The organism is Flavobacterium odoriferum, from assembly GCF_025499515.1.
Classification (GTDB): Bacteria; Bacteroidota; Bacteroidia; order Flavobacteriales; family Flavobacteriaceae; genus Flavobacterium; species Flavobacterium odoriferum.
Map to the genome: position 1 here is coordinate 1 of NZ_JAMKFA010000009.1, position 57,671 is coordinate 57,671.

Consider the following 57,671-nt stretch of genomic DNA (forward strand, 5'->3'; position numbering starts at 1 on the left):
CTAGAAGATGACTAGGTCGATAGGCTATAGATGTAAAGGCAGTAATGTCATAGTCGAGTAGTACTAATAACCCGTTAGCTTATGTATAAATTCCTCCGCTACGGCGGAGGAAGAAACTTTCTTTAAATTTATTTATCTCAGTATGTTAAGATATTGTCCAATTGATAATTAACAATTTATAATTGATAATTAACTTTGGAAAAAATTGCCCAAAGCAATTATAACCTCTTAAGGTGGTTATTGCGTCGGGGCTCACCTCTTCCCATTCCGAACAGAGAAGTTAAGCCCGATTGCGCAGATGGTACTGCAGTTATGTGGGAGAGTATGTCGCCGCCTTTCTTTTGAAAACCCTTCATCTAGCGATGAGGGGTTTTTTGTTATGTATAATTTTTAGAAAAAATTAATTAAAGATAGCGAACGGAGAAGTAAAATTCGATTGTACAGGTTGCATAATGATGATAATGTAGAAAAATTTCGTTCAGTTCAGTCACAATAAAAAACCTTTATCTAGTGATAATGACTACTTTATAGTTGTGAATTATAGAGGTAATAAAATATAATTTACAACTGATGATGGTTTTTTCTAATGGTAGACTGTAGAATTTGTGTATAGGATTTATAAAAGTAGTTTTTATTTGGAATTTTATTTTGTGTGAGAGATAATAGTGTAAGTCTTTTAGCTGTAAGATTCTTATTTAAACTTAAACTTATAGTGAAAGATTATAATGGATAGACTTCGAGTAAAAACAAATTAAAATCTTATTTGAACAGGAGTAGAACAAATTAATTTCTTTGTCTTACTGTTTAAGAAATTCAATTATTTTTTTAATTACATCATCATTACCTAAAATTTTACGATGACCTAAGCTCTCAGTAATCATAATTTCAGAATTTTTTAAGTGTTTTTGAATATTGTAAGCCGCTTTTACTGAAACATCATGGTCATCTTTATCATGAATAATCAAAACAGGAATTTCAGTTTTTTCTGCTGCTTTGTATGCAGAATAATCATCCATTTTTCCACCAAATTTTGCTTCAAAATGATTTCTCAATTTGATTCCATATTCAGGATTTAGTCGTAGTTTATTAATGAAGTCATCAATGATATCTTGGATAATATCACCACTTCCAATTATTACTGCTTTTTTAATTTTAAGATTTTGTTTAATTGCATTTAAAACCGACATGCCACCAAGTGAATGCCCTATAGCAAATTCAAATGGTCCATATTGCTTTTCAATTTCTAAAATTGAAGCAATAAATTCAATCATAATCGACGAATTTCCTTTAGATTTTCCATGCGCTGGTGCATCAAAACTAATAGTCATAAACCCATTCTTTAATAGTTCATCAGCAATTTTAACTAATTGTGTTCCTCGACCAGACCAACCATGTACTAAAAGAATTTTTTTGTCACTTTTTCCATATTCATACACAACAATTTCTTTATTAATTTCTGAAATTGTAATTGTTTTTTGAGCACTTTCGTGTTCCATCGCATGCTCTCTTTTAGGAATTTTATGTTTTATAGGTGTAGTAAATAATTTTGCTGCAAAAAGTGTAGTTAATTTTGATGAAAAAACAGATAAAAATTTTGCAATAAATAAGATGATTTTCGGAATTTCAATACTTTGAACCGATTTTTCTTTCTTTTTAGACATTTTCAAATAAATTTAATGCAAGTTACAACATATCTGAAAATCTAAATTAAAATCAGATAATAAAATATAGTTAAAAAAATGGTACAAAAATTGAAGAGAATGTAATTGCAAAATTCTAAAAAAACGTAAATTTGTAAAAATTCTATTCTCATGAAATTAAAAATCAAAATTTTAGCAGTATTATCAATTATTTTGGTAATGTCTTGTGCGAAAAATCCTTTCACAGGTAAAAGTACTTTGGCTTTAGTGTCAAATAGTGAAATCCTTCCTTCGGCTTTCCAACAGTATAGTCAGTTTTTATCAGAAAATAAAGTTGTTACTGGTACTACAGATGCAAAACGTGTTGAGAATGTTGGTATGAAAATTAAGACAGCAGCAGAACGCTGGTTAAATGCTAACGGACATTCCAATTATTTAGAAGGATACGCTTGGGAATATAAATTAGTAGAGAGTAAAGAAGTAAATGCTTGGTGTATGCCAGGTGGAAAAATAGTTTTTTATACGGGTATTATGCCTATTTGTAAAGATGACGCTGGTATGGCGGCAGTTATGGGGCATGAAGTAGCTCACGCATTAGCAAACCATGGACAGCAACGAATGAGCGCTGGAGTATTACAACAAGTTGGCGCCGTTGGTGTTGGACTAGCAACAGGAAATAAATCTCAAGAAACACAACAATTAGCAATGACTGCTTATGGTGCAACTACTCAATTTGGAGGAATGTTACCATTTAGTAGAGCACATGAAAGTGAAGCAGATATGATTGGACTTACTTTAATGGCAATTGCAGGTTATAATCCAGATAATGCTGTGACTTTTTGGGAAAGAATGGCTGCTCAATCTGGCGGACAAGCGCCACCTGAATTTATGAGTACGCACCCAAGTAATGCAACACGTATTGCTAATATTAAAAGTTTAATTCCTCAAGCAAAAGCTGAAGCTGCTAAATTTGGAGTTACTTTTAAATAAGTAAATAAAATACTATATTTGAATCCCAACTTAATTAGTCGGGATTTTTTAATTTATGGCAAATTTAGAAAAAGGAAGTTCAAAATTACTTAATGCTTGGGCGTTTTACGATTGGGCAAATTCCGTTTATACATTAGTTATTTCTTCAACTATATTTCCTATTTATTATGGCTCATTATTTAGAGCCAAAGGAATAGAGGAAGTTGAATTGTTTGGAGTTCTGATACGAAGTGAAGCTTTAATTAGTTATGTTACCGCTTTGGGATTTTTAATTATTGCCTTTATTTCGCCCTTACTTTCAGGAATTGCCGATTATTTAGGAAACAAGAAATTTTTTCTGAAATTGTTCTGCTATGTTGGTTCAATTTCTTGTATGAGTTTGTACTTTTTTTCGTTAGAAGATATTATTTTCAGTTTAATAACTTATTTATTAGCACTAATTGGTTTTTGGGGAAGTTTAGTGTTTTATAATTCCTATTTACCTGATATCGCCCACAAAGAACAACAAGATAAAATCAGCGCAAAAGGTTTTAGTTTAGGATATGTTGGTAGTGTTATCTTGTTACTAATTTGCCTAGCAATGGTAATGATGGTTGAAGAAACACAAGCAATTCAAATGATGAAATATTCTTTTTTATTGGTTGGGATTTGGTGGATTGGTTTTAGTCAGTACACCTATTACTATCTTCCGGATAATAAAAACAACAATAAAATGCACAAAAATGTAATTTTTAATGGATTTAGAGAATTGCTAAAAGTTTGGCATCAAATTAAAAATATACTTCCTTTAAAAAGATATCTAGCGGCATTTTTTGTGTATAGTATGGCTGTGCAAACCATTATGATTATTGCTGCATATTTTGGAGAAAAGGAAGTGCAATGGGGAAGTGATAGCAAGCGAACAACAGGATTAATTATCAGTATTTTAGTTATTCAATTGGTTGCTGTTTTTGGTGCTTGGATTACTTCGAAATTGGTTGAGAAATTTGGAAATATTAAAGTATTAATGCTTTTGAATTTCTTGTGGATTTTAATTTGCACTTATGCTTATTTTGTAGTTACTCCCAATGATTTTTACATGGCGGCCTTTTTTGTTGGATTGGTAATGGGAGGAATTCAGTCCTTGTCACGGTCAACATATTCTAAGTTAATTCCTTCAGATACAAACGATACTACATCATTTTTTAGTTTTTATGATGTAGCTGAGAAAATTGGAATTGTTATTGGAATGTTGACTTATGGTTATATTGCAGATATTACTGGAAAAATTCAAAATGCTATCTTATTTTTAATATTATTTTTTATTGTAGGATTACTTTTATTACTCAGAGTGCCAAAAAATTAAATTTACTTATTATATTTGAAAAATTAATTAAACAATCGTATGAAAACTATAAAATCAATTTTAACGCTTCTTGTTTTAACTTTAGCTTTTTCCACAACTTCTTGTGATAATGAACCGATTGATCCAGCAATTGATTTATCTGCTGGTGGAGGTTCTTCAAGTGTTTTTACAGCAAAAATTGATGGAAGTAATTTTGTAGCTGATGAGACTATTGGAGATTATACAGAAACGGCAATAGGAAATCAATTAATAATTGGTGGATTAAGTAGTAGTGGTAAAACTATTTCGTTTCAAATTATAAATCCAGCTATAGGGACTTTTCCAGCAAGTATGGAAAGTGCGAGTTTGAATTTGTTGCAATATTTTGATGCTTCATTAGGAGCCACTGATGGGGCTTTTTCTTCATATAATCCAATAACTGATTCTTCAATTGGAACAGTTACTATAACAAGTTTTGATACAACTAATAATAAAGTTTCAGGTACTTTTAGTTTTGAGGCGTATAATATTTCTAACTCAACTACAAAGTCTATAACTAATGGAATTTTTACTAATATTGAGTTTGATAATCAGGTGGATTAATTTTTTTAAAGTTTATATCAAAATCCCGAACTAACACTTCGGGATTTTTTATGGCATACATCTTGAACTATTACTTTTGAAATTGCTATTTAAATTTATTTTATGATTTGATTATCAATAGAATAAAGCTTTTATGCTTAATTTTGAGTACTATTTCAAAAGATAATTACTGACAAAAAGACCATAAATATTATTATGCCGAATCAAAAAATACTAGCGCTTGACAATTTGTCACTTCAGGAAATGGATCCAGATTCAGAATTGATTCCATTAATGACGCCTGAGGATGAAGAAGAAATGAATAATGAGGCTTTGCCTGAGGATATTGCCATTTTACCTTTACGAAATACTGTTTTATTTCCAGGAGTTGTAATTCCAATTACCGCTGGACGAGATAAATCGATTAAATTAATTAATGATGCCAATGCCAAAGGAAAAATCATTGGTGTAGTAGCGCAAATTGATGAAAACGAAGAAGATCCTTCACCAAGTGATGTTCATCATATTGGAACAGTAGCTCGCATTATGCGCGTTTTAAAAATGCCGGATGGAAATACAACTGTAATTCTTCAAGGTAAAAAACGTTTTGAAGTGGAAACTTTTACGCAAGAAGAACCTTACTTGAGAGCTAAAATCAAAGAGGTTGCAGAAGAGCGTCCAAATAATAAAAATGTAGAATTTAAAGCAATTATAGAATCAATTAAGGAATTGGCAATCCAAATTATCAAGGAAAGTCCAAATATTCCAACAGAGGCTACTTTTGCTATTAAAAACATTGAAAGTAATCCGTTTTTAATCAATTTTGTTTCATCTAACATGAATCTTTCAGTTGAAGAAAAGCAAAAATTACTTTCGATTCCAAATTTAAAAGACAGAGCGCTTGAAACTTTACGTTTCATGAACTTAGAGCTTAAAAAATTAGAAGTTCGCAACGATATTCAGTCTAAAGTTCGTTTTGATTTAGACCAACAGCAGCGTGAATATTTCTTACAGCAACAAATGAAAACCATTCAAGAAGAATTGGGTGGTGTTTCGTATGAAGCCGAAATTGAAGAAATGCGTGCTAAAGGTTTAAAGAAAAAATGGGACGAGAAAACAGCAAAACATTTCGAAAAAGAATTGTCAAAATTGCAACGTACGAATCCAAATTCGCCTGATTTTGGAATTCAACGCAATTATATTGAGTTGTTTTTAGAATTACCTTGGAACGAATTTACCAAAGATAATTTCGATTTAAAACGTGCTCAAAAAATTCTAGATAGAGATCATTACGGGTTAGAAGAAGTTAAAAAACGTATCATCGAGCATTTAGCAGTTTTAAAATTGCGAAACGATATGAAATCACCAATTCTTTGTTTGTACGGACCTCCAGGTGTGGGAAAAACCTCAATTGGTAAGTCGGTTGCCGAAGCATTAGGAAGAGAATACATCAGAATGTCATTAGGCGGTTTGCGTGATGAAGCGGAAATTCGTGGTCATAGAAAAACCTATATTGGTGCGATGCCAGGACGAATTCTTCAAAACATTAAAAAAGCAAAAACATCAAATCCAGTGTTTGTTTTAGATGAGATTGATAAATTATCTTCGAGTCATAATGGCGATCCATCTTCGGCTTTGTTAGAAGTTTTAGATCCAGAACAAAATAAAGAGTTCCATGATAATTTCTTGGAATTGGGTTACGATTTATCAAAAGTAATGTTCATTGCAACATCTAATAGTTTATCTCCAATTCAACCAGCACTTCGTGACCGTATGGAAATTATCGAAATGACAGGTTACACCATTGAAGAAAAAATCGAAATTGCAAAAACACATTTGCTTCCAAAACAATTAAAAGAACACGGATTAACAACTAAAGATTTGCAAATTGGAAAAAAACAATTGGAAAAAATCGTAGTAGGTTACACGCGTGAATCAGGTGTGCGTGGTTTAGAGAAAAAAATTGCTCAAGTAGTGCGTCATGCTGCAAAATCAATTGCAATGGACGAAACTTATAACGTAAAAGTTTCAGATGCTGATATTTTAGAAGTATTAAAGTCACCTCGAATGGAGCGCGATAAATACGAAAATAATGATGTTGCAGGAGTTGTGACAGGTTTGGCTTGGACATCAGTTGGTGGTGATATTTTGTTTATTGAATCCTTAATTTCGAAAGGAAAAGGTGCGATGACGATGACTGGGAATTTAGGAATTGTCATGAAAGAATCGGTTACTATTGCTTTAGAATACATTCGCGCTAACGCAGAATTTTTAGGAATTGATCCAGAAGTTTTAAATAATTACAACATTCATATTCACGTTCCAGAAGGTGCCACGCCAAAAGACGGACCAAGTGCCGGAATTGCGATGTTAACCTCAATGGTTTCTTCATTCACTCAAAAAAGAATCAAGAAAAATATAGCCATGACAGGTGAAATTACACTTCGTGGAAAAGTATTGCCTGTTGGAGGAATTAAAGAAAAAATCTTAGCAGCCAAAAGAGCGAATATCAAAGAAATTATTCTATGTAAAGAAAACAAACGTGATATTGAAGAAATCAAACCTGATTATATTGAAGGTTTAACGTTCCATTACGTTGATAAAATGAGCGAAGTTTTAGATATTGCCATTACCAATCAAAAGGTTAAAAACGCAAAATCGTTGGTAGTAAAAAAGTAACACTTCATTTTTGACTTTATAATTTAAGAGATTCCAATATATTTATTGGAATTTCTTTTTTGTTTCCTAATCAATATAATTTTATCTTCGCAGTTGCGTTATCATTAAGTTAACACCATAAAATGCTCAAAAAAACGATATTATTTTTTCTATTACTGCTATCGACTACTTCTTTTAGTCAAATAGGAGGTAAATATGTATATCAGTTTTTAAATTTAGCACAATCACCACGACAAGCAGCTTTAGGTGGAAAAACCGTTACTGTGGTTGATTTTGATGTCAATCAAGCATTTTACAATCCAGCTACAATAAATGAAGAAATGCACAATCGTTTATCGGCAAACTATGGAAGTTATTATGGTGAAGTTTCTTATGGAACAGCTGCTTATGCTTACACTTATGACCGTCATTTGCAAACTTTTCACGCTGGAATTAGTTACATCAATTATGGTACTTTTGAAGGTAGAGACGAATTAGGAAATTTAACTTCTGATTTTACAGGTAGTGAAGCTGCTTTATCACTTGGATATGCTTACAATATTCCTTGGACTGATATGTATATTGGTGCCAATGCTAAATTGATTTCGTCTACGTTAGAAAGTTATAATTCTTGGGGAGCAGCGGTTGATTTAGGTTTTTTGTACATTGATGAACCAAATGATATTAACTACGGTTTTACAGTTAGAAATATTGGTGTTCAAATTACACCTTATGAAGATACGCGTGAAAAATTACCACTCTCTATAGATGCAGGAATTTCTCAATTAATGGAAAATGTTCCTATTCGTTGGCATTTGACTTTTGAAAATTTACAGCAATGGAATATTGCTTTTTCAAATCCAAATAGGGCAGAAGGGAGTTTAGATGGAGGTTCTAAGGAAGAAAAAGTTTCATTTTTTAATAATGCTTTACGACATGTAATTGTTGGAGCCGAGTTGTTTCCTGATAAAGGATTTAATATTCGATTAGGCTATAATTTTAGAAGAAGTGAAGAACTTCGTATTTTAGAACAGCGCCATTTTTCGGGAATTTCTGCAGGTTTTGGATTGCGATTTGGAAAGGTTAAATTTGATTATTCTTATTCCAGATATACTGTTGCAGCCAATACCAGTTTGTTTGGTTTGACGATTGATTTGGAGTAGAAATTGAGTGATTAGCGAAAAGTAATTAGCTTAAATGAACTTCATTATTCTCAAAGTATTACTAAAAAAAACTTATATGACTATATGTTTAAAAAGTAGTAGATTAAAAATATAAAACTTAGCGCCTTAGCGTCTTCGTGGCAAAACATATGAAAAAAATTACCATAGCAATAGACGGATTTTCGTCAACAGGAAAAAGTACATTGGCTAAGCAATTGGCTAAAGAATTGGGTTACGTTTATGTAGATACTGGCGCGATGTATCGTGCGGTGGCTTATTTTGCTATGCAACACAACTTGGTTTCTGAAACCCATTTAGATAAAGCAGGTTTGATTGCTCAATTGTCAAATATCAATTTACGTTTTCAATTTAATCCCACTTTAGGATTTGCTGAAATGTACTTAAACAATAAAAACATTGAAGCGCAAATCAGAACCATTGAAGTTTCTCGCATGGTGAGTAAAGTAGCCGAAATTTCTGAAGTTCGTGCTAAATTAGTGGAACAACAACAAGCTATGGGCAAAGACAAAGGCATTGTAATGGACGGAAGAGACATTGGAACCGTTGTTTTTCCTGATGCTGAATTGAAATTATTCATGACAGCAAGTTCAAAAACCAGAGCACAGCGTCGTTTTGACGAATTAGTTGAAAAAGGACAACATATTACTTTCGAGGACGTACTTCAAAACGTTGAAGAGCGCGATTACATTGACACGCATAGAGAAGATTCTCCACTTGTAAAAGCAGATGATGCTATTGAAATTGATAATTCTTCACTAAGTAAAAAAGAACAGTTTGAGATTGTGTTGCAATTGGTGAAAGAAAAATTATAAATAGATTTTGTCATTTCGATGGAGATGACTCTAGTAGAGCGAATACATGAACTAAATCACATTAAAAGTGTTGTATTTGATAGTTGAGACTACAAGCAAAAATACATGAAGAATAAAAGAAACTTAGGGTATATTACAATGTCAATTGTGTTATTTTCACTCTCAATTATTTATTTCTTATATATGTTGTTTTTGAATTTTAGTGAAGGAGAAGAATTTATAATTAGTAAATCTATTTCTGATTCCAGTTTTGTGTTCTTATTCGCATCTGTACTTACATTTCCTGGATTTATTTTGCATTACCGATATATGCTACTAAACAGAAACAGAACAATAACTTTCAAACAAAATTATTTAGAAATAACAACAGATAACGGAATTAAAAATATTCTATATTCAGACGTTATTGAAGTTGAAAATCATACTGTGGCATGGCAAGGGAGAAATCCTTGGAGCGATTATACATATGTCAGATTACATCTAAAAAATGGAGAAAAAATTTATTACAATTGTTTAACAACACTAATAAATTCAGAAAACTATTTATTGAAAAATGAACGAATAAAAAAGTATCAAATCGCCAACCTCTATCCTTGGTACTAATTTACAGCCATTAACATTTATTTGCAATCAAAAATCTTTGAGCACAAACTTAATCATTTCAATTCTTTTAAAATTTATAACCTAATTTCGACCTATTTTTCCTCCTTCGCTTTCTCCTTCGCTTGTTTTCTAAAATAGCCTCTAAACAAGAAATTGTGTTTTAACGCTTCCAAATTTTCGTTAAGTTTGGTGCTGGCATCGTTTAAATTGGTCATGGTAGAATCTATTTTTTTGACTAAATTTTCATCATTTGATAAATAATTCAACGCACCTTTTCCGTCTTTTATATTTACAACGGTAGCGTTTAAATTAGTAACTACTTTATCAATTTCGGCACTTGATTTTTCTAAATTTGTGATGATGTTTTTCATTTTTACAGCAACGTCTTTGTTTTTTAAAAGGCCAATAACATTGTCTTCTTGATTTAATGAAAGAATCATTTTATTTAAATTAGCTACTGATTCGGCTGTTCCGTGGGTGGTTTCTTTTAAATTATAAATGGTTTCTTTTAAATCTTTAGACATTAGACTATCTTTTAATAAAACACCAACTGTTCCTTTTCCTTGATTGATTTCATTGGTAATTTTTAATAAATCGGCTGTTAAAAGTGCTGCATTTTTGTTTGTAACATCTAATGTTTTTAGCATTTCGTCTGTACTAGCTCTGCTGTAAGATTGAATCACGTCTCCAGCGATAACAGGTTGGGCATTTCCTTTTCCAGGAATAATATTTACAATCATATTGCCCACCAAACCATCAGAACCAATTGTAGCAATAGCGTCTTTTTTGATATGGGTTAACATTTTATCATCTATTGACATCACAACATTAATTGTGGTATCGTTTATCATTTCGATACTTTTAACAGTTCCAATATCAATTCCAGCATAACGCACATTATTTCCTACTTGCAAGCCACTAACGTTTTCAAAAACGGCTTTTAAGATGGAAGTATTACCAAACATATTTTGTTTATTTCCTACAAAATAAATTGCTGTTAAAAAAAAGATTGAGCCAATAATTATAAATAAACCTAAGCGTATTTTTTGAGCATCTGTTTTTTCCATAGTATTTTATTTAAAAAAAGCTTGCACTTTTGGATCGTTTGAAGCGTTTAATTCGTCAAAAGTACCTTCTATATAATTAATTCCATCAATTAACAAAATCATTCTATTTGCAATGGCTTTGGCACAATCTACATCGTGTGTGATTATGATTGACGAAGTGTTGTATTTTTCTTGAATTGATTTCATCAAAAGGATAATTTCTTTTGAAGTTATTGGGTCTAAACCCGTTGTGGGTTCGTCGTATAAAATTATTTTTGGTTTTAAAATTAGCGTTCTTGCTAAGGCAATTCTGCGCTTCATACCGCCCGAAAGTTCGTTTGGCATTAAGTTGATTGCATTGGCTAAACCCACACTTTCCAATGCTTCCATTACTAAAGGAGTTGTGTCTTCTATTTTACCAAATTTCTTTGTATGTCTTCGTAGTGGAAATTCTAAGTTTTCTCGAACCGACATGGAATCATACAAAGCGCTTCCTTGAAAAAGAAAACCAATTTCAGTGCGAAGTTCGTCGATGACTTCACGTTCAAGTCGATTGATTTCTTTATTCATTACAAAAATAGAACCACTATCTGGAGTTTCTAATCCGATTACACATTTAATCATCACCGATTTTCCAGAACCGGATTTTCCCATGACTACCAAGTTTTCACCTTCGTTTAAAATCATGTTAAATCCATTTAAAACAGTATTTGTTCCAAAGGTTTTATGTAAATCGTTAATTATAATGATGGGTTCTTTTTTGGTTTCCATAGCTTACATTTTATAAAAAATATTGGTTACAAAAACGGCAATAAAATCAATTACAAATAGGAGCATAGACGTATAAACTACTGCTGCATTTGCTGCTTTTCCAACACCAGCTGTGCCTTTTTTACAATAATAGCCTTTGTAGCAACCAATTAAACCAATGGCAAAACCAAAGAAAAAGGTTTTGATAGTTGCTGGAACAATATCGCTAAATTCTAAAATATTAAAAACTTGATTGAAATAAAGCTGAAAAGAAACATTGTCTTTAACATTTTCTACTAAATAGGATCCATAAATGGCCAACACATCGCCAAAAATCACTAAAAGAGGGAGCATTAATGTAGTAGCTAAAATGCGGGTAATGACTAAATATTTAAACGGATTAGTGCCTGAAACTTCCATAGCATCAATTTGTTCGGTTACTTTCATAGAACCTAATTCGGCTCCAATACCTGAACCAATTCTTCCGGCGCAAATTAAAGCGGTGATAATGGGACCAATTTCCCTAATTATTGATACACTTACCATAGAAGCCATCCAAGAAACAGCTCCAAATTCTTGCAAGGTTGGGCGCGATTGTAAGGTAAAAACCAATCCAATTATAAAACCTGTTACACCAACTAAAAATAGCGAGCGATTACCAATGTAATAACACTGACGCAGAAATTCTTTAAATTCATAAGGTGGAAATAGAAATTCTTTAAAAAAACGTCCTGCAAAATATGATATTTCGCCTACTTCAATTAAGAATGATTTTAAAGATGCAATAAACTTACTAATCATACTTTTTTGGTATTGGTTTCTAAATGAAACAATCACATAAATTTACGTTTTTTAAATGTATTTTGGATAAAAATTTGGATAAAAATTATAATTCCTCCAGCATGATTCGTTTTTTGTATTGTTTCATTTTTTTGAAATATGTTGGTGTCAATCCTGTTATTTTTTTGAATTGATGCGACAAATGGGCTACACTACTATATTCCATCAATAAACTGATTTCGGTAAGAGTTAATTCATCATATAAAAGTAGTTCTTTTACGCGTTCAATTTTGTTGATTATGATGTAGTTAACAATTGTGGTTCCAGTAACTTCTGAAAACAATGACGAAAGATGGTTGTAATTGTAATCCAATTTCTCACTGATGTAATCTGAATAATTGATTTTAGGATTTTCTTCCGAATAATGAATTAGTTCAATAATAATTGTTTTGGTTTTTTCAATAAGTTGCGATTTTTTATCATCAATTAATTCAAGCCCTTTTTTTAAAAGCCCTTTTCGCAAGTATTCTCTATCATCACCAGTTATATCTTTTTTGAGATTTACTTCGCCAAGTTCTATGGAAGTATGTTTTAATTTTAATTTATCAAGTTCTTCTTTTACTGCCATTTTACAGCGCAACGAAACCATGTACTTAATGTGTATTTTCATAAATGAAATTCCTGAATTAGTTGCTAAGCGAATATGATGCTTAATTACATGATACGCTTTACTAAGCTCAGTCTTGTAAAGGTACCTTTATAAGCGGTGCAAAGCTAATTTTATTGAAAGTTAAATAGTTACATAATTTTAGGTTTGATTTATATATTTTACAGCTTATTAAAAAAAGAAAATCCAACTTATGGAGGAGTTGGATTTGGTCAATATTTTACTTTGTGGGCATGGATTAGAAATCCGCGCTATCGGGTTGGAAATCTGCGCTGTCGCAAAAACATTTTATTTGCTATACTCAATTTTTCTATCTAAATCATTAATGGCTTTACTCCAATCGACAGTTGGTTGTATTATTTTAATGGCATTAATGTCTCTTTCATAATTATTTTCATATGAAAATAATATATCATTTTCGCCAGCATATTCATTAAAAATAATGTTGCCTACATAAGTAATTTCTCCTTTATTAACATCAAAAGGGATAGAAAAACTACTTAAATTATTAGTTCTTTGTAATGCAGCAATTCCGCTGTTTGTAAATAGTCTTATACTTGAAATTTCATATTTTCCTTCAGGTCTTTCGATTGCAAATAAATAGGTTAATCCATTATTTAATTGTCCTTTATGTTTCATTTTCCAAATCTGCTCTGGACTTATTTGAATTTCGGTTGAATTTTTTTTAGCAATTTTTTCATCAGAATCTTTTCCTTTAACGCTGATAAAGTAACCATTAAATCTTGCTTTTTCTTTTGGAAATGTTATTGAGCCAATAATTAATCCATTTTTAGCAGTTTCTTTGTTAAATTTCATTGGTTCACTTGAAACTGCTGATACTGCACAACTTTGAACTAAAACAATAGTTGAAAATAAAATAATTGATAGAATGATAATTTTAAATAATTTATTTTTCATTTTTTAAATTAAGATTTTGAGTAAAATTTCTAATGATATAGGTATGTTGTACTATTTTATTTGCGTATATAAAATATCTATATTGATTAATATTATATAATTACATTTTTCAAATATAATCAATTTTTCCTACAAACCCATTCCAAGTTATCAACAAAAAATCCGATCTGCTTTCACAAATCGGATTTAATCTTTTTTCTTTATTCTAAAGACTACAAGTGAATTACTTCACCGTAAGCATCAGCAACCGCTTCCATAACCGCTTCACTCATGGTTGGGTGAGGGTGAACTGCTTTTAAGATTTCGTGTCCTGTAGTTTCTAATTTACGCGCTACAACTGCTTCTGCAATCATATCGGTAACGCCAGCACCAATCATGTGGCAACCTAACCATTCCCCGTATTTTGCATCGAAAATTACTTTTACAAATCCGTCTGGAGTTCCCGCTGCTTTTGCTTTTCCTGAAGCTGAGAATGGGAATTTACCAATTTTCAATTCGTATCCTTTTTCTTTCGCTTGTTTTTCAGTCATACCCACAGAAGCAATTTCTGGAGTAGCATACGTACAACCTGGAATGTTTCCGTAATCTAAAGGCTCAAAGTGTAAACCTGCGATTTTCTCCACACATAAAATACCTTCAGCCGAAGCTACGTGAGCTAAAGCTTGTCCTGGCGTTACATCACCAATTGCGTAGTAACCTGGAACGTTTGTTTGGTAATATGCGTTAACTAAGATTTTATCTCTATCGGTAGCAATACCGGTTTCTTCTAATCCGATGTTTTCGATGTTGGTTTTAATTCCAACAGCTGATAATAAGATATCTGCTTCTAAAACTTCTTCTCCTTTTGCTGTTTTCACGAATGCTTTTACTCCGTTTCCAGAAGTATCAATTCTTTCCACAGAAGAATTCGTCATTACGTTGATTCCTGCTTTTTTCAACGAACGCTCAAATTGTTTTGAGATGTCTTCGTCTTCCACTGGAACTACGTTTGGCATGAATTCAACAATCGTAACTTCAGTTCCCATTGCGTTATAGAAATGAGCAAACTCAACTCCAATCGCACCAGAACCCACAACAATCATTTTCTTTGGTTGCTCTGGTAAAGTCATCGCTTGGCGGTAACCAATTACTTTTTTACCATCTTGTGGTAAGTTTGGTAATTCGCGAGAACGTGCTCCTGTTGCAATGATGATATTGTCAGCTGAATATTCAGTAACTTTTCCGTCAGCAGAAGTAACATCCACTTTTTTACCTGGTTTTACTTTTCCAAAACCATCAATAACGTCAATTTTATTTTTCTTCATTAAGAATTGAACCCCTTTGCTCATTCCTTCTGCTACATCACGAGAACGTTTTACAACTGCATTGAAGTCTTTGTCAAATTCTTTAACGGTTAATCCGTAATCTGAAGCATGTTTTAGGTAATCAAAAACTTGAGCTGATTTTAATAATGCTTTCGTTGGAATACAACCCCAATTCAAACAAATTCCACCCAAATTTTCTTTTTCGATAACGGCTACTTTGAAGCCTAATTGTGATGCTCTAATAGCAGTTACATAACCACCAGGACCACTTCCTAAAACAATGATATCGTATTTCATTTTTAAAAGTATTTCAGTTTTATTTATAAGTTGCGAATTTAAGGAAATAAAATTAAATAAACTCCAAAATTCAAATTCCAAAATTCAAATAAATTATAATTTCAGGAACACAGATTTAAGAAATTTTAAAAATTACTAAAATTTTTTAAATCTGTGTTCCCAAGAAAATAATGTAAGTTCAAGTTATGTTTGACAGCATGATAAACTGTGACTGCGACTGAAGACCGTGACTAAGATAACTACTCAACTTCAACCGAAAATTGAGAGTCATACAACTTCTTGTAATATCCATTTGCTTTCATCAATAATTCTTGATGTGTACCTTGTTCTACAATTTGACCTTTGTCCATTACAATAATTTTACTTGCATTAACAATGGTTGCCAAGCGATGTGCAATAACAATGGAAGTTCTATCCTTAGTAATGGTTTCCGTAGCTTTTTGAATTAATTCTTCGGAATGCGTGTCGATTGATGAGGTGGCTTCATCCAAAATCAAAATGCTCGGATTACTCACATACGCTCTCAAAAAAGCAATCAATTGGCGCTGTCCAGAAGATAACATCACACCACGTTCTTTTACATTGTAATCGTAGCCTTCGGGTAAAGTCATGATGAAATCGTGCACGCCAATTTTTTTCGCAGCAGTAATAACATCTTCTCTCGAGATGGTTTCGTTATGTAGTGTAATATTGTTGTAAATACTATCCGAAAACAAGAAAACATCTTGTAAAACAATTGCAATTTGCTTGCGAAGGCTTTCTAAAGTGTATTCGTTAATGTTACAATTATCAATAGTAATTTCACCCGAATTGATTTCGTAAAAACGATTCAATAAATTAATGATGGTCGATTTTCCTGCACCAGTACTTCCAACAATAGCAATGGTTTCTCCAGGTTGTACTTTAAGATTGATTCCTTTTAAAACTTCTTCATTTTTGATGTAACTAAAACGAACGTCTTTTAATTCGATAGTTCCTTTAAAATGCGATGCTTCAATGGTACCGTTATCTTGCACATTATCTTCGGTATCTAAAATTTCAAACACTCTATCGGCTGCTACAATTCCCATTTGCATTACGTTGAACTTATCTGCAATTTGACGTAAAGGGTTGTATAACATGGTAATGTACATATTGAAAGCTACTAATTGCCCAATAGTTGTATCGGTATCGCCGTTAATAATCCAAATGGCACCAAAGTACACCACTAAACCAATACTAATATTAGAGATAATATCGGCAATAGGGAAGAAGATGGAGTTGTACAGAATGTTTTTTAACCAAGCTTTATTGTGCTTTTGATTGATTTCTTTAAACTTTTCTAATTCGATTTTTTCACGATTGAAAAGTTGTACGATTTTCATACCGGTTAATCGTTCTTGGATAAAAGTATTTAGATTGGCAACTTCATTACGAACTTCGCTAAAAGCAACTTTCATTTTTCTATTGAAAATGTTTGTAGCAATAAGGATAACAGGCATAATTACAAGTACAATTCCCGTAATTTTCCAATTTACAATAAGCATAAAAAGAATTACAATAATCATTTTTAGCACATCACTCACAATCATAAATAATCCTTGACTGAATATACTTGCAATGGATTCAATATCTGAAACCGAACGAGTAACTAATTTTCCAACAGGTTCATTATCAAAATACTTCATTTTAAAAGAAGTAATGTGATGGTATAATTTATCGCGTAAATCTTTAATAATATCTTGTCCTAACCAATTGGCTAAATAAGTAAAATAAAACTGAGCAATCCCTTCGAGTACAAGAGCGATAAACATGATGATTACCAATATTTTCAAATTCGTAGGATTGTCATTTCCAGCAAAGAAGTACTGCATAAATTCTTCAAAATATTGTTGAATTATGTTGGTTTCTTTTTTGGCATCTACTAAGTAATTATCAATAGTAAAGTTCAATAAAAACGGTCTTAAAGCCGTCATAATTGCTAAGAATATCGCCCAAAAAACTACAAAGTACAATTTTCCTTTGTAAGGTTTTGCGTATGCTAACAATTTAGTAAACGAAGATGTTTTTATTTTACTCATTAATTTTTTCTCTTTCTTTTATGTACGGATAGGCAACATTTATTAAATACAAACCTTGTGCTGGAACTGAAAATCCGGCTTTTCCTCTGTTTTTACTTTCAATGATTGTACGTAAATCAGCCACTTCAATTTTGCCTAAACCAATATTCACCATAGTTCCCACAATCGCTCTCACCATATTGCGTAAGAATCTATCGGCAGTGATGGTAAAGATAAGTTGATTTCCCACTTTTTTCCAATGTGCTTCTGAAATTTTACAATTAAATGTATTCACATCGGTATGTACTTTTGAGAAGCATTCAAAATCGATGTATTCGAACAAAATTTTACAAGATTCATTCATTTTTTCCAAATCCAATTGATGTGAATGATACCAACTTCCATCGGTAATAAACGCATCTTTAAACGTGTGCATGTAATATTCGTAGGTTCTTGAAGTGGCATCAAAACGTGCGTGAGCTTCTTCGTGAACCGGAATAATTCTGTAAATCACAATCGATGGAGGTAAAAACGAATTCAATTTGTGTGACCAATACTCAGAATCTAACTCCAATTCGGTTTCAAAATGCGCATACATTTGTTTGGCATGCACACCCGCATCAGTTCTTCCAGCACCTACAATGGCTATAGTTGATCTAAATAGGGTAGAAAGTGCTTTTTCCAAAGTTTCCTGTACCGACGAAGCGTCAGGTTGGCTCTGAAATCCGTGGAAGTTTTTTCCGTTGTAGGCAAATTCTATGAAATATCTCAAAATATAGTGTTCAGTTTTCTCAATAGCATGCAAATTTACAAAATTCAAAAGTAAAGTTCCTTCCAAATTCTGATAATAAAAACTTAATTTTGCTTTATGAAGAAAATTTTACTTTTATCAGATACTCATAGCCACATAGATGATGTTATTTTGAAATATGTCAACCAAGCGGATGAGGTTTGGCACGCAGGAGATATTGGTGATTTAGCAGTTACAGATGCGATAAAAAAGTTAAAACCACTTCGAGGTGTTTATGGCAATATCGACGATGATAAAGCGCGAATGGAATTCCCACTAAACAATCGGTTTTTTTGTGAAGGAGTGGAGGTTTGGATTACGCATATTGGCGGTTATCCCAATAAATACAATCCAACTATTCGTGCCGAAATCACTAAAAATCCACCAAAGTTGTTCATTTGTGGACATTCGCACATTTTAAAAGTACAATTTGATAAGAAGTTGAATCTGCTACACATGAATCCAGGCGCTTGTGGAAAATACGGATTTCATCAAGTAAGAACCATGTTGCGTTTTGAAATCGATGGAGACAAAATCCAGAGTTTGGAGGTGATTGAGTTGGGTAAGAAGTAGTTCTCAAACTTCAAAATTCGTTGTTCTAAGTTCGTTATTCAATATTCAAAACAAAAAAATCCGAAACTTTCGCTTCGGATTTTTTCTTCGCACTAATAAACTAAGATGATAGGTTTATCGTAATCGATCAACAGATTTTACGAGATCTTCGTCCTTTTTAATTGCCTTGTTTGCCAAGACTAATAAAACGATAGAAATTGCAGGAAGAAACATCCCAATACCCTTCTCTGAAACCATGGTTTCTCCGGATAAGTTTAGCGAGCGATACACAAAAAATCCTAGTAAAATAAAGTTAAATATCATGTTCAATCTGTTTAACACAAATTGATGTTGTCTCTTTTTAAAATTTAAAATACTATAAATTGATAATACAGTTGACAAAACAAAAAGACTAATATAAATAATAGAAGAAGTAAAAAAAACGTCAACTTTATTTTTATCTGTCCATAATTCAAAAACAAAAGGTAGTGCACCAGTAACAATTGCACTGGCTAACATATAAAGTGATTGAATGCGTTGTAACATTATTTTCTTTTTTGATAAAGCAAAAATAGTATTTCTTTTTAATTTAAACTATTGTTATTTCCAAATTTATTCGTACTATTGCATAGTATTAGTCGTAAGTACTTCATTCTGCGACACCTTACACTACAAAAAAAATCTTATCATTTTTTGTTTTTAATCAACCAACAATTTTATTCAAAATATATCCATGTTTGATATTGAAGTATTAAAAGAGATGAAACTCTCTGATTTGCAAGAAATTGCAAAAGTAGCTAAGATTAATAAATACCGTTCGCTAAAAAAAGACGATTTAGTGTATCAAATCTTAGATTTACAAGCAGCCAAGCCCGAAGTTATAAAATCGGAAATTCCAACAGAAAAAAAGGCTGAATTACCAAAAGAAAAAAGGGCTAGAATTCTTCCCAAAAAAGAAGTAAATCAAGCACCAAAAATTAAAAAAGACTTGTTTTCGCAACCTTTGAAAGAGTTACCAGTAGAAGTGATTCCAGTTAAAGAGGAAGTTATTGAAGAAGTTATTGGAGAAGTTAAAGCGGAAGCACCAAAAGAATTTGCTCCCAAACCAAACAACAAATTACCCCGTAAAGATTTTAAAGAAAAAAAACCTTTACCACATAAAGTTACAAAAGAGGAAGCTCCAAAAATGGTTCCTACTGTAACTGAAACCTCAGAAGCAGCTGAAATGGCTCAAAATGAGAAAAATTTGCCTAAAAATCCTAATTATAAAGCAAATCAAAATAACCCAAATCATCCTGATTACAAAAAAAGTAATCCAACAGAAGGAACAAATGGGAACAACGGAAATACCAACAAAAATCCACATCAAAATAAAAAACAAAATTTTAGAGAACCCGATTATGAGTTCGATGGAATTATTGAAAGTGAAGGTGTTTTAGAAATGATGCCTGATGGTTATGGATTTTTGCGTTCGTCAGATTATAACTATTTAGCTTCGCCAGATGATATTTATTTATCAACTTCACAAATTCGTTTGTTCGGATTAAAAACAGGTGATACTGTAAAAGGAGTAGTACGTCCTCCAAAAGAAGGTGAAAAATATTTTCCTTTGGTAAAAGTATTAAAAATCAACGGTCATGATCCGCAAGTGGTTCGTGATAGAATTTCGTTTGAGCATTTAACGCCCGTTTTTCCTACAGAAAAATTCAATTTAGCAGATAGAAATAGCACGATTTCAACCCGTATTATCGATTTGTTTTCACCAATTGGAAAAGGACAACGTGGAATGATTGTTGCTCAACCAAAAACGGGTAAAACGATGTTGTTAAAAGATGTTGCAAATGCAATTGCAGCGAATCATCCAGAGGTTTACTTGATTGTTTTATTAATTGACGAACGTCCTGAAGAGGTAACAGATATGCAACGCAGTGTGCGTGGTGAAGTAATTGCTTCAACTTTTGATAGAGAGCCACAAGAGCACGTGAAAATTGCAAATATTGTTTTAGAAAAAGCAAAACGTTTGGTAGAATGTGGTCATGATGTGGTAATTTTATTAGATTCTATTACCCGTTTAGCAAGAGCCTATAATACTGTACAACCAGCATCTGGAAAAATATTAAGTGGTGGTGTTGATGCGAATGCGTTACAAAAACCAAAACGTTTCTTTGGAGCGGCTCGTAATGTTGAAAATGGTGGTTCGTTGAGTATTATCGCTACAGCATTAACAGAAACTGGTTCTAAAATGGACGAAGTTATCTTTGAAGAATTTAAAGGAACGGGTAACATGGAATTACAATTGGATAGAAGAATTTCAAACAAACGTATTTTCCCTGCCATTGACTTGGTCTCTTCAAGTACACGTCGTGATGATCTATTATTAGACGAAAATACAATTCACAGAATGTGGATTATGCGTAAATATTTAGCCGATATGAATCCAGTAGAAGCGATGGACTTTATTCACGATAGATTTAAGAAAACGCGAAACAATGAAGAATTTCTAATTTCGATGAATCAATAAAATAAGAACTCCGATTTTCATCGGAGTTTTTTTTATTTTTTATTTTTCCCAGAATTAAACTTAAAACGTTCAACCGGATTTTCAGGTTTTACTTTTTTTTCGGTGGGTTTTCCTTTACCAAAAGGTTTCTTCGCACCGGTTGATTTAGGCTTAAAAGTTTTTTTATCACCTTCCTTAGCTTCCTTTTTCTTTGGATCTGATTCATCTTTATATACTTCTTTTAAAGGCACTTTTGAGGCTTTAATCGAATTTAAAACTTCCATGGGTTGTTTGGGATCTTCTTTGGTGCCACGCAAATAAATAACCAAACCATTTAAAAAATTGCGTAATAATTGATCACCGCATTCCATAAAATTTGGATGGTCTTCGCTTCTAAAAACATTTGCTAACTCTCCTTTAGAAACCCTAAAGTTAACTAAATTTAAAACTTCAATAATTTGGTCATCACGCAATTGTAAAGCTACACGCAACTTCTTAAAAATATCATTATTATTCATCTGTATCAATTTTAATATTCATATAACTCAAGTTCAAGAGCAATCCCGAAGTTTCGGGACAAAATTCAAACTCAAAACTTCTAAAGTTTAAAAAAGCCAAAGGTACGCTTTTGCAAATTCTTTTGACCATAATTTCTCATTATGTTTTCCATCAGGTACCACCTTGGTTCGTGTTAAGTGCAAACAAGAACAACGCTTGGTATTGACTAAATCTATCATTCGTTCCATGTCAGCAACCATAGTTTCACTTTCATTGTCACCACACATAAAATAAAGTTTTGATTTCAGTTTTTTAGTATTTTCGCTTAAGGTATACATTTCAGGATTAATCCAAAAAGCAGGCGAAAACACAATTGCTTTTCCAAACACTTTTGGATATTTCAAAGCCGCATAATACGAAACCAATCCGCCAAGTGAACTACCGCCAATAGCCGTGTTGTATGTACCCGTTTTGGTTCTGTAAGTTGCATCGATATAGGGTTTTAAGTTGGATACAATAAAATCCAAATAGTTATTGGCATTTCCTCCTCCATATTGTTCGTTTTTAAACGGAGTCAATTCATCAATTCGCTTCTCATTACCATGCTCAATTCCTACAACTATCACTTCTGCTTTCAAGCTATCCAAAGTTTCATCAATTTGCCATTCGCCAGCATAAGCAGTTTTTGCATCAAATAAATTTTGTCCATCATGCATATATATGACAGGAAATTTTTTTGTGCTTGTCGCATAATTTTCAGGCAAATACAACCATATTTTTTTAGAAGTTTGCAATTGTGGAGCTTCAATTGTAAAGGTTGAAACGTTTTTTTGCGCATTACAAACTGTAAATGTTAATAAAAAAAAGAAGGGAAATAAGAATAAATGCTTTTTCATTTTTATATTTGATAAATCAACACATTATAAAATTAGTATTTTGATGGATAGTTACCAAGAAAAGATAGCTTTATTGCAAGAAATGATTGCATTTGCATTGGTAGATGGCGAATTGCATGATAGAGAATATGATTTTTTAGAAATTGTATCTAAAGAACTTGAAATAGAAAAAGAAACTTTCTTGAAATTGTTCGAGAACAGAGGTGAAACTATTGTTATCAAAGATGAATTCAATAGAATTTGTCAGTTTTATCGTTTAGCTTTATTAATGCATTGTGATGGAATACTTCACGAAAGAGAACAAATCAAAATCAACGAAATTGGTATTAACATGGGATTAAATCCGTATGCTATGAAACGTGTTTTGCATTTAATGAAAACTTCACCTAATAGAATGGTACCAGGCGAAGTCTTGTTATCGGTTTTTAGTGAACAACACAATTAACTTGCCGGAACTTCGTCAAAATTCACCATCCAATTGATGCCAAATTTATCTGTAAACATTCCGAAATAAGCACCCCAAAATGTTTTTTCCATTGGCATAATAATGGTTCCATTAGCCGAAAGGCCGTTGAATAATTTATCAGCTTCTTCTTTACTATTGGTATTAATTGAAACCGAAAAATTATTCCCAAATGTAACATCGCCACTAAATGATGTGCTGTCGCTTCCCATTAAAATAGTTTCTTTACTAATAGGTAAACTTACATGCATTATTCTATTTCCTTCGTCTTCACTTGGAGGCGGACAGTTTTCATCTGCTGGCATATCTTTGAACCTACCTAAATATGTAAAATCTCCACCAAAAACTGATTTGTAAAAATTAAATGCTTCTTCTGTGTTACCATTAAAGGTAAGATAAACGTTTACTGTTGCCATGATTTATTGATTTATGTGTTTTTTAAAATTGTCTAATATTGCTTGCCATCCATTTCGTTGTAGCTCATGCGAGTGAACATTTTCTGGTTCAAAAATTTCGGTAAGAATTACTTTAGCATCAAAAAAAACAAATTTTACAATCACTTTTCTACCATCTGCTATTTTGTAAATTATTTTTTTATGGAATTCAATTGCTTCATAAGTTCCTTCAAAGTCAAAAGCAATGGGTTCTTCTTTTGAAGCCATTGCATATTTGAATGTTCCGCCTACTTGCAAATTGTTTTCAGCTTTTGGACAATGCCAATCATCGGAAGCAAAATTCCATTTGGTAATATGTTCTGGTTTGGTAAAAAAGTCCCAAACCTTTTCAACCGAAGCATCAATTGTGGTGCGAACTGCAATTGATTTGACAATTGGGTTTTCTGCTATAGCCTTAATATTTTCTAATGCTTTAGGGAAAGAATCTTCAAAAAAATCAATATATTGTTCTAATGAATCTACAGAAACAAGTAAAGTAGTTATTATATTTTCTTCAGTTAAAGTATAGCGTTCTTCGCAACCTGTCCATTGTTTGGTTTCGTCATCAAGAGGCAATTCTTTTAAATTATTAATGTTTCCAATGTGTGCAAAAACCATTGATTCAAACGGCTTGTTCTCACTAATTTTTGAATACATTCCATCTCCAGAAGGTGATAAAAAGTGAATTTTACTTCCTTCTTCCCAACTTGAAATAGCATACGAACCATCACAAAAAGCTTTTGTCCAACTTTCGTAGTTTTCATCATCCCAAAGTGAATACCAAACTTTTTCTTTAGGAGCATTGATTGATATTTTAAATTCTAATTTTTTCATTTTGAGCAAATTAAATGAAGACTAAAGTTACGCTTTTTTTATGAATTGATTAATTTCCAAATTGCGATTCATTTGATTTGATGTATTCTACAATTAAGCTTACAACATCTTCTTCGGTTTCGTTAGTAAAGAAAATTTCGTCTAAGTCTTCCCAACCCGAAAGTGTTTCTTCATCTGCTTTTGCAATTAAAGCCTGACGATCTTCTAAATCTACGGTGTAGGCTTTTGGAAAAGTTTTTACAGCGTTGGCAATTAATTCAGCTGTTTTCGGTGCTTTGATTTCTTGATATGAAGTAATTATTTCTTCTACAAAATTTCCAGCTTCTGAGTTAAAAAAGAATTGAAGTCCACCTTCACCCATAGCACCTTCGAAAATATCTATAAAAACAAATACTTTTTCTGCATCAGTTAAATCAGAAAATTCTTCAGTCTCTTCTTTTTTCTGCCAAATAATCTCTCCGATTGCTTCTATGATTGCAACTTCGTCTTCTAACTTTAATATGTTGTTAATTTTACTCATAATTTATAATTTATCTTGTAATATTTTTATGTCATCTCGTAATTTGGCGGCTTGCATAAAGTCTAATTCTTTAGCGGCTTTTTCCATCATTTTACGTAAATCTCTGATTTTTTTCTCAATTTCGGGTTTACTCAAGTATAAACTTTCTGGTTCTGCAGCTTTTAGTGCTTCTTTCTCAAAATAACCTGTTGAAACAGAATTTCCACTCAAAGCACTTCCTAAACTTTTATTTAATGCTTTTGGCTGTAAATTATTTTCAGTATTGTAACGTGTTTGTTTTTCTCTTCGGTATATAGTTTCATCAATAGTTTTTTGCATAGAAGCTGTAATTTTATCAGCATACATAATCGCTTTTCCATTCACATTACGTGCAGCACGACCTACAGTTTGCGTTAACGAACGATGACTACGCAAGAAACCTTCTTTATCGGCATCTAAAATAGCAACTAAGGAAACTTCTGGTAAATCCAAACCTTCACGTAATAAATTAACACCAATTAGCACATCAAAAACACCTTTACGTAAATCTTGCATGATTTCCACACGCTCCAAAGTATCTACATCCGAGTGAATATAGCGACAACGAATCGAAACTTTGGTCAAATATTTAGCTAATTCTTCAGCCATACGTTTGGTCAAAGTTGTTACCAAAACGCGTTCATCTGCTTCACATCGCAACTGAATTTCTTCTATTAAATCGTCAATTTGATTGGCACTTGGTCTAACTTCAATAATTGGGTCAAGCAACCCTGTTGGACGAATAACTTGTTCTACATAAACGCCCTCAGACTTTTGCAATTCGTAATCTGCAGGAGTTGCTGAAACATACACCACTTGGTTTTGCAGAGCTTCAAATTCTTCAAATTTCAAGGGGCGATTGTCCATTGCTGCGGGTAATCTAAAACCATATTCTACTAAGTTTTCTTTACGACTTCTATCGCCTCCATACATAGCATGAACTTGAGAAATGGTTACGTGACTTTCATCAACAACCATTAAAAAATCATCTGGAAAATAATCCAATAGACAGAATGGTCTTGTTCCAGGTTCACGACCATCTAAATAACGCGAATAGTTTTCAATTCCTGAGCAATATCCTAATTCGCGAATCATTTCTAAATCGAAATTGGTACGTTCTTCTAATCGTTTTGCTTCTAAATGTTTGCCAATTTCTTTGAAATAATCGACTTGTTTGACCAAATCTTGTTGGATAGCCCAAATGGCGTTTTGCAAAACATCAGGTGAAGTCACAAACATATTCGCAGGATAAATTGTTAGTTTTTCATAACGTTCTAAAACCTTAGCAGTTCGTGCATCAAAGGCTTCAATTTCTTCAATTTCATCGCCAAAAAAGTGAATTCGGAATGGTTCATCACCATAACTTGGGAAGATTTCGACAATATCACCTTTGATTCTGAAATTTCCGGGATTAAAATCGGCTTCGGTTCTTGAATATAAACTTTGCACTAATTGATGCAGTAGTTTAGTACGAGAAATTTCCTGACCTGTTTCTAAATTGATTACGTTTTTTTGGAATTCAACTGGATTTCCAATTCCGTACAAACAAGAAACCGAGGAAATTACAATAATATCACGTCGGCCCGAAAGTAGGGCAGAAGTAGTACTTAATCGTAGTTTTTCTAACTCTTCATTAATTGATAAATCTTTTTCAATATAAGTTCCAGTAACGGGAATAAAAGCCTCTGGCTGATAATAATCGTAATATGAAACGAAATATTGCACCGAATTATTCGGAAAAAACTGCTTAAATTCGGAATATAATTGTGCTGCAAGTGTTTTGTTATGTGCTAAAACTAAAGTCGGTTTTTGTACTTCTTGTACCACATTTGCTACAGTAAATGTTTTTCCAGAACCTGTAACTCCTAATAAAGTTTGGTACTTTTCACCATTGATAATGCCTTTTGAAAGTTTTTCAATAGCTTGTGGTTGGTCACCGGTTGGTTTATAATCAGATACGACTTGGAATTTCATTTAAAGCTTCTATTTTTACAAAAGTACTATATATTTTAATGAATAATGTAAGTGTATCCCATACTAATTTCGCTATAATCGGCCTGACCCAAATTACTACAAATATAGGCTCCAATAGAAAAATTGTGTTTAGGGAAATTTTTAGTGTTTAATAGATAATATTTTAGCCCTAATTTGCCAGAAATGAAACGTTTAAACCAATAGTAATTATCTAATTCACTTGGTTTATAGTTATCTGTTTCAGGAACATAAATTTCATTGTTTAATCTGTAATCAATTTTATAGAATGGCTTGTCTATATTAATTCCAATTTCTGCTTCAAAGGCAAAATGATTCATAAGAATTTCTCCATTTATGAATAATCCGTATGCAGATGAGTTGTAAAATGGATTTTTCTTTAAGTTTGGATAGTCTTCATTGACTAAATATTTTTCATCTTTGATATAGTCGTAATAATTTTCATAGAATTTATAAAATAAACCAATTCCAATTTTGTAGGTGTTTTTATAGATTTTTCCATAGGCAAACGATGTTGAATAAACTTCTTTTCTCGAATTCTCTAATCGATATAATGATTGTTGACCAATTCCTGCTTTAAAATGATAAAATGATTTAGGTTTAGTATCTATGTTATCGATTGAACTTGTAATTGTTTCGATTGGTTTTGAATTAAATTTAAAGTTTAAACCGATTGAAAATGTATTTAAGCCTTGATTAGGCCATTTAACATGTCCATTTGAATGATGTGAATATCCTAAACTTGCCCTAGTATTAAAACTATTATTTGAGAAAAGCGAATAATATAAAAACATTCTGTATGCCCAAGTTATTTTTGTAGAGATAGCTTTGTTCTGCCAATTTTTTCCATCATCAAAATTTTTATCAAAATAAGAAGCGCCAATTGCTGAATTTAGATGTAATTTTTTGGTTTTTGAATTAAATAAAGGCACTTCTAAATATGGCATTACACTGTAAGAAGATCCAACAAATTCATTATTTCCATAATTACTATATTGAAAAAGTATTCCAGTTTCAGGATTTTGGAGTGATTGAACCCAAGCTTCTTCAGAAAAGTGTTTTTTTCCAACTGAAATACTAAGTGTTTGATTTGTTTTTAGTTCTGGAAAAAATTCATTGGCTGGAGATGTTTTTCCTAAAACGTATTCTGCATTAAATGTTGTTTGTGAAAATGATTTAGGTATAATCAAATAACATAATACAATTATAAAGAGTAATTTTTTAAAATTCATAGGCTAACTGTTTAATCCCAACATTCCATTAAGAGTAAATCGCCTTTTTCATGAACAATTGAAACAATTCCGTCTTCAGTGACATGATTGCTACTTCCAGTACGATATCCTATGGTAAGTTCTTCGTTATTAAGTGGATAAAATAAATTTTTTGTTGTAATTCCGCTTACTTTTCCAATCGGAATTAATGATAATGTCGTATTTGCAATATACCATTTATCGTATTTATTAGGTAATAAAAATACTTTAGAGTGATCATCAATAATAACAATTTTTAGCTGATTGCGATAGGCTACAATGTTTGTAATATTTGTAATAGTATGATCAGCACGTTTTCCGGTTGCCCAAATTACGTTTACTGCCTTATGACCTTTATCAATCAAATAATCAAATGCTTTTTCTAAATCAGTTTTCTCTTGATTAGGTGTATGAACAATTTCTAACGGATATTGTTTTTCTAAGTAATATTCTGGATTGAAACCTCTATCGAAATCGCCCAATAAAACATCAACTTTAATGCCTAATTCTAACACGCGTTCAATTGCCGAATCTAAAACAATTACTAACGGCGACCATTCTAATAGTTGACCCATTAACTCTTCGCTACACGATGCACCGTTAGCAATAATTAATGCAGGTTCTTGGTCGTCGCGAACGATGTGGTGTGATGACATTTTTAAGATTTAATGCCGTAAATATATCGTTTAAAAAAATTAAGTGCAAGAACAATGTCAAATTTGAATTTTTCAATTGAACTTAAAAATTACTGAACCAAATAATCAATTGCGTCAATTTCACCAAGGAAAAAGTAACCTAACGGAAAATCATCAGTACTAGTTTCATTGACAATATTTCCTCTTACAGTAGCTGGTGGAGTTGCAAATGGATTTCCAGAACCACTTCCAGCAATTGCAATTAGTTTATTCATGTAGTTGTAATAACCAATGGATATGCCTTGAACACTTAATCCTAGTGTTATTCCAGGTTCTGTTTCACTGCTTCCATAAAATCCAAACATTACATTTCCTTGAAAAAACTCATCGCTCACAACACCAAATTCAGGGATTTGTTTGTTAGGGTTTTTAACGCCTAATAAATAATAATTATCTTCAGCTCCATTATCTTGATAAAAATATTTTATTTCAATTTCATCTTCACCTGTGATTCCTTGAACGGTTTCTTGAGTAATATTAATAATTTCTGGAGTTGCAAATAATTTACTCGATGCTCTATAAAATTGACTATCATACTGTATAGCTAAGGTGTAGGTTTCATCAATTACTGGAACAAAATTCGTGCAAATATATTCGCCAGAATTTGGAACAGTTTCTAGAAAGTCAAATTCGGTTCCGCCACTGTTAATTACTTTTACAACAGCACCAGAAGCTGGTAAAATATCATTGGTATAAAAATCGTTTGTTAAACTTAATTTTATGGTTTGATTTTCACCTGAAGTGCCTTTTTGCCATTTTATAATTGCATCAATTACTAATTTTGGTTCCGCATTATTCAAGTCAATATCTACTACTTTTTCGCAACTTGAAAAAAGAGTTATAAGTAATAAAAATGAGATATATAAAGTTGTTTTTTTCATTAGATTAAAATTTAAAATTATAAGATACCGAAGGAACAATTCCGAAAATAGAAAGTTTTACAGCTTCGTTATTACCTGTTTCAGAATTTTGTCTAAAGCTGATGGAAGCCGCATTGTATCTACTGTACAAGTTGTAAATTCCAAAAACCCATTCACGTTTGTATTTGTGTTTTTCTTTGTGTTTTGGCGTCAAAGTTGCCGAAATATCCAAACGATGATAAGCTGGTAATCTATCTTCGTTTCGTGAATTATAACTTGGAATTGTTACACCTTGGAAAACGTATTTTCCTGTTGGAAAGGTTACAGGTTGCCCCGTTTGTAAGGTAAAATTTGCACCAAAAGTCCATTTTTGATTCAATTTATAACTTCCAGTTACGGCTAAATTGTGGGTCTTATCGTAAGCCGATCGGTACCAATCACCATTGTTAATTCCAATCTCTGTAGGAGTCCTTCCGGGTGTTTGTTGTTCTGAACGTGAAAGAGTATAGGCAACCCAACCATTGAAATCACCCGAGTTTTTTCGGAACAAAACTTCTAAACCATACGAACGCATTCTTCCGTTTAAAATAACTTGTTCGATTGCTTCATTCGCTATTAAGTCGGCTCCATCAATATAATCGATACGGTTTTTGACTTTTTTATAGTAACTCTCAACCTCCAGTGAATAATCTCCTTTTTGAAAATTTCTAAAATAACCAATCGCGATTTGATCTGCAATTTGTGGTTTAATGTAATTATCGCTTGGCGTCCAAACGTCTAATGGCGTAGGCGAAGCAGTATTTGAAACCAATTGCATGTATTGTGTCATACGATTATAACTGGCTTTAACCGATTGATTATCATTTATTTCGTATGCAATTGTTAATCTTGGTTCAAAATTTGAATAATCGGCAATGGTTTTGTTTTTTCCAAAATATTTTGTTGAAATTGGTGTTCCTTTTTCATAAATTTTTAATTCTTCGTCATACACAACTGCCTGATTATTTGCGTAATAATTTATGGTAGAACTTCCTAATCTGTAAAAAGAACTGTAGCGAAATCCGTAAGAAACATTCAGTTTTTTTGAAAGCGTTTGTTCCATTTCAGCATAAATTCCAGTTTCAAGTGCAAACTTTTTATCCAATTGTTTATAATTGATAGAAGATTCATCATTCAATGGACTAATTGTTCCTGGATTTAAGTCGTAATAATTCAAATTGGTTCCAAAATTCAGTTTCATTTTATCCGAAAGATAGTATTTGAAATCATATTTGATGTTGTAATTTTTAATACCAGATTCCCAAGTAAATCCAATAAAATCTAAATCTAAGCCATAATAATAATCGCTATAAATTAAAGAAAGATTAGAAAAAAGTTTATCTGAAAATAAATGATTCCATCTCAAATTAATAGTTGAATTTCCATACGTATTCGTAAAAGATTCACTCAATGAAAAAATATCTCTTCCAAAATATCCAGATAAATAAAGATTGTTGTTGCTGTTGATTTTATAATTGATTTTTGTGTTCAAATCATAGAAATAAGCCACATTTTTATTGTCTGTAAATTTTAAAAATAAGTGAGCATAAGAACCTCTTCCAGCAACAATAAACGAACTTTTATCTTTTATAATTGGACCTTCAGCTAATAACCTACTCGAAATTAGTCCAATTCCACCATTCATGCTGAATTTATTACTATTTCCATCTTTTTGATAAATATCTAATACAGAGGATGCTCTTCCGCCAAATCGGGAAGGAATTCCACCCTTGTATAGCGATAAATCTTTAATTGCATCTGGATTAAATACTGAAAACAATCCAAAAACGTGAGAAGTATTATACAATGTAGCCTCGTCTAAAAGTACTAAATTTTGATCGGCACCACCACCACGAACATTAAATCCCGATTGTCCTTCACCAGCATTAGTAACACCAGGCAGAAATAAAAGCGATTTGATAATATCAACTTCGCCTAGTAAAACAGGCATTTGTTTAATGGTGTTAATTGACAATTTTGTAACGCTCATTTCGGGTTTTTTAATTTTAGTTTTATAGGTGTTCTCAACTAAAATCACTTCGTTTAATTCGGTAGTTGTTTCAAGAAGGCTGAAATTTTTCTTTGTACTTTGATTCAAATCTATTTTTTCGACCGCCGAACTATATCCTAAATAATCGGTTTGAACTGTGTAGGTTCCTTTTGGAATTGTTAAGGAATAAAAACCATACTCATTGGTATAGGTTCCAACTTTTAATTCGCTAATATAAACAGAAACGCCAATTAAGGTTTCATTATTTTTCCCATCAGAAATAACACCGCTTAGCGTTATTTTTTCTTGCGAATAGCTAAAAATGGTAAAAAATATAAAAATTGTAAAAAGTTTGAATTTTAAAATCATTTCAGCATAGTTTTTGTTATACAAATTTCAACATTAAATTTAGTTAAAGTTTAAAACAAATGTTAATTTGTGATTAAATACTGATAAAAATTTTAATTTTACTTTCTAAGAAAATAAACCCAATGAATTTCAAAATCATTTTACTTATAGTTTGTTGTAGCGTTCAATGGAGTTGGGCACAAAAAGATACACCTTTTAAAACAACAAAGTTGAAATTAAATTGGGATGCACCTGACATAGTAGAGCCAACTTCTACTTCGCCAGGAATTGAGTACAAGAGTATTTTGGAAAAAGATGATTCTTATTTAAAACGGTATTCTGTTCTTAAAAAAGACAATCAAAAAACCAGTGTTTTAGAAAAAAAATCTGATTTTAAAAATCCTGGTGACGAATACAAAAACAAATTAAATAAAGAAATTGCTGAAGGAAGTAAAGTAGATGTTTTTTTTGGAAAATTTGTTGTTAATACACCAACCTTGATTATCAAAACTAGAGATCACATGGATCCTGATGGTGATAAAGTTAGAGTTATTGTTGATGATGTTGTGGTGATTTTAGTAATTGAATTAGAAAGTTCTTTTAAAACACATACGGTTGATTTAAAAGAAGGCGATAATTTATTGGATATTTTAGCGTTAAATCAAGGATTATCAGGACCAAATACAGCAACGTTTGCTTTATATGATGGGAATAACAATTTGATTACAACTAATGATTGGAACTTAAATACTGGTTTAGCTGCTAAGTTTTTAATCGAATATATCAAACCAATTGAAAAAAAATAAAGCAACCATTTGGCTGCTTTATTTTTTTATATAAAATCTAAATTAATTTAGCTTTGCTAAAATAGTATTTAAAGTTGTACTCGGACGCATAGCTTTTTCTGTTAACTCAAAACTTGGATGATAGTAACCTCCAATTTTTTGTTCTTTACCTTGGGCGGCAATTAATTCAGAATTAATTTTAACTTCGTTTGCAGTAAATTCAGTTGCAATAGGAGTAAAAATTGCTTTCAATTCAGCATCTTTAGTTTGGTTAGCTAATGCTTGTGCCCAATAAAATGCTAAATAGAAATGTGAACCTCTGTTATCTATTTCGCCAATTTTTCTTGCAGGAGATTTGTCTTCTGCTAAGAATTTTGCATTCGCTTCATCTAAAGTATCTGCTAAAACTTGCGCCTTTTCATTGTTTTGCGTTTGTGCTAAATGCTCTAAAGAAGCTTGTAATGCTAAGAGTTCACCTAATGAATCCCAACGTAAATATCCTTCTTCAATAAATTGCTCAACGTGTTTTGGAGCTGATCCACCAGCACCTGTTTCGAACAATCCACCACCGTTCATTAATGGAACGATTGATAACATTTTTGCTGAAGTTCCTAATTCTAAAATAGGGAATAAGTCGGTTAAGTAATCACGTAATACGTTTCCAGAAACTGAAATCACATCTTTTCCTTGACGGATGATTCGCAATGTTTCTTTCATGGCATCTTTAACATCCATAATACGAATGTCTAAGCCAGTTGTATCGTAATCTTTTAAGTATTTCTCAACTTTTTTGATGATTTCTCTATCGTGTGCTCTGTCTTTATCTAACCAGAAAATAGCTGGAGTATCTGATAATCTCGCTCTGTTAACCGCTAATTTTACCCAATCCTGAATAGGAGCGTCTTTTACTTGACACATTCTAAAAATGTCACCCGCTTCTACTTTTTGAGATAATAAAACGTTTCCATTTTCGTCTTCCACGTTTACAATTCCGTTTTCTTTTAATTGGAATGTTTTATCGTGAGAACCATATTCTTCTGCCTTTTGAGCCATTAATCCAACATTTGGAACTGAACCAATTGTTTTTGGGTCTAAAGCACCATTTTGCTTCATTTCATCAATACAAGCCGAATAGAAACCTGCATAAGAACGGTCTGGAATAATAGCGATGGTATCTTCTTCTTTTCCTTCTGCATTCCACATTTTTCCACCACTACGCGCTAAAGCAGCCATAGAAGCATCAACAATTACGTCAGAAGAAACGTGGAAGTTAGTAATTCCTTTTTCTGAATTTACCATAGCTACACGTGGTCCGTTTGTTAAAGCATCGGCGATAGCTTGTTTGATTTCAGCTTCTTGCGGAATTCCAACAATTTTATTGTATAAATCTTGTAATCCATTATTTGGATTAATGTCTAACGATTTGAATAGGTCAGCATATTTAGTATAAACATCAGCAAAGAAAGTTTCAACGATAGCTCCAAAAATAATTGGATCAGAAATTTTCATCATTGTTGCTTTTAAGTGAGCAGAAAGCATTACGTTTTTTGCTTTAGCATCAGCAATAGTTGCTTTAGTGAATTGTTTTAAAGCATTCAAGCTCATCACTGAACTATCAATAACTTCACCAGCTTTTAAATTAGCAAAATCTTTTAAAACAGAAGTTGTTCCATTTTCAGCAGTGAAAACAATTCTAAATTTTCCATCTTTTTCAACTGTTGTAGAATTTTCCGTTCCGTAGAAATCACCTGAATTCATGTGAGCTACTTCGGTTTTACTGTCTGAAGCCCAAGTTCCCATTCTGTGTGGGTTTTCTTTTGCATAGTTTTTTACAGCTTTTGGGGCTCTACGGTCAGAGTTTCCTTCACGTAACACAGGATTTACAGCTGAACCTAAAACTTTAGCATATTTTGCTTTAATTTCTTTTTCAGTATCGTTTTGTGGTTCTTCAGGATAGTTTGGAATATTGAAACCTTGTGATTGTAATTCAGTAATTGCTTCTTTTAATTGAAGAATCGAAGCAGAAATATTTGGTAATTTGATAATGTTTGCTTCTGGAGTATTAGCTAGTTGTCCTAATTCGGTAAGTGCATCACCAATTTTTTGATCTTCTTTTAAAAACTCTGGAAAGTTTGATAAAATTCTTCCTGCTAATGAAATATCTCTAGTTTCTATAGCAATGTTTGCGGGTTTTGTAAAGGCTTTTACAATAGGTAAAAACGAATGTGTTGCCAACATTGGCGCCTCATCCGTAATGGTATACATTATTTTAGATTGGTTAGACATGAATGTTATGTATTATATTTGAATATAGTTTGTTAAATCTGCCAAATATAGGAATTTTGAAAGAAATAATTTATGATAAATGCTTAAATCTTGCATAAAATTCAACAAAAAAAGCCACAACATTGTTGTGGCTTTTTATACTTGAGAACGTACAAATTAGTTTTTGTATCTTCTTTCTTTAATTTTTGCTTTTTTACCTGTAAGGTCTCTAAAGTAGTAGATACGAGCTCTACGAACTTTACCTCTTTGGTTCACTTCAACTTTTTGTAAAGCTGGTAAGTTTACTGGGAAGATACGCTCAACACCAACAGAACCTGACATTTTACGAATTGTAAAAGTTTCAGTTGCTCCAGTACCTCTTCTTTGGATTACAACTCCTTTGAAGAACTGAGTTCTTGTTTTTTCACCCTCTTTAATTTCGTAGTATACAGTGATAGTATCACCAGCTCCGAAAGCAGGGAAATCTTTTTTTGTAACAAATTCGCTATTCACGAAATCAACTAAATTTGACATAGTCTTAATTATAAATGTTTGATTCAAAGCAACATACACGTCTATCGCCAGAGGTTGATTCAAAGTGGGTGCAAAATTAAGAAAATAAATTTATAATTAACAATTTATAATTGATAAATTTTATTAATAATGCTGTTTTTTATTCTTCCAACAAATCTGGTCTTCTGTTTTTTGTATGTTCGTACGCCATATCTTCTCGCCATTTTTCGATTTTGGCGAAATTCCCACTTAATAAAACTTCTGGAACTTTTAATCCGTTGTAGTCGGCTGGTCTAGTGTAAATAGGAGGTGATAGCAAGTTATCTTGAAAGCTATCGGTCAATGCCGAAGTTTCGTCACTTAAAACACCCGGAATCAATCGGATAATGGCATCGCAAAACACAATAGCACCAATTTCGCCACCGCTCAATACATAATCACCAATTGAAATTTCGCGTGTAATGTGCATATCTCGAACTCTTTGGTCCACACCTTTATAATGACCGCACAAAATCAATATATTTTCATACATCGAAATTGAATTTGCCATTTTTTGATTCAAGGTTTCCCCATCCGGAGTCATATAAATGATTTCGTCGTAAGTTCTTTCGTTTTTTAGTTTCGAAATACAGGCGTCAATGGGTTGTACAGACATCACCATTCCAGCTCCACCACCAAACTGATAATCGTCGACACTTCTTTGTTTGTTTGTAGTGTAGTCTCTTAAATTGTGAAAATGAACTTCCACCAAACCTTTTTCAATGGCACGTTTCATAATGGAAGCCTCAAATGGACTTCGCATTAATTCGGGTAAAACTGTAATAATATCAATTCGCATGGTGCAAAGATAGTAGATTATTTTTTAGTTGCCGAAAGCGAATACACCATTGGAATTTTGTTTCCCAAATGTTTGATTCGGAATTTATTCGGCTGAAATTCTTCGGTTTGATTGAAGCAATTGTATGGAGAATAATCAAATTCGTTATAACAATTTAATTCCAAGTTGTTTGTAATCAAAGCATTTAAAAGTTCTGAGGTGGGGTGATTCCAAGTAACCGTTTGTGCTGCAATTTCTGCATATCTATCAGCATATGTGCCCGATTCATCCTCAATAATTTCTTCCGTATTGAAATAATTATAAAACACTTCTTTGAAATCGTTATCAAACATCCAAACTACGGGATGAAAATCGGCCATAACAAATTTTCCACCAGGTTTTAAAAAATGAGAGATCACCTTAGCCCATTTGTCTAAATTTGGAAACCAACCTATGGTGCCATAACTGGTAAAAACAATATCAAATTTTTCGTCTAAATGATTGGGTGCGTCATAAATATCACAGCAAACAAAAGTAGCATCTAAATTTAATTTTTCATTGATTTCTCGAGCTCTTTCAATGGCTTTGTCTGATAAATCAACGCCCGTTGCTTTAGCTCCCATTCTTGAAAAAGTCATGGTGTCTTGACCAAAATGACATTGTAAGTGTAAAACCCTTTTTCCAGAAACATCGCCAAGTAAATCTAATTCGATACTGTTTAAGGTTGATTTTCCTTTTAGAAAACCTTCCATATCGTAAAAATCAGAGTCAATGTGCACATCAACTTTGTTGTTCCAAGTTTCTTTATTGATGTTGATATAATCTTTAGCTTCCATAGTATTCAAATAAGTATATCAAATCTACTATTTATTTTGTAATTTTGCATCTTTAAATTAAAAATCAAAACAATGGAAAACGGAATATACGCTAAATTTAACACAGCTAAAGGTGCTATTTTAGTAAAATTAACGCACGATTTAACGCCAGGAACGGTAGGTAACTTCGTAGGATTAGCAGAAGGTCAATTAGAAAATTCGGCTCGTCCAATGGGGAAACCTTATTATGATGGATTGAAATTTCACCGTGTAATTCCTGATTTTATGATACAAGGTGGTTGTCCTCAAGGGCAAGGAACAGGTGGTCCTGGTTACAACTTTGACGATGAGTTTCACCCAAATTTAAAACATGACAAGCCAGGCGTTTTGTCTATGGCAAACGCTGGACCTGGAACTAATGGTTCTCAATTTTTTATTACACATGTTCCAACAAATTGGTTAGATGGAAAACATACTGTTTTTGGACATGTTGTAGAAGGACAAGATGTTGTTGATGCCGTTGAGGGTGACGATGCTTTGGAAAGTATTGAAATCATTAGAGTAGGAGAAGAAGCTCAAAAATGGAATGCTGTTGAAGCTTTCAGAACATTTGAAGGTTCAAGAGAGAAAAGAATTGCTGAGCAAAAAAAAATGGCAGAGGAAGCTTTGGAAAAATTAGCCGCTGGTTTTCAAAAGACTGAAAGTGGCTTACGTTACCAAATCATCCAAAAAGGAAGTGGTAAACAAGCTGAAAAAGGTAAAAAAGTATCAGTTCACTACCAAGGGGCATTAGAAAATGGACAAGTATTTGATTCTTCATACAAGAGAAAACAACCAATCGATTTTCAATTAGGAGTTGGGCAAGTTATTGAAGGTTGGGACGAAGGTATTGCTTTATTAAAAGTAGGTGACAAAGCGCGTTTTGTGATTCCTTCTTATTTAGGATATGGTTCTAGAGGTGCAGGAGGAGTTATACCACCTGATGCTACTTTAGTGTTTGATGTAGAATTAATGGATGTGAAGTAATTAATTTATTTCTTAAATATATTAAAAAAGGGTATTCAAATTTTGAATACCCTTTTTAGTTTTTATCTTTTCAATGAGAAATGTCCTCTGAATTCTTTTCCATCTTTTCTATTAACTAGAAACCAGTAATCGGTTGAAGGCATTTGTTCTCCGTTATAAGTTCCATCCCAGCCATAACTTGTTCCGGTTAAAACTTTAATTAATTTGCCATAGCGATCAAAAATCGAAACAGTCATTTCTGGTTCTTTACTAGAAAATTTGATATTCCAATAGTCATTTATACCATCACCATTTGGAGTAAAATAATTAGGATACATTAATACATAAACTTCTGTATCGACAATACCACAACCATATTTATCTTTAACATATACAGTGTAAATACCACTTTCTAGGTTTTCAAATACAGGTGAGTCTTGATAATCAATTCCATTTATTGAGAATTCATAATGATCTCCAATACCTTCATATATTATTGTTAAACTATTATCATTATTTGTAAAATCAACAACTTCTACATCATTTATTATGGCAATATCAGAAGCTACAACTTGTATAGTTTGAGTCGTAGAACATGAAAATGTTCCATAAAAATTTTCAACTGTTATTGTATACGTTCCAGGAGTATTTACATAAATTGATTGAGTTGTTTCTCCTGTTGACCATAAGTATGTGTCGAATCCATTTCCAGCATTTAATACAATTGTATCACCAACACATAACCCTCTAATTGGAGTCATAACTAAATATGGTTTTATTAAAACAATCAATTTAAAACTTATGATGTGTGGACAACCTATTCCTTGAGCTCTAACGAAAATTGTTTGTTCAGGAACCAATGTATTTGTGAAACTTGATGAAATAGCGTTTGTATCATTTAGAGCATCTATTTCTGATAAATAATAAGTATATGTGTAAGTATCTGAAGGTAAAATGGTATTCATCTCAGCTTCTTTCTCTGTTAAATCAAATAAAACAAAACCATCAAAATCGTCATCACATTTGTTAAAATCTGAAATAGTGTATGAATTAACAGGTAAAACATTAATTGTTAATTCTACTAGACTTTTACAACCAAATACAGTTGTTGCCTCAGCATAAATTGTTTGAGGGTTACTCGTATTTGTAAAGTTAGTTATATTTGTTATATAAATACCATTTGCAAGATTTAAAGCGGAAGTTGCATAATTGTATGTTAGTGTATTGTCTAAACTAAATGATGGTTGAGCTTCTATGAAATTAAAATTAGCAGTTCCATCTAAGTTTTCTTTACAGTTGTTTAGTACTGCATTAGTTAAAACCGGTCTTGGACTCACAATTAGCTTAATACTTATTAACTTTTGACATCCAGATGTTCCAATAGCTCTAACCCAAATTATTTGTTCGGGTGAAATTGTATTTGTGTAATTCGAAGCAATTGTATTTATTCCGTTTAAAGCATCAAGTTCTGTAGCATGATAAGTAAATGAATAGGTGTCTGTTGGTAAAAGACTATTTATTTCTGAATTTTTATCATTCAAGTTAAAATTAACAAAACCATCAAAATCATCATCACATTTTCTGAAATCGGTTGTGGAATATCTGTTAACGGTCAAAACATTTAATGTTAATTCTATAACATTACTACAATTGTTTGCATTATAGCCTGCAACATATATAATTTGAGGATTGCTTGTATTTGTAAAATTAGTAGTATTTGTTATTAAAATATTATTTTGTAAGTTACTTAAAGATGTTGCATAGTTAAAATTTAATGTTGCATCAGAACTAAATTGACTCTGAGCAGCAGTTAAATCAAAATTAGCAGTACCTCCTAGATTTTCTTCACAACTACTCAGGCTACCATTGGTTAAAACAGCTTGCGCTAATACGTGAAGTTTGAAATTAATTAATTTTGGACATCCAGAAGTAGGTTGGGCTTTTACCCAGATAATTTCATCTGGTGTAATTGTATTTGTATAGTTTACTGGTAAAGGACTTATTCCATTTAGTGCATTAAATTCTGAAGTATGGTAAGTGAAAGTATATGTTCCTGCTGGAAGAATAGCATTCATTTCGGCAACTTTATCACTAAGATTAAAGTCAACAAATCCATCAAAATTGTCATCACATTTATTAAAATCTGAAATAGTATAACGTGTAACAGGTTGTATGTTAAGTGTTAATTCTACAATATTACTACAACCAAATGAATTTGATCCTTCGACAAATATTACTTGAGGATTGCTTGTATTTGTATAATTTGTTGTATTTGAAATTAAAATTCCATTCTGTAAATCACTTAATGAAGTCGCATAGTTATAAGTTATACTTGTGTCCGAACTAAATTGTGATTGAGCTGAAGTTAAATCAAAATTTGCTGTACCATCAATGTTTTCCTCACAACTATTCAACGTACCATTACTAAGGATAGGTTTGTCGAATACATCTAATATTATTTGAGTAATATTTTCACAATTAGGGTTAGAAGCCTTAACATAAATAGTTTGTGGATCAACAATATTTGTATAATTAGTGAAATTAGTAATCTCATTGATATCATCTTGAGCATTTGCTAAAGTTAAATAATATGAGAATTGAGAATCAGCATTTGTATTTATTGAGTTATTAGCTTGAGTCAAATCAAATTCTGCGATATTATCAAAATCATCATCACAACCATTTAATTGAGTTGGAGTAACAGCAATTTGTTCAAAAACTTGTAACGTTAATTCAGCTACATCCGAACATGATGAATTAACTTCAATTTTCACATAAATAATTTGATTATTTGATGTGTTTGTATAGTTTGCAGGATTTGAAATAGGAATATTATTAGCTAAATCTGATAAAGATGCATAATATGTAAAAGTAGCATTATCAATTGGCTCAACAATATTTTGGTAGTCCAATAAATTAAAGGGTGTCAAAGGTACTCCGAAAGTACAAACTTTTAATTGAGAATCAGGTATGTTTAATGTGTTGTAAACTTTTATTCTAAATGGAATTCTTTCAGATACACATCCACTTGCTGTTGTTTCTTGAAAATAATATAAATATTCAATTGGAGTTGAGCTCGCATTTGTAAGAACAGGTGTACTGAATGTGTAGCTTGAAGATAATAATGTTCCGCCAGTTGGAGCATCATACCAATTTATGGTCGAAGTAGGTGACGTAACACCATCCATTGGATTGTGACTTGTGCTACTACCACTGCAAAGAACATGATACTCTTCTTCCAAATTGGCTTGGAAAGCAGATGGACTAATTGTGAAATTATACACAACTGGGTTACAATCTGAAACACCATTAATTGTAAAGTTTACAGGTGTATTTGGTACTGTAAGTGTAACATTTTCTCCAAAAGGAGCAGAAAAATATTCAGCAGGAGACCATTGCCATACTTGATCTTCTCCATTGTTAATTGTCATATTAATTGTTTCTCCTTCACAGAATGTATAACTGCTTCCTGAAATAATTGGAGTTGTTGTATTTGCAAAAGCTTCTGGAAGAGTTTGACTCAAAGCAACATCTAAGTCACTTTCGTTAAGGATATATGTAAACGCAATTCTTTTTGTTTGTCCTGCAGGAATTGTTCCTAAATTGTAGGTTATCCCGATACCAACATCGTTCGTATATGTTCCTGTATAAATCATTCCTGATGCACTCTGACTATGAATTGTATTTATTGGGGTAAAAGAATCTGGGCTAAGACCACCAGATAAAATAAATGAGTTTGCTCTACAATCCTTAGTTCCTAAACCTAAGTATGAACCAGAATACATAGTTCCAGTTGCAGAAACTAAAGTGTTATTTTGTGGATTAGGTAAATCATAGACAATTTCATTTATTGTACTATAATTAGAAGATAAGGTTACATCATTATCTGGATCTAATGTTCTCATATAGTACACATCAGTCATATCAGCTCCAGTAGTATTTGTTAATTCTATACGCACTACAAAAAAAACTTCATTTAGTGGGGCAAAGGTTTTTTGATTGACTTTTAATCCACTCACAGTTCCTTCCCATATTGATGTTACACCTGTAGCATCTACTACATGTGATAAATTAGAACCTGGGATATTAAAAAAACCTATGTTCCAGTTTCTATATGTATTCCCATTAAATTGAACTGCAAATCCTTCTTGTGGAGTTCCAGGATAGAAAAAATCTCCGTAATATGTTGGTGTTCCAACTGTCCAACCATCTTTTGCTGGATCTGCCACAAAGCCTAAATTTCTTGCTGATGAATTTAATCTTGGATGATAGCCTGTTGGGGCATTGTTAGAAGTTCCATAAATGCCATATTGATTGACTCCAATCTCAACATAATTAGCTTTCATGAAAGATTCTCCTGAGACTATTTGCGATTGAATAGTTGAACTAAATAAAAGCGAAAAGAATAAAATTAAACTTGAATATTTTAATGATTGCATATAGATAGATTTATATGCGTAAATGTATATAAAATTATATTAAAAATTACTAAAAAATCGACGAAATGTAAGTTTTTCTAGACGTATTGCAATGTTATAATTGTGAAATAATTGTAGTATATTTCTCACCAACAATTTTCCAATCAATAACATTGAAAATTGCTGTTAAATAATCAGCACGTTTGTTTTGGTAATTCAAATAATAAGCGTGTTCCCAAACATCAATTGCTAATATAGGAGTTCCTTTTACTTCAGCATTAGGCATTAATGGATTGTCTTGATTTGATGTGCTTGTTATAGCTAGTTTTCCTTCTTTGGTAACTATTAACCAAGCCCAACCACTTCCAAATTGATTTGTGGCAACTTCTGCTATTTTTTTCTGAAATTCGTCAAATGAACCAAATTCAGTTGTAATTGCTTGCGCTAATTCGCCTGATGGTGTTCCACCTGCTTTTGGATTTAAAATTTCAAAAAATAAATTGTGATTGTAATATCCTCCTGCATTATTTCTTAGAGCAGTATTTTTGATATCTAATTTTGTTAGAATTTCTTCAATAGTTTTGGTTTCTAAATCAGTACCAACAATTGCTTTATTTAATTTATTGGCATATCCTAAATGATGTTTTGAATAATGAATTTCCATTGTTCTACCATCAATAAAAGGTGCTAAAGCATCGTATGAATACTTTAAACCTTTCATTTTAAAAATGCTACCTTCATCTACTTTTACATCAGCTGGATTGCCAAAAGCAGTTTGTATAACGGGAACTTCTGGATCAGGAATTTGAACTTCAACTAAATCGTTATCTTTTTTACAGCCTAAAATGCTTACTAGAGCAAAAGATATTATAAATAGTTTTTTCATTTTTTATGATTTAATATTGCGCTCTTTCATTAATTGATTGATGAGTTCAATATATTGTTGTTTGGCTTCATCAGCCGAAATATGTTTAACTTGCATCCAAGCATTAAATTTGAATGCATTTCGCAAATCTTGTGGATTTTGAAAATATAATTTATTAGTACTTTCTGAAGTAGCTTGTTTGTATAATCCATACAAGACCAATTGCATATCTTGCGGAACTGATTCTTGTGGAATCAATTGTGCATTTGCAAATGCTTCGTCAAATAACGTATTTAAATCTTTTTCGCTCATTTATGCTTTTTTACAGATAACTGTTTTGTTTCCAATTGCTTTTTCACCAATTTTGACATTAACTTCTGTTCCTAAAGGTAAGTATAAATCTACTCTTGAGCCAAATTTGATGAAGCCAGCATCTTTTCCTTGTACTACGCGCATACCTTCTTGTGCATAGTTTACAATTCTACGTGCCAAAGCTCCAGCAATTTGACGATACATTACTTCACCATACACTCTGTTATTGATTACCACTGTAGTTCTTTCATTTTCTTCGCTCGCTTTTGGATGCCAAGCTACTAAATATTTTCCTGGATGATATTTGCTATATTTTACAATTCCGTTTAGCGCATAACGTGTTACGTGTACATTTATTGGTGACATAAAGATAGAAACCATTAAACGTTTGTCTTTAAAATATTCTGGCTCATATACTTCTTCAATTACAACTACTTTTCCATCAACAGGAGCTAATATATGATTATCACTATTATCTGCAACTCTTGTAGGATTTCTAAAGAACTGGAGTACTAATACTAAAATTACAATTGCAAATACAAACAAAAGCGTTCTTAGCCATTCAATTGATACAAATGCATCTGCTAAAAAAATAATACCAACTACTAAAAGTAGCGTAATAAAAATGAGTTTTGAACCTTCTTTATGAAACATAATATAAAATTAAATAAAACAAATTAATAAACGGAATTACAAAGATAATACTATCTAATCGATCTAAAATACCACCATGTCCTGGCATTATTTTTCCGCTATCTTTTATTCCTGCAACGCGTTTAAATTTTGATTGAATTAAATCGCCTAAAGTGCTAAAAATACTCACAATTATTGCAATAATAATCCAAATGTACAAAATGTTTGATTCTATATAAAATTTAGACAATAAAACACTTGAAATAATGGTAAAAAACATTCCGCCTACAAATCCTTCAATCGTTTTTTTAGGTGAAACACTTGGGAATAGTTTATTTTTTCCGAAATTTTTCCCAACTAAATAAGCAAATGTATCATTTGCCCAGATGAGAATTAAAATAGAAATTAATATTTTTGGGTTATACCCATTTTTACCAATTGCGACATAGTTTGTAATGACAAAAGGAATGATAATGTAACCAATTAATAATAAATATCTGGTTGCAATTTTAAAGTTGGTTTTTTGTGTATTAAACAAATATAACAAAAGCTTAATTGAGATGATAATTGATAAACTTACAATTATCGTTTTAATTGTGAAATTTTGACTTTTGTTCCATAAAAAATAATATGAAATGGCTGCTATGGGTAAACTTACAAATAAATTCAAAGCTGCTATTTTGCAAAATTCATAAACACCAATTAGCAAGAATACACCAAAAAGAATTGCTAAACTTTCTTGTGAGTAAGAGATACAGCCTAATAATAAAATTATGTAAACGGCTCCAGATAATGCTCTTTTCAGCGTTTCGTTCATTCTATAAATCTTCTAAAAGAAGTAGGTAGAGATTTTTATGACAACTTCCATAATGAAGAAAATCTTGCTCTTTTACTTCTTCAAAGTATTTTATGGTTGTAATATTTGTTGGATAATTTTTTTCGTGTGCGTTTTTAATACGTCTTAAACCATCTCCTTTAGTTCCAGTAATTTGGCTTGTTGTTGCGAAAACAATCATGTTTGTTGGCAACTCATTTGGCTTAAAATGTTTTAATTGGTTGGAAGAAAAAAGTATTGAACCTTCATCAGCAACTAAATTTTCACAACTAGTTAAGAAAAAAGTTGCTTTATCATTATTTCCATCTGGAGATAATCTGTTTTCCTCTAATAGTTTAAAAAGTTTGGAATCAAAACAGATTACTTCTTTTTCAAACCAATCATTTTCGGCTAATATATTTTCAAAATTTTCAGAAACCTCATTTAAGTTTTCACAATAAATAAATTTTCCTCCATTATTTTTGAAATGCATTGTAAATTGCTCATCTATAGGCAATGAAGTATCTGGTGCATAAGGACTTTTGACATCATTTTTTTTGTCATTATCTGCCTCATCACCTGAAGTTCCGAAAAATTTTCTAAAAAGACTGCTCATCTATTTTTAGTAGGTAATTTATATAGTAAAAATCAAAGATAAAAAAAAACTCAGCAAATTACTTTAATCGCTGAGTTTTTTATTAAGATTATTTTGTTGATAAGTATTATTCAATAACTGGAATTTCTTCTTCTTTATCAAATGGTCTTTTTCCAAAGATGGCTTCTAAATCATCTTTAAAGATTACTTCTTTTTCAATTAAGATGTTTGCTAATTGTGTTAATTTCTCTTTATTTGTTTCTAAAAGATGAATTGCTCTTTGGTATTGCTCTTCAATTAATTTAGAAATTTCAAAATCGATTACTCTTGCAGTATCTTCAGAATATGGTTTTGAAAAATTATAATCTGATTGCCCTGTTGAATCATAATAAGTGATATTTCCAAGTTTATCGTTTAAGCCATAAATAGTAACCATTGCTCTTGCCTGACGGGTGACTTTTTCTAAATCACTCAATGCACCTGTTGAAATTTTATCAAAAATTACTTTCTCAGCTGCTCTTCCTCCCATGGTAGCACACATTTCGTCTAACATTTGGTCAGGTCTCACAATTAATCGTTCTTCTGGTAAATACCATGCTGCTCCTAAGCTTTGTCCACGAGGAACAATTGTAACTTTTACTAATGGTGCAGCGTGTTCTAACATCCAGCTTACAGTTGCGTGACCAGCCTCGTGAAAAGCAATTGCTCTTTTTTCATCAGGAGTAACAATTTTATTTTTCTTTTCTAAACCGCCTACAATTCTGTCAACGGCGTCTAGGAAATCTTGTTTGTCTACCGCTTTTTTGTCTTTACGAGCAGCAATTAAAGCAGCTTCATTACACACGTTAGCAATATCAGCTCCAGAGAATCCAGGGGTTTGTTTTGCTAAAAATTCGGTATCTAATTCTTCTGATTTTTTTAAAGGTTTTAAATGTACTTCAAAAATTTCTTTACGTTCTCTGATGTCTGGTAAATCCACATAAATTTGTCTGTCAAAACGACCTGCACGCAATAAAGCTTTGTCTAAAACATCGGCTCTGTTGGTTGCAGCTAATACAATTACGTTTGAATTGGTTCCAAAACCATCCATTTCTGTCAGTAATTGGTTTAATGTATTTTCTCTTTCGTCATTTGCACCTGTCATGTTGTTTTTTCCACGCGCTCTACCTACAGCATCAATTTCATCAATGAAAATAATCGCTGGTGATTTTTCTTTAGCTTGTTTGAATAAATCTCTAACACGAGAAGCTCCAACCCCTACAAACATTTCAACAAAATCTGATCCTGATAAAGAGAAGAAAGGCACTTTTGCTTCACCAGCAACAGCTTTAGCTAATAATGTTTTTCCTGTTCCTGGAGGGCCAACTAATAATGCTCCCTTTGGAATTTTTCCTCCAATTGAAGTATATTTTTCTGGATTTTTAAGGAATTCAACAATTTCTTGAATTTCTTCTTTTGCACCTTCTAATCCAGCAACGTTTTCAAATGTTGTTCTTGTGTCGTTCTTTTCATCAAAAAGTTTTGCTTTTGATTTTCCAATACTAAAAATTTGTCCGCCTCCGCCACCTGAGCCACCAGACATTCTTCGCATCATGAAAATCCAAAGAACAACTAATAATAATATTGGAATAATTCCGATGATTAAATCGCCTAAAAAGCTTTCAGGTTCTTTTTCAAAATCATTTATAAGTTTTGTTTTACGAGCATTTACTAGGCTTTCTTGAAAAGCTTTTAAATCACCAATCTCAAAGTAATAATGAGGTCCTTTGACATTTAATTTGTCAGTAATATCATTTTTTACTTTTTCATGTCTTTTATCCGTTAAGGCCTCTTTTTTAAGGTAAACAGTAGCTTTTGTGTTGGTAAATGTTACTCTATCAACTTGTCCAGCTTCTAAAAATTCATTAAATTTTGATAAACTTGTTTTGCCAGGATTACTTAAATCAAATCCATTAGTAAATAGTTGGATTGTAAAAAAAATCGTTAGGACAAGTACAATACTCATCCATGGACTAAATTTAAAGCCAGAATTATTATTGTTGCTATTTTGTGCCATAAAATATTTTAGTATTTTGTTTCGATAGTTGTGATTTTAGCATCACCCCATAAACTTTCAATTCGGTAGTATTCACGAATGTGTTTTTGAAAAACATGTACTACAATATTAACGTAGTCCATTAAAACCCATTCACCATTTTCGGCACCTTCAACATGCCAAGGTTTATCTTTTAATTCTTTTGAAACAATTTTTTGAATAGAACCTACAATTGCATTTACTTGTGTGTTTGAATTTCCGTTACAAACTACAAAGTAATCACAAACTGTGTTATCAATTGCTCTTAAATCAAGAATATCAATATTTTCTCCTTTTACTTCTTCAATCCCTTTGATGATGTTTGCTAATAAATCATCATTGCTAATATTTTTCTTCGCCATTTATTATTTTTGAATTTATGCAAAGGTATCATTTTTTGTGATTATTTTTGAACCTTAACACAAGATTAAAATTTGTTACTATAATATGAAGTTAATCAAACTCAATGCCATTGATTCAACAAATACTTTTTTGAAGCAATTAGCCACTTCTGAAGTGGTTGAAAATTTCACAGTAGTTTCCGCAGAACATCAAACAAATGGTAAAGGACAACGAGGTTCAGAATGGTTAATAGAATCGGGTAAGAATCTAACTTTTAGTGTTTTATATACTAAAACTCCGAATTTACAAATCAACTTATTTACATTAAATGTCATTGTTGCATTAAGTGTTGTGGAAGGATTACAAAATGTAAGTTCTAAGGAATTTAAAATAAAATGGCCAAACGACATTTTGGCAGAGAATAAAAAAATTGCTGGAATTCTAATTGAAAACAGCATAAAAAGTCAGACTGAAGTTCAATCAATTATTGGAATTGGCATTAATGTCAACCAAGAAAATTTTGAAAACTTACCACAAGCTTCTTCTTTATGCCTTTTGGAACAACAATTTTTCGACAAAGATTTGCTTTTAAAAAACGTAGTCAATCAGTTAGAAAATAATTTAGAACAACTCAATCAACTTTCTGAAGCTTATTTTTGGGAGAAATATCACAACTATTTATTTAAGAAAAATATCGTTTCAACATTTGAAGATTCTAACGGAAATCGATTTGTTGGAAAAATTATAAAAGTTACTTTTGAAGGAAAGTTAAAAGTACAATTGGAAAACGATTCTGAAATTGATTTTGATATTAAGGAAGTAAAAATGCTGTACTAAATTAATCATTCCTTAAAAATACCAAATCGTTTGTTAAACTTCATAAAAAAGAATTTCAAATTAAGTACATTTGTGCCAATTTTAAAAAACCCTGAATTCCAACATCTCATGGAAAAAAAAATATTCTCCTTTTTGTTTTCAACTCGTTTAATGGCTGTTTTATTTATAGCTTTTGCTGCAGCAATGGCTGCCGGAACTTTTATTGAAGATGCATATAACACAGATACAGCTCGTGTAATAGTTTATAATGCTTGGTGGTTTGAAACCATTATGGTATTTTTTGTAATCAATTTCATTGGAAACATCAAACGTTATCAGCTGCATAAAAAAGAAAATTGGGCTACCTTATTATTACATCTTTCTTTTATTTTAATTATTGTTGGAGCTTTTGTTACAAGATATATTAGTTACGAAGGAATGATGCCAATTAGAGAAGGCGAATCGGCAAATATTATTTATTCAGACAAACCATATTTAACTGTTTTAGTTGATGGAGATTATAAAGGTGAAATGAAGCGAAAAACCTTTGAAAAAGGTTTAATTTTAGCTCCTGAAGTTAAAGAAGATGCTTTTTTGAACGCATTTGCAAGTAATGATTTCTCAATGAATGGCGAATTTAGCGGAACGAAATTTGAAGTAGAACATCAAGAGTTTGTTATGAACGCAACCGAAACCGTTGTTGCTTCAGAAACAGGTCAATTGATGCTAAAAATGGTAGAGTCGAGTGAAGGAACGCGTCATGAACATTACTTAAAAGAAGGCGAAGTTCAAAATTTACATAACGTACTTTTTGCTTTTAATAAATATACAGAAGGAGCTATTAATATTACCAAAATCAGTGAAGCTTACACCATTCAAACGCCTTTTGAAGGAGATTTTATGCGAATGGCAGATAAATTACAAGGGAAAGTAGTAAAAGATGCTGTACAACCTTTAATGTTACGTTCATTGTATAACATTGGTGGCGCACAATTTGTGTTTCCTGAACCAGCAATTAAAGGTGAATTGGTTTTTAAATCAAACAATGATTTTAAAGACAAGCAAACTGATGATGCATTAAAAGTTAAAATCAAAACACAAGGCAAAGAAGAAATCCTAACACTAGTTGGCGCGAGAGGAAAACAAGGAATCCCTCAAAGTGTAAAAATTGGCAATTTAGAATTTACATTATTCTTTGGAAGTAAAATTTATAACACGCCTTTTAATATCAAATTAGATGATTTTATTGCCGATAAATATCCTGGAACAGAAAAAAGTTATTCGGCTTTCAAAAGTAAAGTAGAAGTGCAAGATGCAGAAAAAAAGAATACATTCAAAGATAGTATTTTTATGAATAATGTATTGGATTATAGAGGTTTTAGATTGTTTCAAGCAGGTTTTGATCCAGATGAAAAAGGAACTCAATTATCTGTAAGTCACGATTTTTGGGGAACCTGGATAACTTATATTGGTTATTTTCTATTGTATCTTGGAATGATGGCAATTTTGTTTAATAAAAATACACGGTTTGCAAGTTTGAAAGAAAAATTAGAAAAAGTCAAAATTAAAAAATCAAAACTATTAAGTATTGTATTGATTTTATTTTCTTCATTAACTTTTGCACAACACAATCATCAACCAAGCAAGGAAGAAACGCTTACTTTATTAAAAAAATACGTTGTTTCTGAAGAACATGCGTCACAGTTTGGAAAAGTTGTTATTCAAGATAACGGTCGAATGAAGCCAATCAATACGTTTTCATCAGAATTACTTCGTAAAGTATCAAAAAGTGATACCTATGAAGGTATGAATTCCGATCAAGCGTTCTTGTCGATGACACAATATCCTCAATATTGGTATAATTTGCCAATCATTTATTTAAAAAGAGGAAATGACAGTATTCGCAAATTAATTGGAGTTGAAAAAGATGCAAAATATGCACCATTAGTCGCTTTTTTTGATGAAGCTGGAGGTTATAAATTAGCCAATCTTTTAGATGCAGCTTACAAAGAACCTGTTCCTAATCAATTTCAAAAAGATTTTATTGATGCGGATAAAAAAGTAAACTTATTGTATTCTGCTTTAAGTGGTCAAATTTTAAAAGTTTTTCCAGTTCCTGGTGATAAAACTAACAAATGGGTTTCATTTTTAGAAGTGAATCAGCCAACAGGCACTTCGTTAGATTCGATTAAAAATGTGATGCCGTTCTATTTGAATGCTGTAGATAAAGCAACACAAAGTAACGATTATAAATTAGCTAATAGTTTGCTTACAGGTTTAACACAATATCAAAATAAATACGGTGCAGCTGTAATGCTTTCAGAAAGTAAAATCAATTCTGAAATCATGTACAACAAATATGATATTTTCAAGCGATTGTATTATATGTATATGTTGGCTGGAGTTTTAATGTTGATTTTTTGTATTGTTCAAATTTTTAAAGATTCAAAATTAATTAGAACTATTATCAATGTTTTTCATGGATTGATTGGTTTGTTTTTCGTGTTACACTTAGCTGGATTAATTGTTAGATGGTATATTTCTGGTCATGCGCCTTGGAGTGATGCTTATGAAAGTATGATTTATGTAGGTTGGGCAACCATGTTCTTTGGATTAGCTTTTGGTAAAGATTCAAAACTTACAGTAGCTTCAACAGCATTTGTAACTGCGATGATTTTAATGATTGCACATTGGAATTGGATGGATCCATCAATTGGAAACTTACAACCCGTTTTAAATTCATATTGGTTAATGATTCACGTTGCTGTTATTGTAGCGAGTTACGGACCATTTACATTAGCGATGGTTTTAGGTTTAGTTTCTTTATTTTTAATGATTTTTACTAACGAAAAGAACAAAGAAAGAATGAAATTAAGCATAGACGAAATCACATATATCAATGAAATGGCGTTAACCGTAGGTTTGGTCATGTTAACCATAGGAAACTTCCTTGGCGGACAATGGGCAAACGAAAGTTGGGGACGTTATTGGGGTTGGGATCCAAAAGAAACTTGGGCGTTAATCAGTATTATGGTGTATGCGTTTGTAATTCACGCGCGTTTTGTACCAGCATTAAGAGGAAGATGGATTTATAATGTTATGAGTGTTTTTGCTTTCGCATCGATTGTTATGACCTATTTTGGTGTAAATTTCCATTTAAGTGGTTTACATAGCTATGCTTCGGGAGAAAAACAAAACGTTACGTATTATATTTACATTGCAATAGGCGTAGCTATAATTTCGGCTTTGGCTTATTTTCCGTACAGAAAATATATTAAAAAGTAGTTTCTAAAATTGAAATCATATAAAGAAGACTATCATTTTGGTAGTCTTTTTTTATGAAATGTTTAGCAGAATTTAAATTGTAAAGTTTTAAATTTGAGTAAAATTATTGAAAAATGAAAAAATCACTTTTATTGTTTTTAGCAATTACTTCTTTATGGAGTTGTCAAAACCAAGCACAAAACAAAACATCAACACAATCTAAATCAGAAACACCTATGTCAGCAGAAACGATTTATCAATTTAAAGTAGAAGATTTGGACGGAAACGCTTTTGATTTTTCAACCTTAAAAGGAAAGAAGATCTTAGTTGTAAACACCGCTTCTGAATGTGGATTAACACCGCAATATGAACAATTGCAAGCGATTTACGAAAAGTATAAAGACAAGAACTTTGTAATTGTAGGTTTCCCAGCAAATAATTTTGGTTCACAAGAACCAGGAACAAATGCGCAAATTGCTACTTTTTGTCAAAAAAATTATGGTGTTTCTTTTCCAATGATGAGTAAAATCTCGGTAAAAGGAAAAGATATGCATGCTGTATATCAATTTTTAACGCAAAAAGCCAAAAACGGGTTGCAAGACAGCGATGTAGAATGGAATTTCCAAAAATACTTAATCAATGAAAATGGTGAATTAGCAAAGGTAGTTTTGCCAAGAGTACTTCCTACGGATGCTGAAATCACCAATTGGATTGAAGGGAAATAGTTAGTAATAAGTGTTCAGTATATAGTGTTCATTTTCTTCTGTTTATAGAACTCTGAACACTTTTTTTATAGAATTTTCTGAACAAAAACAGAATGTAACCATCGGTCAAATTTATAACCTGATTCCTTAATAAACCCAACTTCTTCAAAGCCGAATTTCTTATGAAAATCGATGCTGTTTGTGTTTTCTGAATCAATAACACCAATCATCGTGTGAAGGTTTTGTTTTTTTGCTCTTTCGATTAATTCGGTCAATAATAATTTTCCGATGCCTCTTCCAATAGCATTTTTATTCGCATAAACCGAATGTTCTACCGTGAATTTATACGCTTCTCTGAATCGGAATTCGCTATAATATCCAAAGCCTAAGACTTCATTATTAAATTCGGCTACAATTACAGGAAAACCTTTCTGAATTTTTTCTTCAAAAATAGCTTCTTGTGTGACTAAAGTTCTGACATTGTAATCGTACAAAGCGGTTGAATGCAAAATTGCATCGTTGATGATGTCTAAAATTGCAGGACAATCAGCTATTTGGTAGTCTCTAATATTTATATCCATTTCGTAAAGAAATTACGTAGTAAAAGTACTAAAAACCTTTTCAACTTCGTAACTTTGTACTTCAGTTATTTTTTTAAAATGATGTATCCTAAAATTCCTTTAGCGCAAAGTATTATAGAAATTTGCCAACAAAAAGGAGTCCAACATATCGTAATTTCACCAGGTTCGCGCAATGCTCCTTTGACGATTGGATTTACTAACAATCCGTTTTTCAAATGTTACAGTATTGCTGACGAACGTAGTGCTGCATTTTTTGCTTTGGGAATTGCCCAACAGTTGCAAGAACCAGTTGTTGTAGTTTGTACTTCGGGTTCTGCTTTGCTGAATTATTATCCTGCGCTTGCAGAGGCTTTTTACAGCCAAATTCCATTAGTAGTAATTTCTGCGGATAGACCACAAAATAAGATTGATATTGGTGACGGACAAACTATTCGTCAGAAAAATGTTTTTGCGAATCACAGTTTGTACAATGCTAATTTGCAAGAAAATGTATCGACTGAAAACGACAATCACATTCAAATGGCGTTGCATGTTGCGGTTACTAAGAAAGGACCAGTTCACATTAATGCACCTTTTGAAGAACCTTTGTATGAAACGGTTTCCGAATTGCAAGTACAACCTGAAATTGTCGATTTTAATACTGAAAGCAAATCTTTTTCTTTAGGAAATTCGACTATTGAAACTTGGAACAAAGCCACTAAAAAAATGGTTTTAGTAGGAGAGTTGTTTCCAAATTCGTTAGAGCAAAAGTATTTGGATGCTTTAGCGAATGACCCAAGTGTTGTGGTTTTAACCGAAAAAACATCTAATTTACATCATCCAACATTCATCGACCAAATTGATACATTGATTACGCCTTTCACGGATGAAGATTTCAAAGCATTTCAGCCTGAAATTCTATTAACTTTTGGTGGAATGGTCGTTTCGAAACGTATCAAAGCGTTTTTACGAAAATACAAACCAACGCATCATTGGCATGTAGATGAATTACGTGCGTATGATACTTTTGGAGCGCTTACGAATCATTTTGAAACTAAAATTAATACGTTTTTGAGTCAGTTATTGACTGAAGAAACGATTGAAAGTTCATATCAATCAAGTATTGCAACTATTTGGAAAGATAGAGTAGCAAAACATCAAGAATACACCGCAAAAATTCCGTTTTCAGATTTTAAAGTGTTTGATTTTATTTGTCAAAATGTGCCAAAAAACAGTCAGTTACAAGTCAGTAATAGTTCGGCGATACGTTATTTACAGTTGTTTGATTTAGATAAAAGCATTCAAGTTTTTTGTAATCGAGGAACAAGTGGTATCGATGGAAGCACTTCTACAGCCATTGGAGCAGCTTTAGCGTCTGATTTGCCAACGATGTTGATTACGGGCGATATTAGCTTTTTATACGACAGCAACGCTTTGTGGAACAATTACATTCCAAAAAACTTCAAGATTATTTTACTGAATAACAGCGGTGGTGGTATTTTTAGAATTCTACCTGGACATCAAGAAACAGAAACGTTTAACACGTATTTTGAAACTTCTCACCAATTAAATGCTTTACATTTGGCCAAAATGTATGGTTTTGATTATTATACAGCAACAGATGAAGATAGTTTAAAGACTTCTTATAAATCTTTTTTAAATCAAAATAACAAGCCTTGTATTTTAGAAATTTTTACTCCTGAAAAAAGCAATAATAAGATTTTATTAGATTTTTTTGGGGCGTTAAAAAAATAATTCTTAATTAAAACAATTGTTAAAAAAAATGTTTAAATTTGAGATTATTAACAACTTAAAAAAAATTAATCATGAGTAAAAGAGATGAATTAATTGCAAAATATGCAGCTGATTTAAAAGAAAAATGTGGTGTAACTGCTGATATGGATTTTTTAACCAAAGTAGTTATTGGTTGTGGTCCTTCTATTTATAATGCCGATTCTTCAACTGTTTCTGGTTCTGACGAAAAAGAATTGGCAACGGTTAAGAACAATTTCTTAATTAAAAAATTAGGATTAAAAGATAGTGCTGATTTAGATAAAGGAATCGCTGCTGTAATTGAACAATATGGAAAATCTAATAAAAATAAATACAGAGCAGTGGTTTATTATTTATTAGCAAAACACTTTAAAAAAGAATCAGTTTACAAATAGTAGTATATAAAACTCCAATGAAAATTGGAGTTTTTTTTTTTGATATATATTTTTATCAAAAGCTTATGTTTATTAGTTATCGAATTTATTTAAGTTGTTGATTAAGTTTTTCTTATAAATAATCATGTAAATTATAAATTTATATGTGTAACATAAATTGATAATGCTAGGACTAAATTTACACCTAACATAAAAATATATCAAAATGAAAAACGGAATTAAATTATTCGCCTTATTGTTAAGCTTAGGCTTAGTATCAACTTCTTGTAATGATGATGATAACGAAGGAGAAACACTTGCACCTTTAGCTGCTAAATGGAACATTTCTCAAGTTGGTACAACAGTTAATGGAGAAGAAGTTTTGGTTGATGCTCCTCAAAATGAAAGCGGTTGTGATAGAGATTATTTAGATCTTAATACCGATAATACACTTGAGGAGGGAGATTATGATTCAACGTTGGCTCCTTGTGCTATATATACAAAAGCTGGAATTTACTCAAGATCACACAACAATTTAACTACTGTTGTTGATGGTGTAAGTACTACAAGAGACATCGTTAATTTAACGCTTACAGAATTAAAGTTAAGAGATAGTAGTGGTGGAATTCAGGTGTATTCTAAAAACTAATTCTTAAAAAGATTAAATTTAAACGGAAATGACTTTGTTGTTTCCGTTTTTTTTGTGATTAAAAATTATCACTTCAATCGTTCTAAAACTCCTTTTCGTTTTACAATGTTTTTATAATCCCATTGAATTTCTCTTGCTTTTTCTAACCAGCGTTTTAAATCGGAAATATTAATTTGGTCAACATTGGTATATCTAATTTCGGAAGCTTTGAAACTGCCGTTTTTTTGCAAATTTTCTTCATCAAATGATTGTCCACTCCAAAATAAAACTCTTACACAATCTTTTAATTTGTCATATCCCACAATCGGATTGCCGTCTAAAAACCATACGGGATGTGCGTGCCAAATTTTGTTTTCGGCTTCAGCCAAATGTAAGTTGATTTCTTTCGCCAATACATTGCAAATCAATTGGTCTTCAGGTAATTTTGATTGGTTGTATTTTTGAACTTCTAAATTCATAAGAAAAATGTTTGAATCAAAAATAATATAAAAAACTCCGAGAAGTATCGGTAAAGCTTTGATTTGGATTAAAACCCATTCACAATAGCCAAAAAGTCATCTGCTTTTAACGCTGCACCACCAATTAATCCTCCATCAACATCAGTTTTAGAGAAAATTTCTTTTGCATTATCTGGTTTTACACTTCCACCGTACAAAATTGTTAAGTTGTCTGCAATGTCAAATCCATATACTTTTTCTACTAAACTTCTAATGAATTTATGCATTTCTTGCGCTTGTTCAGGAGAGGCGGTTTCGCCTGTTCCAATTGCCCAAACAGGTTCATATGCCAATACAATATTTGCCCAGTTTTGTTTTTCCAAATGAAACAGTCCATCTCGCAATTGGTATTCAACCACATTAAAATGATTGTTATTTTGACGGTCTTTTAATTCTTCGCCAAAGCAGAAAATAATACGCATTTCATGTTTTAAAGCAGTATTTACTTTACTAGCTAACAAAGCATCCGTTTCATGAAAATACGCACGTCTTTCGCTATGACCTAAGA

Annotated in this window: 53 protein-coding genes and 2 rRNA genes (1 of these 55 running past the window's edge); 20 read left to right on the forward strand and 35 right to left on the reverse strand. The window is 31.8% G+C overall.

Annotated features, from left to right (window positions below):
• Both M9Q43_RS07840 and rrf read left to right on the forward strand, forming a co-directional pair.
• Positions 1–87, forward strand: a 23S ribosomal RNA gene (locus M9Q43_RS07840); the annotation flags it as partial.
• 142 nt (positions 88–229) lie between these two features.
• Positions 230–339, forward strand: a 5S ribosomal RNA gene (rrf, locus tag M9Q43_RS07845).
• 458 nt (positions 340–797) lie between these two features.
• On the opposite strand, the gene M9Q43_RS07850 is transcribed toward rrf, so the two are convergent.
• Complete coding sequence (locus tag M9Q43_RS07850) at positions 798–1,661, reverse strand: alpha/beta hydrolase (RefSeq protein ID WP_262318386.1); 864 nt, start codon at positions 1,659–1,661, stop codon at positions 798–800.
• Positions 1,662–1,811: 150 nt separating this feature from the next.
• Here M9Q43_RS07850 and M9Q43_RS07855 point away from each other — a divergent pair, with 150 nt between their 5' ends.
• The 7 genes from M9Q43_RS07855 to M9Q43_RS07885 all read left to right on the forward strand — a co-directional run bounded on the left by M9Q43_RS07855 (position 1,812) and on the right by M9Q43_RS07885 (position 9,793).
• Positions 1,812–2,630 (forward strand): M48 family metallopeptidase, encoded by an 819-nt coding sequence (locus M9Q43_RS07855; RefSeq protein ID WP_262318387.1) that lies wholly within the window; start codon positions 1,812–1,814, stop codon positions 2,628–2,630.
• Between the two features lie 55 nt (positions 2,631–2,685).
• Entirely contained in the window at positions 2,686–3,975 is a 1,290-nt protein-coding gene (locus M9Q43_RS07860) for an MFS transporter (RefSeq protein ID WP_262318388.1), read from the forward strand.
• A 39-nt stretch (positions 3,976–4,014) separates the two neighbouring features.
• Positions 4,015–4,557 carry a DUF6252 family protein gene (locus tag M9Q43_RS07865; protein ID WP_262318389.1) on the forward strand — a complete coding sequence of 181 codons (543 nt, stop codon included), beginning with the start codon at positions 4,015–4,017 and terminating at the stop codon, positions 4,555–4,557.
• 195 nt (positions 4,558–4,752) lie between these two features.
• Positions 4,753–7,215 (forward strand): endopeptidase La, encoded by a 2,463-nt coding sequence (gene lon / locus M9Q43_RS07870; protein WP_262318390.1) that lies wholly within the window; start codon positions 4,753–4,755, stop codon positions 7,213–7,215.
• A gap of 122 nt (positions 7,216–7,337) precedes the next feature.
• Positions 7,338–8,357, forward strand: coding sequence for a type IX secretion system protein PorQ (porQ, locus tag M9Q43_RS07875; RefSeq protein WP_262318391.1), 1,020 nt, complete (start codon positions 7,338–7,340; stop codon positions 8,355–8,357).
• 149 nt (positions 8,358–8,506) lie between these two features.
• The gene (gene cmk, locus M9Q43_RS07880; protein ID WP_262318392.1) at positions 8,507–9,190 is read left to right on the forward strand and encodes a (d)CMP kinase; all 684 of its coding nucleotides are present in this window, start codon (positions 8,507–8,509) and stop codon (positions 9,188–9,190) included.
• Positions 9,191–9,295: 105 nt separating this feature from the next.
• A complete protein-coding gene (locus M9Q43_RS07885; protein ID WP_262318393.1) occupies positions 9,296–9,793 on the forward strand; it encodes a hypothetical protein in 498 nt (165 codons plus the stop codon).
• A gap of 92 nt (positions 9,794–9,885) precedes the next feature.
• Here the strand turns inward: M9Q43_RS07885 and M9Q43_RS07890 are convergent, their stop codons facing one another.
• The 8 genes from M9Q43_RS07890 to truA form a co-directional block, all read right to left on the reverse strand.
• Positions 9,886–10,860 (reverse strand): MlaD family protein, encoded by a 975-nt coding sequence (locus M9Q43_RS07890; protein WP_262318394.1) that lies wholly within the window; start codon positions 10,858–10,860, stop codon positions 9,886–9,888.
• Positions 10,861–10,866: 6 nt separating this feature from the next.
• Entirely contained in the window at positions 10,867–11,610 is a 744-nt protein-coding gene (locus M9Q43_RS07895; protein ID WP_262318395.1) for an ABC transporter ATP-binding protein, read from the reverse strand.
• Positions 11,611–11,613: 3 nt separating this feature from the next.
• Positions 11,614–12,390: an MlaE family ABC transporter permease gene (locus tag M9Q43_RS07900; protein ID WP_262318396.1), complete on the reverse strand. Its 777-nt coding sequence runs from the start codon at positions 12,388–12,390 to the stop codon at positions 11,614–11,616.
• An 85-nt stretch (positions 12,391–12,475) separates the two neighbouring features.
• Entirely contained in the window at positions 12,476–13,039 is a 564-nt protein-coding gene (locus M9Q43_RS07905; RefSeq protein ID WP_262318397.1) for a helix-turn-helix domain-containing protein, read from the reverse strand.
• A gap of 285 nt (positions 13,040–13,324) precedes the next feature.
• The gene (locus tag M9Q43_RS07910) at positions 13,325–13,954 is read right to left on the reverse strand and encodes a hypothetical protein (RefSeq protein ID WP_262318398.1); all 630 of its coding nucleotides are present in this window, start codon (positions 13,952–13,954) and stop codon (positions 13,325–13,327) included.
• Positions 13,955–14,166: 212 nt separating this feature from the next.
• Complete coding sequence (lpdA, locus tag M9Q43_RS07915; protein ID WP_262318399.1) at positions 14,167–15,555, reverse strand: dihydrolipoyl dehydrogenase; 1,389 nt, start codon at positions 15,553–15,555, stop codon at positions 14,167–14,169.
• Positions 15,556–15,794: 239 nt separating this feature from the next.
• Positions 15,795–17,615 carry an ABC transporter ATP-binding protein gene (locus tag M9Q43_RS07920; protein WP_262318400.1) on the reverse strand — a complete coding sequence of 607 codons (1,821 nt, stop codon included), beginning with the start codon at positions 17,613–17,615 and terminating at the stop codon, positions 15,795–15,797.
• Positions 17,608–18,366, reverse strand: a complete 759-nt coding sequence (gene truA, locus M9Q43_RS07925) for a tRNA pseudouridine(38-40) synthase TruA (protein ID WP_262318401.1) — start codon at positions 18,364–18,366, stop codon at positions 17,608–17,610. The genes M9Q43_RS07920 and truA overlap by 8 nt, the downstream gene beginning before the upstream one ends.
• A 96-nt stretch (positions 18,367–18,462) precedes the next feature.
• Between truA and M9Q43_RS07930 the strand changes: the two genes are divergently transcribed.
• Positions 18,463–18,957 (forward strand): metallophosphoesterase family protein, encoded by a 495-nt coding sequence (locus M9Q43_RS07930; protein WP_262318402.1) that lies wholly within the window; start codon positions 18,463–18,465, stop codon positions 18,955–18,957.
• 114 nt (positions 18,958–19,071) lie between these two features.
• Here M9Q43_RS07930 and M9Q43_RS07935 read toward each other — a convergent pair whose 3' ends face one another.
• Positions 19,072–19,482, reverse strand: coding sequence for a DUF4293 domain-containing protein (locus M9Q43_RS07935; protein WP_262318403.1), 411 nt, complete (start codon positions 19,480–19,482; stop codon positions 19,072–19,074).
• Positions 19,483–19,669: 187 nt separating this feature from the next.
• Between M9Q43_RS07935 and rho the strand changes: the two genes are divergently transcribed.
• On the forward strand, positions 19,670–21,457 hold the full coding sequence (gene rho, locus M9Q43_RS07940) for a transcription termination factor Rho (RefSeq protein ID WP_262318404.1): 1,788 nt from the start codon (positions 19,670–19,672) through the stop codon (positions 21,455–21,457).
• A 32-nt stretch (positions 21,458–21,489) separates the two neighbouring features.
• On the opposite strand, the gene M9Q43_RS07945 is transcribed toward rho, so the two are convergent.
• Together M9Q43_RS07945 and M9Q43_RS07950 are read right to left on the reverse strand one after the other, a co-directional pair.
• On the reverse strand, positions 21,490–21,954 hold the full coding sequence (locus M9Q43_RS07945) for a DUF1456 family protein (RefSeq protein WP_262318405.1): 465 nt from the start codon (positions 21,952–21,954) through the stop codon (positions 21,490–21,492).
• A gap of 87 nt (positions 21,955–22,041) precedes the next feature.
• Positions 22,042–22,830, reverse strand: a complete 789-nt coding sequence (locus M9Q43_RS07950; RefSeq protein ID WP_262318406.1) for an alpha/beta hydrolase — start codon at positions 22,828–22,830, stop codon at positions 22,042–22,044.
• Positions 22,831–22,873: 43 nt separating this feature from the next.
• On the opposite strand from M9Q43_RS07950, the gene M9Q43_RS07955 reads away from it, so the two are divergent.
• Positions 22,874–23,275 (forward strand): TerB family tellurite resistance protein, encoded by a 402-nt coding sequence (locus M9Q43_RS07955; protein ID WP_262318407.1) that lies wholly within the window; start codon positions 22,874–22,876, stop codon positions 23,273–23,275.
• Here M9Q43_RS07955 and M9Q43_RS07960 read toward each other — a convergent pair.
• The 8 genes from M9Q43_RS07960 to M9Q43_RS07995 form a co-directional block, all read right to left on the reverse strand.
• Positions 23,272–23,709, reverse strand: a complete 438-nt coding sequence (locus tag M9Q43_RS07960) for a VOC family protein (protein WP_262318408.1) — start codon at positions 23,707–23,709, stop codon at positions 23,272–23,274. The genes M9Q43_RS07955 and M9Q43_RS07960 overlap by 4 nt on opposite strands.
• Positions 23,710–23,712: 3 nt before the next feature.
• Positions 23,713–24,561: an SRPBCC domain-containing protein gene (locus tag M9Q43_RS14190; protein WP_316044627.1), complete on the reverse strand. Its 849-nt coding sequence runs from the start codon at positions 24,559–24,561 to the stop codon at positions 23,713–23,715.
• A gap of 49 nt (positions 24,562–24,610) precedes the next feature.
• Positions 24,611–25,081 (reverse strand): DMP19 family protein, encoded by a 471-nt coding sequence (locus M9Q43_RS07970; RefSeq protein ID WP_262318409.1) that lies wholly within the window; start codon positions 25,079–25,081, stop codon positions 24,611–24,613.
• Positions 25,082–25,084: 3 nt separating this feature from the next.
• Positions 25,085–27,073 carry an excinuclease ABC subunit UvrB gene (gene uvrB / locus M9Q43_RS07975; RefSeq protein WP_262318410.1) on the reverse strand — a complete coding sequence of 663 codons (1,989 nt, stop codon included), beginning with the start codon at positions 27,071–27,073 and terminating at the stop codon, positions 25,085–25,087.
• 35 nt (positions 27,074–27,108) lie between these two features.
• On the reverse strand, positions 27,109–28,323 hold the full coding sequence (locus M9Q43_RS07980; RefSeq protein ID WP_262318411.1) for an acyloxyacyl hydrolase: 1,215 nt from the start codon (positions 28,321–28,323) through the stop codon (positions 27,109–27,111).
• Positions 28,324–28,334: 11 nt separating this feature from the next.
• Entirely contained in the window at positions 28,335–28,997 is a 663-nt protein-coding gene (locus M9Q43_RS07985; protein ID WP_262318412.1) for a thiamine diphosphokinase, read from the reverse strand.
• Positions 28,998–29,086: 89 nt separating this feature from the next.
• Positions 29,087–29,917 carry a DUF4249 domain-containing protein gene (locus M9Q43_RS07990; RefSeq protein WP_262318413.1) on the reverse strand — a complete coding sequence of 277 codons (831 nt, stop codon included), beginning with the start codon at positions 29,915–29,917 and terminating at the stop codon, positions 29,087–29,089.
• A 4-nt stretch (positions 29,918–29,921) separates the two neighbouring features.
• Positions 29,922–32,294, reverse strand: coding sequence for a TonB-dependent receptor (locus M9Q43_RS07995; RefSeq protein ID WP_262318414.1), 2,373 nt, complete (start codon positions 32,292–32,294; stop codon positions 29,922–29,924).
• Positions 32,295–32,416: 122 nt separating this feature from the next.
• On the opposite strand from M9Q43_RS07995, the gene M9Q43_RS08000 reads away from it, so the two are divergent.
• Positions 32,417–33,079, forward strand: a complete 663-nt coding sequence (locus tag M9Q43_RS08000; RefSeq protein ID WP_262318415.1) for a hypothetical protein — start codon at positions 32,417–32,419, stop codon at positions 33,077–33,079.
• 42 nt (positions 33,080–33,121) lie between these two features.
• On the opposite strand, the gene M9Q43_RS08005 is transcribed toward M9Q43_RS08000, so the two are convergent.
• The 4 genes from M9Q43_RS08005 to M9Q43_RS08020 form a co-directional block, all read right to left on the reverse strand.
• Positions 33,122–35,344, reverse strand: a complete 2,223-nt coding sequence (locus M9Q43_RS08005; RefSeq protein ID WP_262318416.1) for an NADP-dependent isocitrate dehydrogenase — start codon at positions 35,342–35,344, stop codon at positions 33,122–33,124.
• A gap of 156 nt (positions 35,345–35,500) precedes the next feature.
• Positions 35,501–35,857, reverse strand: a complete 357-nt coding sequence (gene rplS / locus M9Q43_RS08010) for a 50S ribosomal protein L19 (RefSeq protein ID WP_008257007.1) — start codon at positions 35,855–35,857, stop codon at positions 35,501–35,503.
• A gap of 139 nt (positions 35,858–35,996) precedes the next feature.
• Complete coding sequence (trmD, locus tag M9Q43_RS08015) at positions 35,997–36,674, reverse strand: tRNA (guanosine(37)-N1)-methyltransferase TrmD (protein ID WP_262318417.1); 678 nt, start codon at positions 36,672–36,674, stop codon at positions 35,997–35,999.
• 17 nt (positions 36,675–36,691) lie between these two features.
• Entirely contained in the window at positions 36,692–37,489 is a 798-nt protein-coding gene (locus tag M9Q43_RS08020) for a class I SAM-dependent methyltransferase (protein WP_262318418.1), read from the reverse strand.
• A gap of 72 nt (positions 37,490–37,561) precedes the next feature.
• On the opposite strand from M9Q43_RS08020, the gene M9Q43_RS08025 reads away from it, so the two are divergent.
• Positions 37,562–38,494, forward strand: coding sequence for a peptidylprolyl isomerase (locus M9Q43_RS08025; protein WP_262318419.1), 933 nt, complete (start codon positions 37,562–37,564; stop codon positions 38,492–38,494).
• 62 nt (positions 38,495–38,556) lie between these two features.
• Here M9Q43_RS08025 and M9Q43_RS08030 read toward each other — a convergent pair whose 3' ends face one another.
• The 8 genes from M9Q43_RS08030 to rsfS all read right to left on the reverse strand — a co-directional run bounded on the left by M9Q43_RS08030 (position 38,557) and on the right by rsfS (position 48,546).
• Positions 38,557–42,912 carry a T9SS type B sorting domain-containing protein gene (locus M9Q43_RS08030; RefSeq protein ID WP_262318420.1) on the reverse strand — a complete coding sequence of 1,452 codons (4,356 nt, stop codon included), beginning with the start codon at positions 42,910–42,912 and terminating at the stop codon, positions 38,557–38,559.
• Between the two features lie 94 nt (positions 42,913–43,006).
• Positions 43,007–43,777, reverse strand: coding sequence for a superoxide dismutase (locus M9Q43_RS08035; protein ID WP_316044628.1), 771 nt, complete (start codon positions 43,775–43,777; stop codon positions 43,007–43,009).
• 3 nt (positions 43,778–43,780) lie between these two features.
• Positions 43,781–44,068, reverse strand: a complete 288-nt coding sequence (locus M9Q43_RS08040) for an acyl-CoA-binding protein (protein WP_262318421.1) — start codon at positions 44,066–44,068, stop codon at positions 43,781–43,783.
• Positions 44,069–44,722 (reverse strand): phosphatidylserine decarboxylase family protein, encoded by a 654-nt coding sequence (locus M9Q43_RS08045; RefSeq protein ID WP_262318422.1) that lies wholly within the window; start codon positions 44,720–44,722, stop codon positions 44,069–44,071.
• Positions 44,712–45,518 carry a phosphatidate cytidylyltransferase gene (locus M9Q43_RS08050; RefSeq protein WP_262318423.1) on the reverse strand — a complete coding sequence of 269 codons (807 nt, stop codon included), beginning with the start codon at positions 45,516–45,518 and terminating at the stop codon, positions 44,712–44,714. Before M9Q43_RS08050 ends, M9Q43_RS08045 begins: the two co-directional genes overlap by 11 nt.
• Before the next feature lies 1 nt (position 45,519).
• On the reverse strand, positions 45,520–46,131 hold the full coding sequence (locus tag M9Q43_RS08055) for a lactate utilization protein (protein ID WP_262318424.1): 612 nt from the start codon (positions 46,129–46,131) through the stop codon (positions 45,520–45,522).
• 106 nt (positions 46,132–46,237) lie between these two features.
• The gene (gene ftsH / locus M9Q43_RS08060) at positions 46,238–48,166 is read right to left on the reverse strand and encodes an ATP-dependent zinc metalloprotease FtsH (protein WP_262318425.1); all 1,929 of its coding nucleotides are present in this window, start codon (positions 48,164–48,166) and stop codon (positions 46,238–46,240) included.
• Positions 48,167–48,174: 8 nt separating this feature from the next.
• The gene (rsfS, locus tag M9Q43_RS08065; protein ID WP_262318426.1) at positions 48,175–48,546 is read right to left on the reverse strand and encodes a ribosome silencing factor; all 372 of its coding nucleotides are present in this window, start codon (positions 48,544–48,546) and stop codon (positions 48,175–48,177) included.
• Between the two features lie 85 nt (positions 48,547–48,631).
• On the opposite strand from rsfS, the gene M9Q43_RS08070 reads away from it, so the two are divergent.
• The 3 genes from M9Q43_RS08070 (at position 48,632) to M9Q43_RS08080 (ending at position 53,331) form a co-directional block, all read left to right on the forward strand.
• Positions 48,632–49,363, forward strand: a complete 732-nt coding sequence (locus M9Q43_RS08070) for a biotin--[acetyl-CoA-carboxylase] ligase (RefSeq protein WP_262318427.1) — start codon at positions 48,632–48,634, stop codon at positions 49,361–49,363.
• 108 nt (positions 49,364–49,471) lie between these two features.
• On the forward strand, positions 49,472–52,627 hold the full coding sequence (ccsA, locus tag M9Q43_RS08075) for a cytochrome c biogenesis protein (RefSeq protein ID WP_262318428.1): 3,156 nt from the start codon (positions 49,472–49,474) through the stop codon (positions 52,625–52,627).
• A gap of 113 nt (positions 52,628–52,740) precedes the next feature.
• A complete protein-coding gene (locus M9Q43_RS08080) occupies positions 52,741–53,331 on the forward strand; it encodes a glutathione peroxidase (protein WP_262318429.1) in 591 nt (196 codons plus the stop codon).
• 65 nt (positions 53,332–53,396) lie between these two features.
• Here the strand turns inward: M9Q43_RS08080 and M9Q43_RS08085 are convergent, their stop codons facing one another.
• A complete protein-coding gene (locus M9Q43_RS08085) occupies positions 53,397–53,891 on the reverse strand; it encodes a GNAT family N-acetyltransferase (RefSeq protein WP_262318430.1) in 495 nt (164 codons plus the stop codon).
• A gap of 78 nt (positions 53,892–53,969) precedes the next feature.
• Here M9Q43_RS08085 and menD point away from each other — a divergent pair, with 78 nt between their 5' ends.
• From menD to M9Q43_RS08100, 3 genes are all read left to right on the forward strand, one after another.
• Positions 53,970–55,625 carry a 2-succinyl-5-enolpyruvyl-6-hydroxy-3-cyclohexene-1-carboxylic-acid synthase gene (menD, locus tag M9Q43_RS08090; RefSeq protein ID WP_262318431.1) on the forward strand — a complete coding sequence of 552 codons (1,656 nt, stop codon included), beginning with the start codon at positions 53,970–53,972 and terminating at the stop codon, positions 55,623–55,625.
• 71 nt (positions 55,626–55,696) lie between these two features.
• Positions 55,697–56,038 carry a DUF2853 family protein gene (locus M9Q43_RS08095; protein ID WP_262318432.1) on the forward strand — a complete coding sequence of 114 codons (342 nt, stop codon included), beginning with the start codon at positions 55,697–55,699 and terminating at the stop codon, positions 56,036–56,038.
• A 205-nt stretch (positions 56,039–56,243) separates the two neighbouring features.
• Positions 56,244–56,666, forward strand: a complete 423-nt coding sequence (locus tag M9Q43_RS08100) for a hypothetical protein (protein WP_262318433.1) — start codon at positions 56,244–56,246, stop codon at positions 56,664–56,666.
• A gap of 68 nt (positions 56,667–56,734) precedes the next feature.
• On the opposite strand, the gene M9Q43_RS08105 is transcribed toward M9Q43_RS08100, so the two are convergent.
• Together M9Q43_RS08105 and tpiA are read right to left on the reverse strand one after the other, a co-directional pair.
• The gene (locus tag M9Q43_RS08105) at positions 56,735–57,124 is read right to left on the reverse strand and encodes a DUF1801 domain-containing protein (protein ID WP_262318434.1); all 390 of its coding nucleotides are present in this window, start codon (positions 57,122–57,124) and stop codon (positions 56,735–56,737) included.
• 68 nt (positions 57,125–57,192) lie between these two features.
• Positions 57,193–57,671: the 3' portion of a triose-phosphate isomerase gene (gene tpiA, locus M9Q43_RS08110; RefSeq protein ID WP_262318435.1), read on the reverse strand. It continues 271 nt past the right edge of the window; the window shows 479 of its 750 coding nt (coding positions 272–750); its start codon lies off the right edge, out of view; its stop codon occupies positions 57,193–57,195.

Excerpts from the sequence above, each read along its gene's own strand:
- M9Q43_RS07850 (WP_262318386.1), bottom strand. The coding sequence starts at position 1,661 with ATGTCTAAAAAGAAAGAAAAATCGGTTCAAAGTATTGAAATTCCGAAA.
- M9Q43_RS07855 (WP_262318387.1), top strand. The coding sequence starts at position 1,812 with ATGAAATTAAAAATCAAAATTTTAGCAGTATTATCAATTATTTTGGTA.
- M9Q43_RS07860 (WP_262318388.1), top strand. The coding sequence starts at position 2,686 with ATGGCAAATTTAGAAAAAGGAAGTTCAAAATTACTTAATGCTTGGGCG.
- M9Q43_RS07865 (WP_262318389.1), top strand. The coding sequence starts at position 4,015 with ATGAAAACTATAAAATCAATTTTAACGCTTCTTGTTTTAACTTTAGCT.
- lon (WP_262318390.1), top strand. The coding sequence starts at position 4,753 with ATGCCGAATCAAAAAATACTAGCGCTTGACAATTTGTCACTTCAGGAA.
- porQ (WP_262318391.1), top strand. The coding sequence starts at position 7,338 with ATGCTCAAAAAAACGATATTATTTTTTCTATTACTGCTATCGACTACT.
- cmk (WP_262318392.1), top strand. The coding sequence starts at position 8,507 with ATGAAAAAAATTACCATAGCAATAGACGGATTTTCGTCAACAGGAAAA.
- M9Q43_RS07885 (WP_262318393.1), top strand. The coding sequence starts at position 9,296 with ATGAAGAATAAAAGAAACTTAGGGTATATTACAATGTCAATTGTGTTA.
- M9Q43_RS07890 (WP_262318394.1), bottom strand. The coding sequence starts at position 10,860 with ATGGAAAAAACAGATGCTCAAAAAATACGCTTAGGTTTATTTATAATT.
- M9Q43_RS07895 (WP_262318395.1), bottom strand. The coding sequence starts at position 11,610 with ATGGAAACCAAAAAAGAACCCATCATTATAATTAACGATTTACATAAA.
- M9Q43_RS07900 (WP_262318396.1), bottom strand. The coding sequence starts at position 12,390 with ATGATTAGTAAGTTTATTGCATCTTTAAAATCATTCTTAATTGAAGTA.
- M9Q43_RS07905 (WP_262318397.1), bottom strand. The coding sequence starts at position 13,039 with ATGAAAATACACATTAAGTACATGGTTTCGTTGCGCTGTAAAATGGCA.
- M9Q43_RS07910 (WP_262318398.1), bottom strand. The coding sequence starts at position 13,954 with ATGAAAAATAAATTATTTAAAATTATCATTCTATCAATTATTTTATTT.
- lpdA (WP_262318399.1), bottom strand. The coding sequence starts at position 15,555 with ATGAAATACGATATCATTGTTTTAGGAAGTGGTCCTGGTGGTTATGTA.
- M9Q43_RS07920 (WP_262318400.1), bottom strand. The coding sequence starts at position 17,615 with ATGAGTAAAATAAAAACATCTTCGTTTACTAAATTGTTAGCATACGCA.
- M9Q43_RS07930 (WP_262318402.1), top strand. The coding sequence starts at position 18,463 with ATGAAGAAAATTTTACTTTTATCAGATACTCATAGCCACATAGATGAT.
- M9Q43_RS07935 (WP_262318403.1), bottom strand. The coding sequence starts at position 19,482 with ATGTTACAACGCATTCAATCACTTTATATGTTAGCCAGTGCAATTGTT.
- rho (WP_262318404.1), top strand. The coding sequence starts at position 19,670 with ATGTTTGATATTGAAGTATTAAAAGAGATGAAACTCTCTGATTTGCAA.
- M9Q43_RS07945 (WP_262318405.1), bottom strand. The coding sequence starts at position 21,954 with ATGAATAATAATGATATTTTTAAGAAGTTGCGTGTAGCTTTACAATTG.
- M9Q43_RS07950 (WP_262318406.1), bottom strand. The coding sequence starts at position 22,830 with ATGAAAAAGCATTTATTCTTATTTCCCTTCTTTTTTTTATTAACATTT.
- M9Q43_RS07955 (WP_262318407.1), top strand. The coding sequence starts at position 22,874 with ATGGATAGTTACCAAGAAAAGATAGCTTTATTGCAAGAAATGATTGCA.
- M9Q43_RS07960 (WP_262318408.1), bottom strand. The coding sequence starts at position 23,709 with ATGGCAACAGTAAACGTTTATCTTACCTTTAATGGTAACACAGAAGAA.
- M9Q43_RS14190 (WP_316044627.1), bottom strand. The coding sequence starts at position 24,561 with ATGAAAAAATTAGAATTTAAAATATCAATCAATGCTCCTAAAGAAAAA.
- M9Q43_RS07970 (WP_262318409.1), bottom strand. The coding sequence starts at position 25,081 with ATGAGTAAAATTAACAACATATTAAAGTTAGAAGACGAAGTTGCAATC.
- uvrB (WP_262318410.1), bottom strand. The coding sequence starts at position 27,073 with ATGAAATTCCAAGTCGTATCTGATTATAAACCAACCGGTGACCAACCA.
- M9Q43_RS07980 (WP_262318411.1), bottom strand. The coding sequence starts at position 28,323 with ATGAATTTTAAAAAATTACTCTTTATAATTGTATTATGTTATTTGATT.
- M9Q43_RS07985 (WP_262318412.1), bottom strand. The coding sequence starts at position 28,997 with ATGTCATCACACCACATCGTTCGCGACGACCAAGAACCTGCATTAATT.
- M9Q43_RS07990 (WP_262318413.1), bottom strand. The coding sequence starts at position 29,917 with ATGAAAAAAACAACTTTATATATCTCATTTTTATTACTTATAACTCTT.
- M9Q43_RS07995 (WP_262318414.1), bottom strand. The coding sequence starts at position 32,294 with ATGATTTTAAAATTCAAACTTTTTACAATTTTTATATTTTTTACCATT.
- M9Q43_RS08000 (WP_262318415.1), top strand. The coding sequence starts at position 32,417 with ATGAATTTCAAAATCATTTTACTTATAGTTTGTTGTAGCGTTCAATGG.
- M9Q43_RS08005 (WP_262318416.1), bottom strand. The coding sequence starts at position 35,344 with ATGTCTAACCAATCTAAAATAATGTATACCATTACGGATGAGGCGCCA.
- rplS (WP_008257007.1), bottom strand. The coding sequence starts at position 35,857 with ATGTCAAATTTAGTTGATTTCGTGAATAGCGAATTTGTTACAAAAAAA.
- trmD (WP_262318417.1), bottom strand. The coding sequence starts at position 36,674 with ATGCGAATTGATATTATTACAGTTTTACCCGAATTAATGCGAAGTCCA.
- M9Q43_RS08020 (WP_262318418.1), bottom strand. The coding sequence starts at position 37,489 with ATGGAAGCTAAAGATTATATCAACATCAATAAAGAAACTTGGAACAAC.
- M9Q43_RS08025 (WP_262318419.1), top strand. The coding sequence starts at position 37,562 with ATGGAAAACGGAATATACGCTAAATTTAACACAGCTAAAGGTGCTATT.
- M9Q43_RS08030 (WP_262318420.1), bottom strand. The coding sequence starts at position 42,912 with ATGCAATCATTAAAATATTCAAGTTTAATTTTATTCTTTTCGCTTTTA.
- M9Q43_RS08035 (WP_316044628.1), bottom strand. The coding sequence starts at position 43,777 with ATGAAAAAACTATTTATAATATCTTTTGCTCTAGTAAGCATTTTAGGC.
- M9Q43_RS08040 (WP_262318421.1), bottom strand. The coding sequence starts at position 44,068 with ATGAGCGAAAAAGATTTAAATACGTTATTTGACGAAGCATTTGCAAAT.
- M9Q43_RS08045 (WP_262318422.1), bottom strand. The coding sequence starts at position 44,722 with ATGTTTCATAAAGAAGGTTCAAAACTCATTTTTATTACGCTACTTTTA.
- M9Q43_RS08050 (WP_262318423.1), bottom strand. The coding sequence starts at position 45,518 with ATGAACGAAACGCTGAAAAGAGCATTATCTGGAGCCGTTTACATAATT.
- M9Q43_RS08055 (WP_262318424.1), bottom strand. The coding sequence starts at position 46,131 with ATGAGCAGTCTTTTTAGAAAATTTTTCGGAACTTCAGGTGATGAGGCA.
- ftsH (WP_262318425.1), bottom strand. The coding sequence starts at position 48,166 with ATGGCACAAAATAGCAACAATAATAATTCTGGCTTTAAATTTAGTCCA.
- rsfS (WP_262318426.1), bottom strand. The coding sequence starts at position 48,546 with ATGGCGAAGAAAAATATTAGCAATGATGATTTATTAGCAAACATCATC.
- M9Q43_RS08070 (WP_262318427.1), top strand. The coding sequence starts at position 48,632 with ATGAAGTTAATCAAACTCAATGCCATTGATTCAACAAATACTTTTTTG.
- ccsA (WP_262318428.1), top strand. The coding sequence starts at position 49,472 with ATGGAAAAAAAAATATTCTCCTTTTTGTTTTCAACTCGTTTAATGGCT.
- M9Q43_RS08080 (WP_262318429.1), top strand. The coding sequence starts at position 52,741 with ATGAAAAAATCACTTTTATTGTTTTTAGCAATTACTTCTTTATGGAGT.
- M9Q43_RS08085 (WP_262318430.1), bottom strand. The coding sequence starts at position 53,891 with ATGGATATAAATATTAGAGACTACCAAATAGCTGATTGTCCTGCAATT.
- menD (WP_262318431.1), top strand. The coding sequence starts at position 53,970 with ATGATGTATCCTAAAATTCCTTTAGCGCAAAGTATTATAGAAATTTGC.
- M9Q43_RS08095 (WP_262318432.1), top strand. The coding sequence starts at position 55,697 with ATGAGTAAAAGAGATGAATTAATTGCAAAATATGCAGCTGATTTAAAA.
- M9Q43_RS08100 (WP_262318433.1), top strand. The coding sequence starts at position 56,244 with ATGAAAAACGGAATTAAATTATTCGCCTTATTGTTAAGCTTAGGCTTA.
- M9Q43_RS08105 (WP_262318434.1), bottom strand. The coding sequence starts at position 57,124 with ATGAATTTAGAAGTTCAAAAATACAACCAATCAAAATTACCTGAAGAC.